At 33.4% G+C, this 57,671-nt stretch carries 41 protein-coding genes (1 of these 41 running past the window's edge); 21 read left to right on the top strand and 20 right to left on the bottom strand.

Annotation, left to right across the window (positions count from 1 at the left end; genetic code table 11):
- The 6 genes from thrC to OM075_RS14275 all read right to left on the bottom strand — a co-directional run.
- A protein-coding gene (gene thrC, locus OM075_RS14300) for a threonine synthase (RefSeq protein WP_301191209.1) crosses the window boundary here: on the bottom strand, positions 1-816 show its 5' portion. Its footprint begins 480 nt before the window's first position; the window shows 816 of its 1,296 coding nt (coding positions 1-816); its start codon is at positions 814-816; the stop codon falls past the left edge of the window.
- A 13-nt stretch (positions 817-829) separates the two neighbouring features.
- A complete protein-coding gene (locus OM075_RS14295; RefSeq protein WP_301191208.1) occupies positions 830-2,035 on the bottom strand; it encodes a cofactor-independent phosphoglycerate mutase in 1,206 nt (401 codons plus the stop codon).
- Positions 2,036-2,175: 140 nt separating this feature from the next.
- Positions 2,176-4,608, bottom strand: a complete 2,433-nt coding sequence (thrA, locus tag OM075_RS14290) for a bifunctional aspartate kinase/homoserine dehydrogenase I (RefSeq protein WP_301191207.1) — start codon at positions 4,606-4,608, stop codon at positions 2,176-2,178.
- Between the two features lie 356 nt (positions 4,609-4,964).
- Positions 4,965-5,855 carry a hypothetical protein gene (locus OM075_RS14285; RefSeq protein WP_301191206.1) on the bottom strand — a complete coding sequence of 297 codons (891 nt, stop codon included), beginning with the start codon at positions 5,853-5,855 and terminating at the stop codon, positions 4,965-4,967.
- Positions 5,856-5,894: 39 nt separating this feature from the next.
- Complete coding sequence (locus OM075_RS14280) at positions 5,895-7,010, bottom strand: universal stress protein (protein ID WP_301191205.1); 1,116 nt, start codon at positions 7,008-7,010, stop codon at positions 5,895-5,897.
- Between the two features lie 99 nt (positions 7,011-7,109).
- Complete coding sequence (locus tag OM075_RS14275) at positions 7,110-8,249, bottom strand: carboxypeptidase-like regulatory domain-containing protein (protein ID WP_301191204.1); 1,140 nt, start codon at positions 8,247-8,249, stop codon at positions 7,110-7,112.
- Between the two features lie 201 nt (positions 8,250-8,450).
- Between OM075_RS14275 and OM075_RS14270 the strand changes: the two genes are divergently transcribed.
- Positions 8,451-9,170: a hypothetical protein gene (locus OM075_RS14270; protein WP_301191203.1), complete on the top strand. Its 720-nt coding sequence runs from the start codon at positions 8,451-8,453 to the stop codon at positions 9,168-9,170.
- Positions 9,171-9,237: 67 nt separating this feature from the next.
- On the opposite strand, the gene OM075_RS14265 is transcribed toward OM075_RS14270, so the two are convergent.
- From OM075_RS14265 to OM075_RS14255, 3 genes are all read right to left on the bottom strand, one after another.
- A complete protein-coding gene (locus OM075_RS14265) occupies positions 9,238-9,984 on the bottom strand; it encodes an acyl-CoA dehydratase activase (RefSeq protein WP_301191202.1) in 747 nt (248 codons plus the stop codon).
- 26 nt (positions 9,985-10,010) lie between these two features.
- Complete coding sequence (locus OM075_RS14260) at positions 10,011-11,285, bottom strand: double-cubane-cluster-containing anaerobic reductase (protein ID WP_301191201.1); 1,275 nt, start codon at positions 11,283-11,285, stop codon at positions 10,011-10,013.
- Between the two features lie 77 nt (positions 11,286-11,362).
- A complete protein-coding gene (locus tag OM075_RS14255; protein ID WP_301191200.1) occupies positions 11,363-12,316 on the bottom strand; it encodes a PhoH family protein in 954 nt (317 codons plus the stop codon).
- 112 nt (positions 12,317-12,428) lie between these two features.
- On the opposite strand from OM075_RS14255, the gene mazG reads away from it, so the two are divergent.
- Positions 12,429-13,217, top strand: coding sequence for a nucleoside triphosphate pyrophosphohydrolase (gene mazG / locus OM075_RS14250; protein WP_301191199.1), 789 nt, complete (start codon positions 12,429-12,431; stop codon positions 13,215-13,217).
- A 1-nt stretch (position 13,218) separates the two neighbouring features.
- On the opposite strand, the gene OM075_RS14245 is transcribed toward mazG, so the two are convergent.
- Positions 13,219-15,201, bottom strand: a complete 1,983-nt coding sequence (locus OM075_RS14245; protein WP_301191198.1) for an OmpA family protein — start codon at positions 15,199-15,201, stop codon at positions 13,219-13,221.
- A 153-nt stretch (positions 15,202-15,354) separates the two neighbouring features.
- Here OM075_RS14245 and OM075_RS14240 point away from each other — a divergent pair, with 153 nt between their 5' ends.
- Positions 15,355-15,786 (top strand): nuclear transport factor 2 family protein, encoded by a 432-nt coding sequence (locus OM075_RS14240; RefSeq protein WP_301191197.1) that lies wholly within the window; start codon positions 15,355-15,357, stop codon positions 15,784-15,786.
- Positions 15,787-15,875: 89 nt separating this feature from the next.
- Positions 15,876-16,412: a HEAT-like fold family protein gene (locus tag OM075_RS14235; protein WP_301191196.1), complete on the top strand. Its 537-nt coding sequence runs from the start codon at positions 15,876-15,878 to the stop codon at positions 16,410-16,412.
- 21 nt (positions 16,413-16,433) lie between these two features.
- On the opposite strand, the gene OM075_RS14230 is transcribed toward OM075_RS14235, so the two are convergent.
- From OM075_RS14230 to msrA, 3 genes are all read right to left on the bottom strand, one after another.
- Positions 16,434-18,011: a TonB family protein gene (locus OM075_RS14230; RefSeq protein ID WP_301191195.1), complete on the bottom strand. Its 1,578-nt coding sequence runs from the start codon at positions 18,009-18,011 to the stop codon at positions 16,434-16,436.
- A gap of 258 nt (positions 18,012-18,269) precedes the next feature.
- Positions 18,270-18,641 (bottom strand): hypothetical protein, encoded by a 372-nt coding sequence (locus tag OM075_RS14225; RefSeq protein ID WP_301191194.1) that lies wholly within the window; start codon positions 18,639-18,641, stop codon positions 18,270-18,272.
- Positions 18,642-19,107: 466 nt separating this feature from the next.
- On the bottom strand, positions 19,108-19,704 hold the full coding sequence (gene msrA, locus OM075_RS14220; RefSeq protein WP_301191193.1) for a peptide-methionine (S)-S-oxide reductase MsrA: 597 nt from the start codon (positions 19,702-19,704) through the stop codon (positions 19,108-19,110).
- A gap of 150 nt (positions 19,705-19,854) precedes the next feature.
- Here msrA and OM075_RS14215 point away from each other — a divergent pair, with 150 nt between their 5' ends.
- Positions 19,855-21,129, top strand: a complete 1,275-nt coding sequence (locus tag OM075_RS14215; protein WP_301191192.1) for a replication-associated recombination protein A — start codon at positions 19,855-19,857, stop codon at positions 21,127-21,129.
- Between the two features lie 64 nt (positions 21,130-21,193).
- Here OM075_RS14215 and OM075_RS14210 read toward each other — a convergent pair whose 3' ends face one another.
- Positions 21,194-21,736 carry a hypothetical protein gene (locus tag OM075_RS14210; RefSeq protein ID WP_301191191.1) on the bottom strand — a complete coding sequence of 181 codons (543 nt, stop codon included), beginning with the start codon at positions 21,734-21,736 and terminating at the stop codon, positions 21,194-21,196.
- Between the two features lie 34 nt (positions 21,737-21,770).
- Entirely contained in the window at positions 21,771-22,388 is a 618-nt protein-coding gene (locus OM075_RS14205; RefSeq protein WP_301191190.1) for an IMPACT family protein, read from the bottom strand.
- Positions 22,389-22,484: 96 nt separating this feature from the next.
- Between OM075_RS14205 and OM075_RS14200 the strand changes: the two genes are divergently transcribed.
- From OM075_RS14200 to OM075_RS14190, 3 genes are all read left to right on the top strand, one after another.
- Positions 22,485-23,285 (top strand): aminotransferase class IV, encoded by an 801-nt coding sequence (locus OM075_RS14200; protein WP_301191189.1) that lies wholly within the window; start codon positions 22,485-22,487, stop codon positions 23,283-23,285.
- 90 nt (positions 23,286-23,375) lie between these two features.
- Complete coding sequence (locus tag OM075_RS14195) at positions 23,376-23,627, top strand: type II toxin-antitoxin system ParD family antitoxin (protein WP_301191188.1); 252 nt, start codon at positions 23,376-23,378, stop codon at positions 23,625-23,627.
- A complete protein-coding gene (locus tag OM075_RS14190) occupies positions 23,620-23,919 on the top strand; it encodes a type II toxin-antitoxin system RelE/ParE family toxin (RefSeq protein ID WP_301191187.1) in 300 nt (99 codons plus the stop codon). The genes OM075_RS14195 and OM075_RS14190 overlap by 8 nt, the downstream gene beginning before the upstream one ends.
- Before the next feature lie 120 nt (positions 23,920-24,039).
- Here OM075_RS14190 and OM075_RS14185 read toward each other — a convergent pair whose 3' ends face one another.
- Positions 24,040-26,514 (bottom strand): AMP-binding protein, encoded by a 2,475-nt coding sequence (locus OM075_RS14185; protein WP_301191186.1) that lies wholly within the window; start codon positions 26,512-26,514, stop codon positions 24,040-24,042.
- Between the two features lie 234 nt (positions 26,515-26,748).
- Entirely contained in the window at positions 26,749-30,768 is a 4,020-nt protein-coding gene (locus tag OM075_RS14180; protein ID WP_301191185.1) for a hybrid sensor histidine kinase/response regulator transcription factor, read from the bottom strand.
- Between the two features lie 318 nt (positions 30,769-31,086).
- Between OM075_RS14180 and OM075_RS14175 the strand changes: the two genes are divergently transcribed.
- The 8 genes from OM075_RS14175 to OM075_RS14140 all read left to right on the top strand — a co-directional run bounded on the left by OM075_RS14175 (position 31,087) and on the right by OM075_RS14140 (position 48,011).
- Complete coding sequence (locus OM075_RS14175; RefSeq protein ID WP_301191184.1) at positions 31,087-32,253, top strand: glycoside hydrolase family 53 protein; 1,167 nt, start codon at positions 31,087-31,089, stop codon at positions 32,251-32,253.
- Between the two features lie 226 nt (positions 32,254-32,479).
- The gene (locus OM075_RS14170; RefSeq protein WP_301191183.1) at positions 32,480-34,858 is read left to right on the top strand and encodes a glycoside hydrolase family 2 protein; all 2,379 of its coding nucleotides are present in this window, start codon (positions 32,480-32,482) and stop codon (positions 34,856-34,858) included.
- Between the two features lie 95 nt (positions 34,859-34,953).
- Positions 34,954-37,896 (top strand): SusC/RagA family TonB-linked outer membrane protein, encoded by a 2,943-nt coding sequence (locus tag OM075_RS14165; RefSeq protein ID WP_301191182.1) that lies wholly within the window; start codon positions 34,954-34,956, stop codon positions 37,894-37,896.
- Between the two features lie 17 nt (positions 37,897-37,913).
- Complete coding sequence (locus OM075_RS14160) at positions 37,914-39,503, top strand: RagB/SusD family nutrient uptake outer membrane protein (RefSeq protein WP_301191181.1); 1,590 nt, start codon at positions 37,914-37,916, stop codon at positions 39,501-39,503.
- A 15-nt stretch (positions 39,504-39,518) separates the two neighbouring features.
- Positions 39,519-41,489: a DUF8037 domain-containing protein gene (locus OM075_RS14155; protein WP_301191180.1), complete on the top strand. Its 1,971-nt coding sequence runs from the start codon at positions 39,519-39,521 to the stop codon at positions 41,487-41,489.
- Between the two features lie 105 nt (positions 41,490-41,594).
- Entirely contained in the window at positions 41,595-42,671 is a 1,077-nt protein-coding gene (locus OM075_RS14150; RefSeq protein WP_301191179.1) for a glycoside hydrolase family 53 protein, read from the top strand.
- Between the two features lie 758 nt (positions 42,672-43,429).
- Positions 43,430-43,981: a DJ-1 family glyoxalase III gene (locus tag OM075_RS14145; RefSeq protein WP_301191178.1), complete on the top strand. Its 552-nt coding sequence runs from the start codon at positions 43,430-43,432 to the stop codon at positions 43,979-43,981.
- A gap of 1,090 nt (positions 43,982-45,071) precedes the next feature.
- The gene (locus OM075_RS14140) at positions 45,072-48,011 is read left to right on the top strand and encodes a M1 family metallopeptidase (protein ID WP_301191177.1); all 2,940 of its coding nucleotides are present in this window, start codon (positions 45,072-45,074) and stop codon (positions 48,009-48,011) included.
- A 581-nt stretch (positions 48,012-48,592) separates the two neighbouring features.
- On the opposite strand, the gene OM075_RS14135 is transcribed toward OM075_RS14140, so the two are convergent.
- Positions 48,593-49,141 carry an REP-associated tyrosine transposase gene (locus OM075_RS14135; RefSeq protein ID WP_301191176.1) on the bottom strand — a complete coding sequence of 183 codons (549 nt, stop codon included), beginning with the start codon at positions 49,139-49,141 and terminating at the stop codon, positions 48,593-48,595.
- Between the two features lie 438 nt (positions 49,142-49,579).
- Between OM075_RS14135 and OM075_RS14130 the strand changes: the two genes are divergently transcribed.
- Complete coding sequence (locus OM075_RS14130; protein WP_301191175.1) at positions 49,580-49,762, top strand: hypothetical protein; 183 nt, start codon at positions 49,580-49,582, stop codon at positions 49,760-49,762.
- 121 nt (positions 49,763-49,883) lie between these two features.
- Positions 49,884-51,755, top strand: a complete 1,872-nt coding sequence (locus OM075_RS14125) for an ABC-F family ATP-binding cassette domain-containing protein (protein WP_301191174.1) — start codon at positions 49,884-49,886, stop codon at positions 51,753-51,755.
- A gap of 92 nt (positions 51,756-51,847) precedes the next feature.
- Here OM075_RS14125 and OM075_RS14120 read toward each other — a convergent pair whose 3' ends face one another.
- Positions 51,848-52,918, bottom strand: coding sequence for an HYR domain-containing protein (locus OM075_RS14120; RefSeq protein ID WP_301191173.1), 1,071 nt, complete (start codon positions 52,916-52,918; stop codon positions 51,848-51,850).
- Between the two features lies 1 nt (position 52,919).
- Positions 52,920-54,383 carry an apolipoprotein N-acyltransferase gene (gene lnt, locus OM075_RS14115; protein ID WP_301191172.1) on the bottom strand — a complete coding sequence of 488 codons (1,464 nt, stop codon included), beginning with the start codon at positions 54,381-54,383 and terminating at the stop codon, positions 52,920-52,922.
- Between the two features lie 781 nt (positions 54,384-55,164).
- Here lnt and OM075_RS14110 point away from each other — a divergent pair.
- The 3 genes from OM075_RS14110 to OM075_RS14100 are packed head-to-tail and all read left to right on the top strand — an operon-like array spanning position 55,165 to position 57,384.
- Entirely contained in the window at positions 55,165-55,326 is a 162-nt protein-coding gene (locus tag OM075_RS14110) for a hypothetical protein (RefSeq protein WP_301191171.1), read from the top strand.
- 23 nt (positions 55,327-55,349) lie between these two features.
- A complete protein-coding gene (locus OM075_RS14105; protein ID WP_301191170.1) occupies positions 55,350-56,939 on the top strand; it encodes a hypothetical protein in 1,590 nt (529 codons plus the stop codon).
- A 34-nt stretch (positions 56,940-56,973) separates the two neighbouring features.
- The gene (locus tag OM075_RS14100; RefSeq protein WP_301191169.1) at positions 56,974-57,384 is read left to right on the top strand and encodes a hypothetical protein; all 411 of its coding nucleotides are present in this window, start codon (positions 56,974-56,976) and stop codon (positions 57,382-57,384) included.
- Positions 57,385-57,671: the final 287 nt, after the last annotated feature.

Raw genomic sequence — 57,671 nt, 5'->3', positions numbered from 1 at the left:
AAACCTTTTAACAGGCAATCCCATTAATTGAGCAATCAATCCAGCAGTAATATTTCCAAAGTTTCCACTTGGAACACACATGACAATATCATTTTCAATTCCCTTTGCTCTAAGTTGAGCATAAGCGTGATGATAATAAATTGACTGAGGTAATAAACGAGCTAGGTTAATGGAGTTTGCCGATGTTAAAACTAACTTTTCATTCAATTCCTTATCCAAAAATGCCTGTTTTACCATCCTCTGACAGTCATCAAAAGTACCATTTACTTCAATAGCAGTAATATTTTCACCTAAAGTTGTAAATTGTTTTTCCTGTACTTCACTTACCAGTCCTTTAGGATATAAAACAAAAACATTAATACCCGGAACCTTATAAAAACCATTAGCTACAGCACTACCCGTATCTCCTGAAGTAGCCACAAGAATATTAATCTCTTTTTCCTGTCCACTAACAAAATTTGATAATATTCTGGCCATAAATCTTGCACCAACATCTTTAAATGCTAATGTTGGCCCGTGAAATAATTCTAGTGCGTACTTATTTCTACTTACCTCAACTACTGGTATTTCAAAATTTAAAGCATCATCTACTAAAGCTTTAAAATCTGCCTCAGGTATATCAGGACAGAAAAATGGTTTTAACACCTCATATCCGATTTCCTGAAGTGATTTATTTTGAATATCATCAAAAAACGATTGATCTAAAACAGGAATCTGCTCAGGCATATACAAACCATTATCCTCAGCTAGTCCTTTAAGAACTGCATCTTTTAAATCAACTTTTTTATTTTGAGAATTGGTACTATAAAATTGCATGATTTTTTCTTTATTATTTTAACAAGGTTTGCATAAACTCAGGACCATAAATTTTTCCGAAAGCTCCCTTCTTGGCAGCTTCTTCATTATATTCTGTTACCTCATCAGGTTCTAAACCTGGTTTAGTTATAAAAAATGGCACTGCATCACGGGTATGAGTTCGTAGAGCACAAGGAGTTGGATGATCAGGTAATAATGCGATGGTAACTGGTTCCTCCATTTTTTCAACCTCATCGATAACATATTTTACAACCCTTTCGTCAAGATACTCCAAGGTTTTAGTCTTTAATTTAAAATCACCTTCATGACCAGCCTCATCACTTGCTTCAATATGCAAGTACACATATTGATTTTCTTTCAATGCATTTATTGCGGCTTCTGCTTTACCTTCATAATTTGTATCATATAACCCTGTAGAACCTTCAACATGGATACCTTTTAGTCCAGCATAAGCACCTAATCCATAAATTAAGTCAACTGCCGAAATTACAGCGCCCGACTCAATTCCATATAATTCCTTTAACGTTGGCATATCTGGAGTATTACCAGCAGACCAAGGCCATATCATATCTGCAGCAGGTTTACCAGCCTCTCTCCTTTTAACATTTACCGGATGATCTTTTAATAGTTCTTTTGATTTCATCATCAAATCAATAATCAAATCAACAGTACCCTGCGCATCGCTTTCTTGAACTGTAGGCAATACTTCTTTGTAAGGAGTACCAGGAACGTCATGAGGAGGCACACAATTTATTTTATCACTTCCACCATCAACTACCAATAAATGTCGGTAACTAACTCCTGGATAAAAATTAACTTTATCAGACCCCAATTTTTCCTGAAGAAACTCCATAATTTCTTTAGCCTCTTCAGTTGTAATATGTCCTGCTGAATGATTTAAAATCTTCTCATCTTCAATTGATATCAAATTACATCTAAAAACCAAATCACTTAATGAAGTTTTAACTCCCATAGAAGCAGCTTCTAAAACTCCCCTACCTCTATAATATTTAGCGGCATCATAACCCATTACCATCATATTGGCTACTTCACTACCCGGATGTAATGAAGGAGGAACAGTATCTAATAATCCTGAAACCCCAAGCTTGCAAAGCTTATCAATATTCGGTGTATTGGCAGCCATTAGAGGAGTTTTTCCTCCCAGTTCCTCAATTGGCTCATCTGAGGCGCCATCTGCAAGTATTATTAAATATTTCATAGGACTACAATTTATTTCTAAGTACACAAAAACTCTCAGATAGATTATTTATCTATTCGATTGTTTCATACCTTTTATTAATGCTATATTTTTTACAAACTAAATAATGTTTTTTACACTTCTACCAAAAGGAAAACCATCTATTTATTAGCCACCTTAATAATATCGGCAAAAACACCTGCGGCTGTAACATCGGCTCCGGCACCATATCCTTTAATTTGCATAGGATGTTCTTTATAGTGCTCAGAATTTATTAAAATTATATTGTTACTACCTTCCAAATCAAAAAATGGATGTTTTGAATCTATTTCTATAAATCCTACAGTTGCTTTCCCACCCTCTAACTTGGCACCGTATCTTAATTTCTTTCCTGCATTTGCCAATTCCTTTCTTTTCTGTTCGAAAGCACCGTCGTACTCAACAATTTCTTTCATAAAATCTTCAAGAGACGCACAGTCCATATATTTCTGAGGAACAAATGGTACCACATCAATATCACTTTGTTCCATTTCATAACCAGCCTCTCTTGCCAAAATTAAAATTTTTCTGACAACATCAGTGCCACTTAAGTCAATACGTGGATCTGGTTCACTAAATCCTTTTTCCTTAGCTTCCAGAATAACCTCAGACAATGGTTTATTTTCATCAACCGTATTTACTATATAATTTAAGGTTCCTGACAATACTGCTTCTAACTTTAAGATTTTATCACCACTCATTACCAAATTATTCAATGGTCCGATAATTGGTAATCCTGCTCCAACATTAGTTTCAAATAAAAACTTAACACCCTTATTCAGAGCAGTAGTTTTTAATTTTTGATAAGACTCATATCCCGAAGAAGTAGCAATCTTATTTGCAGTTACGACAGAAATATTAGATTCCAATAATCCTTGATAAATTTCTGAAATGGCCTGATTTGCAGTACAATCAACAACTATACTATTGGCCAGATTATAATCTTTAACCCTTTGAGTAAACACATCTAAATTAGCCTGCTCACCTTCAGCCATTAAATCATTTAAAATCCCATTAACTACAAGTCCCTGTGGATTCAACATCATTTTACGACTATTGGTAATACCTGCAACTCTAAGTCTTAATTTGTTTTCATTTAAAAGTTTTTCAGACTGATTGTTAATTTTCTCAATTAACATTTTACCTACAGTTCCTGTTCCAATTAAAAACAAGTTTAATACTGTAAAATGAGATAAAAAGAATGCCTCATGAACAGTATTCAATCCTTTTTTCAGATCTTTTTCTTTTACAACAAAAGAAATATTTAACTCAGAAGCTCCTTGAGCAATAGCATATATATTAACACCATTACGTCCCATGCTATTGAAAAGCTTACCAGAAATACCTGTTGTATGTTTCATATTCTCACCTACGATGGCAATTACTGCCATATCAGTTTCTACAGATATATTATTAACCTGATTTAATGCAATTTCAGCTTTAAACTCCTTTTCTACGAGTTTAACTGCCTTTTTTGAAACCGCACTTTCAATAACAATTGAGATTGAATTTTCTGAGGATGCCTGAGAAATCAGAATTACATTAATATTTTCCTGAGCCATTGATTTAAACAATCGCATGGCAATACCAGTAACTCCAATCATCCCTATTCCCTGAATAGTCAGCAGAGAAACATCTTTAATCGATGAAATACCTTTAATCTTTTTGTCTTTTAAAGGTTCTTTTTCATCATTAATTAAAGTACCCTGAGCTTCAGGATTAAATGTATTTTTAATAAGAATAGGAATACTCTTTTTGTAAACAGGTAAAATTGTTGGTGGATAAATCACCTTTGCACCAAAATGCGACAATTCCATTGCTTCTGAATAGCTCAATTTGTCAATACAATATGCTCTACTGATAATACGAGGATCTGCGGTCATAAATCCATTTACATCCGTCCAAATCTCCAAAACTTCAGCATCATATGTTGCAGCAATAATAGCAGCAGTATAATCAGAACCTCCTCTACCTAAAGTAGTAACTTCATCCTTTTTATTACAAGCTATAAACCCTGGAAACACATTTACCTGAACTAATTCATCTTTAACCTCAAGTAATCTTTTTTCCGTTTCTTCAAAATCAACAGTGTCCTTTCCAAAAACTTTATCAGTTTTTATAAATTTCTGAGATTCAAACAATTTACCTCCTTCAAAAAGTTGAGATATAATAAATGACGATACTCTTTCTCCAAATGAAGATATAATGGCTTCACTTTTTTCGGTAATTTCCTTTAACATGTATACACCTTTAATAATGGTGCTTACTTCGTCAAATAACTGATCGGTTTTAAACTTAATGGTTTGAGCAATATCCAGAGGGAATAGCTCTCCGATTATATTATAATGTTTTTCTTTTACTTCACTTAAAACATCAAAACAAATATTTTCACCTTTTTTGGCCAGATTTGCTGCTTTAATAAGTTGATCGGTAACACCTCCTACAGCAGACACAACAACAACAAGTTGTTCTTTCTGCTCTTCAACGATTTTTTTTACTTTTAAGATACTATCAGATGAACCAACGGATGTTCCGCCAAACTTCAATACTTTCATAACCTATATTTGAAAATGTGAATCTCTAACGAGAATAACAAAGTGATATTAACAAAACTTTTGAGTAAAACTAACTATTTTATTCAGACTTTTTTTTGCGATTAATATGTTATAATTATGTATAACATACCTTTCTTTTTAAGGAATACAATTTAGACCCCCCAAGGGGTGAATGTGGAAGTAGTAGTGGTGATAATTGTATGGATTGAGTAATAAACCATTAGTCCTTTTGCGTTTTTCCTTATTAATTGTAATGCAAATGTATACTTTTAATTCCTATTACAAAAGAAAAACATGACATTTAACAGGTATTAACAGCAATAAGTTAAGAAGACCATTCTTACTCATCACATTTATCATCTTACAGATTTATCAAAGTTATATTTTGAAATGCTTCTATAATATGTTGGCGATTCCTGAACAAAGTAATATTGCCCACCCCAATTATGTTTTACTTCAAAATATGCTTTCTGATAAGGACCCTTTTTCATAATAATCCTTACAACAGTTTTTCCTTGTAACTGAAATGACTCAACCGTTTTACCTTCAGGATAATAACTTTTTAACGGAGGTACTCCAAACGGATTTTCCTCTTTCTTAACCGTGGGTTTTCTGGCCACCGTTGTTTTAGGTACAACAGCTGTAATAGATTTTGATGTTTCTACATTTTTTTGATAACGGACAACTTCCTCTTTAGGATTTTTTTTGAGCGAGCTACTTATGGTTCTGCTATCATCTTTAGATTTTTGAATTAACCAGTTCTGATATTTCTTTTTAATTTCTTCCAACTTTCTTTTAACAGTAAGTTGATAGTCCAGATCGTAATCAAAATCATTAATTTCTTCGGAGTAATGAATTCGTGCCACCGGATTCTTAAAAAACATAGTATCTACATCCGGAAACATTGGAAACAACTCAACCAATATCTCGTATGGATAAATTGTATTTTTTGATACCGAAGAAGGTAGTTGCGTTGAAAACTCTACACATTTAGTGACATACCCTATTTTTGAAAAATAGAGCTTATAATTAGTATCCCACTTTAAGTAGGTTAGAAAATTACCGTTAATATCAACAGGAACTTTAACCTCACCAGAACCCGATTGAACCATAAGTGAGGTTTTTGTTACCTTGCCATCTCTAATCAATACAGTTCCACTAACGGGATAATTACTTTGTGCAAACCCCGAAATATGTAGTACTAATAAATTAAAAATAAAACCTATTACTATACGGTTTAACCCCATTAAGGTAATTCATTATAATTCAATGCTAAAAATATAAAATTATGCATGAAATACCAACAGAGGTGTTGTTGAATGGAAAAGCATTTTTTTGGCAACTGACGCATTTAGCAGCCTTGTTATTAAATTACGTTTATAGGCTGTAAATGATAATATATCAATACCATAAGACTGAACAAAACTTTCTACACCAACCAAAAAATCCTCATTCTTTATTAATTCAAACTGTAAATTCTTATTTATTTTATGTTTACGAAAATGCTCCATTAAACCGTCAAGCTTCACATTATCTTTATTGTATGTTTCCTCACTGGTAATGTGACAACAAATTATATTAACATCTAAAGGGTTAACTATTTGAGATAGTTTTTCCAAGGCTAAAAAATCAACATCACTAAAAGTGGATAGGTATCCGATATTTTTAATATTATCTATACCTGTATAATTAAAACTTTCTGGAATAGCCAAAACGGGTCGCTTAGCCAATTCAAATATTTCTGCAGTAACACTTCCTATTAAATCAACCTTCTTTTTATCAACACCTCTGGTTCCCATAACAATTACTGAAGGTTCATAGAATTGACTATAGCCTAATATTTCATCTTCAGCAACCCCTCTTTTTACTACGGAATGAATTTTAACACCCTTTAATTCATCTTCCTTAACCTTATGCTTAAGCTCTTTCTCAATTTCTTTAATCTTAGTTTCGCTTTCATCTCTTAAATCAGAACTCAAATCTTCAAGATTTACATCATAAACATAGGAATCACTAAATGGCAATCCACTATTAACAGGTGAGAAATAAGAATTAAATAATGTAATCTCTCCTTTTAATCTACTAACCCAATCAAAGGCAAAATCAACAGCTTTTTTAGAATATTCAGAAAAATCAACAGGGCATAAAATCTTAATATTCTTATCCAGTTTAATCTCTTTTCGCTTCACGTCATAATCAGCTTCACGAATAGCATCAAACACCATCATAGCTTGTTCAAAATCAACTTCTTTAATATTAATCTGAACCCCGGATGATATAGCTCCCTGTATTAAATTAATATGCTCTAAGAAACAATCTATCCCCTCATTTTCGAGAAGTGATTTTACCAAGTGAGACTTTTCATAGGTAAGTGTTGCCAGTGTAATAATCTTATCATCCATAGCCAAAAAATTTAAATGTTTCCTGACTATAATTTAAGAAAATAATCACACAAAAGCCAATATTAGAAAGCTTACTTCAAGTAATAAAATAGGTATTATTTATTCAGGCTTTTTGAATGAGTTCCAGAAATGACTATTATATTTTTCGTTATTGAAATATTGACGCCCTTTGATAGAACCATCGAAAGGAATAACATCTATTACTTTAAGAAATACTTTTGACACTTTTGAATTTATAGTGTACTTATAATCAACTGTATTTAAAATAAACCCTTCTTCACTTTTACGATAAGTTACTTCAGTTTCATATTGAACCTTAGCTTCCGGAGCATTTTGGGGTTCATTAAAATCATTTCCATGAATAAATGTATTATTTCGGGTAACGACACTGCTGTTTTTCAATATTACATTATTGTTTACTGTAATCCATATTTTTCCGGAATAACTATTTGCATTAGGATCTCCACAATTTTGAATAGTAGGTTTATTACTTTCATAAGAGATTACCCAAACAGAATCTCCATCAAATACATCTGTTCCTTCAATTTTTATTTCAAAATCACTTACACTTTCGGTTGATAAAATATTACCAGGACAACGTACAATATCACTATTAATAACCTGATCAATAAACGTTAATCCTTCTGAAAAACTCTGAGGTTCTTCTTGTTTTGAGTTTTCAATCACTTTGTAGTTTCTATTTTCAAATGCATCAGTAAATGTGCGTGATTGATATCCTGTTTTGTCCGTCATTAAAAATATTTGCGAACTTTCATTTCCATTACCATTTGAGGTATTCAGAAAACATTTATATGAGAATGCATGCGTATTATAATTATCAGAGATTAGATTTGATGCCGATTTTATAATTCCGTAGCCTATTTTTGATTTGGCAGTTACATCAACCTCTGAAAGATCATAATTCATTGGAATCAATTGTATTTTAACATCTTCCACATCTACCCAATTACTCACTGCAAACGATTTTGTTTTATAACCCACAGCTGAAATCATCACAGTTTTATCACTCAAAGCATTTGATAATTCCAACTCAAAATAACCATTTAAATCAGATGCTGTTCCTAAATAAGTATTTTCAACCCCAATATTAGCAAACTCTACAGGCATATTTGTTTCTGCATTTAATACCACTCCTTTTACCGTAAAATTTTGAGCTACAATGTGTGAAAAGGTCATTGCAATACTAAGGATTAAAAACACAGATATATAATACTTCATTTGTTTCATGTTTGTATCTTTTATTTTCTGATGTATTACCAAAACAATCAGAATAACTTTAAAATTAAAGAAGGCTAATTTATAAATAAACCTCAACAACTTCATATTATTTTGAATCAAATAATCAGATTGGTTAATTGAATAGTGATTAAAAAAACTTTACTACTTTTGGTTTGTATTTATTAACTCAAATAAGATATAATGCGAAAACAAATCATATTAGGAATTATACTTTCTCTATCATTAAACAGTTGTGTTGTTTCAAAAAAGAAATACGATGCTGCATTACTTGAAAATTCAAAGCTGAATAAAAAACTGAATTCCGTACAAGATGAAAATAAAGACCTTAACAGCAAGGTTAACGTAATGGTTAAGGAGTTTGAAGAAATGAAAAATGAACTTCACCTGAGCAATGCTGTTAAATCGGATGAAATGAGTGATTTATTGGTAAAAGTAACACAGCTTTCTGACTTAAACGATAAGCTTGAGAATGAACTTCAGACAACTTTAAATAAATACAAATCACAAAAACAAACTTCTCAATCTGTTTTAAGTGAACTTGAAGATCTTAAAAAAGACAATCAAAAACTAATAAGAGATACTGCCAGTATTAAATATGCTCTTAAACTTTCAAAAGAGAGATTTACACAACTTGAAGATGAAATGGCTCTTCAAAAGGATAAATATGCAAAACTAAGCACTTCGAACCAAACGATGACTAAAGAACTGAAACTAAACAAACAAAAATTAGTTTCGTTTGAGCAGCAACTTATTTCAAATAAAGAAAAACTTGAAACCATATCAAAAACCTTTATTGAATTAAGAAAGGAAATGCTAACTGCAAATTCGAATAATCAGACAATAGATCCTAATAAAAACAAGAATATTGATAAAATAGCTAAGGAATTAGGTCATTATTAAAAAGATATTAATCTTATAAAATACAAACGGCATTAGTTTTAAATTGACTAATGCCGTTTTTTATTTCTTAATTTTCTCCTGCAAGAATAGCTGCCCCATAAGCTCCTACAAACTGAGGAGATTCTGGAACTATGATATCCGGGCCAACTGCTTCTTTTAACAAATGAACCATGCAAACATTATTAGCAACACCTCCGGCAAACATCAAAGGAAAATTCATATTCTGCCTTCGAATCATTCCAATTGCCCTTTTGCAAACCGATTGATGTATTGCTAGTGCAATATCATTACGATGACACCCTTTAGCCATCAAGGAAGTAACCTCAGACTCAGCAAATACAGCACACATACTATTTATTTCAATACCTTTATTGCCAAGCAAAGCAGATTCCCCTATCGTTTCAGAAGTATATCCCAAAGAAGTAGCCATCATTTCCAGAAACTTTCCGGTACCGGCGGCACACTTATCATTCATTTCAAACTTAAGCACCTTTCCCTTTTCATTTAAGGAAATCACTTTCGTATCCTGACCTCCAATATCCAATACACCTCTGATTCCGGGATATAAACTGGCAGCTCCTACTCCATATGCTTTAATTTCTGTTACTGTTGAAAAATCGAAAGTTACCTCAGCTATAGATCGTCCATAACCCGTAGCCATAATTTTATCAAACGAAACATCTGAAATCAATTCTTTAATTCGCTCAACAGGATTATGACCAGACTCTGTTTGTCGAGAAACAATTTGCTGACCATTTTCAATAACAACTAATTCTATACTTCTTGAACCAATATCAATCCCTGCACACTTCATTGAAAAATTCTTTAAGAATGAGCCCGTTACTTGATCATTTCTACAAAAGCCTCTACTCTGGTAGATAACTGACCTAAATCCTCCTGACTATAATCAGTTTCTATTCTTAAAACAGGAATTCCTTTCTTCTCCAACTGTTTTTCAACTGAAAATGATTCCATAATATATGGCTGACAGAACTGAAGTCCGTAATGTATCACACCATCAGCATTATACTTCTCTACCATTTCCTGAATATGATCAACACGCTCATTATTCGGTGTAAAAACAGCACAATCAATTTGGAAATAACGATCCACAATAGCATCAATTAATCCATCCAAAGTTGTTGCTGAATCATCTGTTAGATTACGTAAGCCTCTTTCTCCAATACAAGACTCTTCACCAACGATTACTGCACCTGAAGATTCAATAACAGAAGGTAATTTCCAGTTAGGCACAGCCATTGGACAACCTGAAATAACAATACGGGGTAAGTTGGCTTCTTTTACACCCTTATTTTCTTTAATATCAAGCTCTATATGATCACAAATTGCATTTACATTTTCTGTAAAACGATCGATATTATCTAAGAACGAAACCTGATTAATCAATAGTGCATCAAGCCCAGAAACTGGTGATGGATTAGCTGCTCTTAAACTACTCAAGCGATGCAAAGCTTTTCGTTTGGCATTAACAGAAGCAATACCTTGTTTTAAACCTTCAAAAGTCACCTTATTACCAGTCATTTCTTCCAACTGCTGTATGAATTTCATAAACTCTTGTTTAAGCATTTGTTTAGACTCCGGTGTTTTTGTTTGAGGTAAATCCATTTGATAAAAATTAGGAACAAGATCCTTAAATGTTTCAAATGATTTTTTCTTTCCATCGCAGGTATTTTCACCAACAATTAAATCTGCCACTTCCATATAAGGACAAACCTTACCAAGTTTAAATCCAAAGAAAGACTTAATTAATGAACAAGTATTACGAGGAATAACCTGTTCCACTTCTTCCTGAGCAAAATCAGCGCCAGAACATAATCCCACGGCAGTACAACCTGCTGCAAGAACCATTTCTTCTGGAACAAACACACAAAAGGAACCAATAATTTTTTTACCTGCTTCTTTCTCATCACATAATTCTTTGATTCTTAACCCATGAGCTTCACTCATTACAAAATCAAAGTATTCCATTCCTTTTGCTCTTTTTTCCTGAGCCATGTAAATGGATTGGTAGGCACCACCTAATGCTTCAAGTAAAGCATTATGATTATCGTTATCCAGACCTAGATCGGTCCACATTTTTGTATAGTCAGACATTATTATAACTATGATTTGATTATAAATTTCAATTTATTATTGCACCAGATAAAATGCAACAGGTACCTTAAAAACAACTATTCTTCCAACGTCTTTTGCCAATGCTTATCATAAGCTTCAACAATTCGCTGAACTAAAGGATGTCGTACAATATCTTTAACTGTAAACTGAATCGTTTTAATTCCCTTTACATTTTTAAGAATTTTCATAGCCTGAACCAATCCCGACATTGATGTTTTAGGTAAGTCGATTTGTGTAATATCGCCAGTAACCACATACTTCGTACTTTGCCCCATACGGGTTAAAAACATCTTAATTTGATTGGCGGTTGTATTCTGAGCTTCATCCAAAATAACAAAAGCCTCGTTTAAAGTACGGCCACGCATATATGCTAAAGGAGCAATCTGAATGGTACCATTTTCCATGTAATCTTTAAGCTTGGCAGATGGAATCATATCCTGTAAAGCATCATATAAAGGTTGTAAATAAGGATCTATCTTTTCCTTCATATCTCCTGGTAAAAAGCCTAATTTTTCGCCAGCTTCAACAGCTGGTCTACTTAAAATAATTCTTCTTACTTCACGTCTCTTTAGTGCTCTTACAGCTAAAGCTATTGCAGTGTATGTTTTACCAGAACCTGCTGGTCCAATGGCTAGTATCAGGTCATTTTTATCGTATTCTTTTACAAACAACTGCTGATTTGGAGTTCTACCTCGGATTGGTTTTCCGTTAACGCCATAAAGAATAACATCATCAACTTCTTTTTTCTTTCCGGCTATTCCACTATCTATAATTTCTACAATAGAATGCTCGCTAAGTACATTATATTCGTTGTAATGATCAATTAATAAGTGAACCTTTTCTTCAAAAGCAGCTACTTCTTCCGCATCTCCCATGGCTTTTAACCAATCTCCTCGTGCTACGATTCGTAATTTTGGAAACTTATTTCTTAAAATTTCGAGTTTTACGTTCTTTACCCCTAAAAACTCAATTAAATCTACCGATTCAAGATAAATTAGTTTTTCTATCATATATATTTTACCTAACAGTGCTGCAAATTAAAACAAATTTAATCTATTCCATATGAGTTTCCTTCTTTATTTTTACTTTTGGTTTTCATTAAATTCCTAAAAAAAATTGACTATGCAAGATAAATTGAGCTCTTTTGAAAAGCTTCTGAATATTATGGACGAACTAAGAGCAAAATGCCCTTGGGACAAAGAGCAAACCAATGAATCGTTACGAACCTTAACTATTGAAGAAACTTACGAATTAGCTGATGCAATTATTAAAAATGATATCACTGCATTAAAGAAAGAACTTGGCGATATTCTGTTGCATATTGTATTTTATGCCAAAATTGGAGAAGAGAACAATCAGTTTAACATTAAAGACGTGATTGATTCTTTAAACGAAAAACTGATTTATCGTCACCCCCATATTTTTAGTGATACAGAAGTTAGTAATGCCAGAGATGTTGAAGAAAACTGGGAAAAGCTTAAATTAAAAGAAAAAGGTGGCAACAAGTCTGTTTTAGCTGGAGTTCCGGAAAGTTTACCGGCATTGGTAAAAGCAAACAGAATACAAGAGAAAGCCAGAGGAGTTGGCTTCGATTGGGAAAACAGAGAACAGGTTTGGGAAAAAGTTCAGGAAGAGATTAATGAAGTTAAGGAGGAAATTTCGAAGCACGATCAGGATAAAATTGAATCTGAATTTGGCGACCTGCTATTCTCTATTATTAATACAGCCCGCTTATATGGCGTAAATCCTGAAAATGCACTGGAAAGAACCAACCGCAAATTTATAAGCCGCTTCAACTATCTGGAAGAAAAGACCATTAAACAAGGAATAGATCTTAAAGAAATGTCCTTAGAAGAAATGGATGTGATTTGGGAAGAAGCTAAAAAATATGATAAGTTGAGTGATAAATAAATCACTCAACAATTTTCATTTCAGTTCTTCGGTTCTTAGCTCTACCTTCTTCTGTATCATTTGTTGCTACAGGATCTGCCATTCCTTTTCCTTGGTGAGATAACCTTGTTTTATCGATGCCTGCTTCAATCAAATAATTATAAACCTGCTCTGCTCTTTTATTACTCAGGTTAATATTATAATCCTTGCTTCCAACATTATCTGTATAACCAATAATTTTAGCTTTAACAGTTGAATTTATATTTAAGAAACTAACAATTTTTTCCAGCTCAACTTCTGATGCATCCTTAAGTACATAACTATCTGTTTCATAAAATATATTTTTCAAAACAATTTGTTGTCCCACCTTAATCTTCTTCAAATAAACATCCATAACCATTGGATCAACAGATGATGTTTCTTTTTCCATGTCAAAATGATCTGAATAAAATAAATAACCTTCCTTGGAAACATTTAAAGCATATGATTTACCAGCTGGCAAACAAATTAAAAATTCACCTGAAAAACCGGTTGACGATGCTCTTACCACCATTTGTTTGGTATGAATATCCTTTAACTCAAAAGAAGCTTCCAGTTTTTCTTTGGTATCATTATCAAATACTCTACCCCTTACATACGATACAGGTTGGGGTCTGATTTCGGGAGGCATATTAAAGCTATACAAGTCTTTTCCACCAAAAGATGAACCAAACCTTTCAGAAGAAAAATAAGCTTTTTGTCCATCAGCTGTAACAATCAAACCCACATCATCTCCCGTTGAATTTATAGGATAACCTAAATTCTCAGGTTTTTCAAATTGATTATTTTCGTCTTTTCTTGATAAAAATATATCCATCTCTCCCATACCAGGCCATCCGTTTGATGAAAAATATAAAGTATGGTTATCCGGATGAATAAATGGAGAAACCTCATTAAAAGGGGTATTTACATGATCGCCTAAGTTCTCAGGCTTTCCAAAGAAAGGCGTACCATCTGACTGGTAACCAATCAAAACAGCCTTCCATATATCATTTCCACCTTTACCTCCTCCTCGGTTTGAAGAAAAATATAAGGTTCTTCCATCAGACGAAAAACTGGGTTGAGACTCCCAATAAAGCGAATTTACCGGAGGGTCGATATTTTTAGGTGTACTCCATCCATACTCAGTTCTATAGCTAAAATAAATATCACATGAACCTCTGGTATCACTTCTGCCACATGCTGTAAAAAACATCCAGTTTCCATCAGCAGAAAGTGTTTGAGCACCTTCGTTACTATCCGTATTAATAGGTGCGGTTAAAGCTTTACCTTTCGTCCACTCCCCTGAATTATCTTTAACTGCTTTATAAAAATCTTCGTGATAGTAATTAGCCATTGAAGGAACAAATGGTTTGTTTACCAAGGCCTGTTCTCGGGGAACTAAAACCGTATATACCAAGGTTTGATCATCAGCTGTTATACTGGGCCAATATTCGTTATTTACGGTATTAATATTATCACCCAGATTTACTGCCTCAATATTCCTTGGATTTTCTTTCGCAACCTTAACAAACAATGTTTTTTTAATCCAATTATCTACTTTTTCCTTCGATTTAACATTACTTGTTTTGGTATAATACTTATTAAACCATTTCAAAGCTTCATCAAATTGATCCAAGTGAAAATTGGCTATCCCTAAACTATAGTAACTGAACACATAAAATGTTGAATCTTTACTAATAACAGTTTCTAATAAATTAGCTTGATTCTGATAATCTTCCTGTGCATAATAAACTTCTGATAACAATAAATAAGCTTCAAGAAAATCCGGATCTTTTTCAATCGCCTGGTTCAAAGGCATCTTGGCTCTTTCAAACTGATCCATACTAAAAAAGTGCTCTCCTTCTTTATAAAAAGTAGCAGCCTTTTTTGATTTGGTAGTTAACTTCTGTGCATATCCAGAAACATGGAAAAGAATTAAAAAAAATACGGATAAATATAACGTAGTTCTGTAAGTATGTTTCACTAGTACTTATTTAAGGTTTAAAACAAAAGTAGCATTATACTACAATATACCCGGTAACAAATCTGAAAAATTTTACACCTAAAGTATATTGACATCAAGATTTAACTATTGTAACTTTAATTAATATAGAAGTTTAACATAACACTAAATCTCATGGAACATAAAGAGGTACTGTTAGATGTAAATAACAAAGAACCAAAACTTATTCTTACGAATATGATTGAAGCTCAGGAAACAGGTGATTTAGAATTATTTGCTTCTTGCTTTGTTCATGATTCAAAAGCTGTAAATATTGGAACTGACAACGATGAATTTTGGATTGGCTGGAGACCCTTTTATAACTACATGAAAAAGATGATTCAGCAGAAGAAAGGAATGAAAATTACAGCCAAACAAACTCATGTTGAAGTTGATGATGAATGTGGAATTGCCTGGTACTCCCAACTTATTGACACTTGTCTGGAAACAAAAGGCGAACCTTTTAGATTAGAAGGCTTTAGACATACGGGCGTAATGAAGAAAATTGACAATCAGTGGAAAATTGTACAATCGCATATGTCAATAGCCTATGAACCACAAACGTAATGCATAAATTAAAAATACCTTGAAATCAGCCAAAACCGGGATTCGCTTTAAATTTGAACCCGGTTTTTTATTTTTGTAGAAAAAATCACATGAAGAAAGCTACGCCTGAGGAACTAAACATTCTTAAAGAACATATCCAAACAAGAGCCAACAAAACAGAAACAGTATCCTTAACCCAATACATAATTGATCGTCCACACCTAATTGAAGAGCTTTATCATTTAATTTTTACTTGCGATAAAAAAGAACAATGGAAAGCAGCCTGGCTTTTTGAACACGTTTATCTTGAAGATAAAACAATCATCCGACCTTTTTTAAAGGATATGATAAAACGATTCCCAAACCTACAATCTGATGGCGTTAAGAGACATTTTTCAAAGATGCTAGCCTATTCTGATATCAATAACTTATTGGATGGTAATTTCATTAATATTTGTTTCGATTGGCTTATTTCGGAAAAGATTCCTGTTGCAGTTAAAGCTAACTGCATGCATATTCTTTACAACGCAACAAAAGTTTACCCTGAACTTAAACCTGAATTAAAGATGATTCTTGAAGAACAATTCGATAATAACACTGCAGGTTTTAAATCCAGAGCGAAGAAGATACTGAAAGAAATAAGTTAAATTTTATCGTTGTCAGTTTGTTTATAAACCCAATGATTTCATTTTTGCAACTAATTCCTCTTTATCAACCTTTTCAAAACCTGGCTCATAAGTTTCATTATTAGGGTTCGTTTCAAAACTTGTAAAATAAACCTCGTCGTTAATAATCTTAAATCCAATGATCATAACTTTTTGGTTTGATGGGATATTATTAAAACCAATAATCTGTGATTTGATATTATATGAGTTTGGTCGCATTATAGAACGATTTTCATTAAAGATTGCATAGTAGTTTCCTGCAACTGTTTTAGTATGTATTTTAATGTCCTTTTTATTTTGGTAATAATAGAATTTATCACAATTTATCCACCCCATTTTATTGGTCCTAAGATAAAATTCCTTAAATAATTGATTTTGCTTCTCGTATTTCTGAATAACAGAATCGTTTTGTACAAATACATCAAAATCTGCTTTTGAAGTTTGTCTGTTAGTTGAATCTATAGGAAGACCACTATTCAAAATAAAATCAAATGGAATCATTATTTCAACAGGAACAATTCGTCCTTTTTGTGTGCCCGGAATCCAACGTGGCGTTAAACTAAGTACTCTTAATATTTCATAATCTAAAGAGGGATGAACACTTTTAACTATTTTAGGATTTTTTATGCTACCTGACTTATCTACTATGAAGGAAACTAGCACTCTACCTTGAATTCCTTTTTCCTGCGCAATCACTGGATACCTTAATCGAGAACTTACATATGACTTAAAAGCTCCAACACTACCACCTAGAAAAGTTGGCATATTATCCACTATAAAATAATCACGCTCGATTTGTTCTATTACAGGTTTAGTCTTTAACAATTTCCAGTCAACACCATCATTTGTTTCGAAGCCAGTAAACATATGCATAGAATCATTCTCAGTAATACCTCTGAAGTTTATTCCAATATCAAACTGATCTTTTATAACACATTCCTTATCATCTGAAAATGCCTGGATATACAACATTCCACCTGTCTCAAGTATTTCATGCCCTGATTGAGTAGTTAAATTAGCATCAATCATTTCCGGTACATCATAGTATTCTGTAACCTCAAATCTTATTAATCCTTTAGGTTTAGCCTGGGTTTCTCTTACAATCAAACTGTTTTGGGGAATTTCTATTCTAGTTCCGTCTTCACATTCAATAATTGTATCGTTCATATTATCAATCAGAAAACCTTGGGAAGTTTTGTAATTGGGTTCTTTAGGAATGTATTTTATGGAAGGTAAAAAAATATCTACTTTTCTAAACTCTACATGATTTGAAAGGCTTTTAGCTTCTCCAAAATTATTTTTTTCAATTCGTATTGTTTGATCTACATCCAATATAACATCCTCAATGGCCTCTAACCTTCTTTTAACAAGTAATTTATTATAAGTGGTTGTTCCAACAGTATCAGCAAATCCCTCAAGAATAACTTCTGTTGGATTATTGGCTTTGATAAATTCCAGTATATGAACTTTTGATTTTTCATCTACCTGCCATTTATCAAAATCAAAATTGACTGTTAAGTTTTGTGAGAAAGTAAAAACTGAAACTAATGATGTAAATAAAAATAATGTAAGTCTTTTCATAGTTGTTTATTGTATAATTCAAAAATGAGTATACCATGTTTTTCAATAGATATGCCATTAGAATACACACTTCTAATACCTATTGATTAACAGAGATATAACAAATTAAAATATATAATAAAGGAGGTAAAAACTCTCAATATTATCGCCCAAATGGGCGATATTACAGACATTACATTATATAGAATAAGTAAGATTATTTCTAGCACTGCTTGATAATAAACAACTATGATTACTTTAACTCAAAAGACGTTAAAATTATTCTTGAAAATCACACTTTGAATTTTCATGCTTCCATATTACCGAAATATCTGTTAAATCATCATAAAATTCATTTGTAAAACCTAAGTTATCTCCATCACAGTTCTGAACAATTGAAATGTAATCGACTACAGGATTACAATTACCATAATAGAAAACAGTAGCTCCATTATACACAGCCTTAACATAATAGGCATACTCATCCTCTTTAACATCATCAATTGCATTCTTTAGCCAAGGTATATCTTCTGCAGGATTTGATACATCGCATATATCAACTTTATCATTATCATCCGCTTTATCACAAGAGTTAAAAGTCACTGATATAATAAGAGCAAGCAATCCCCAAAAACTGATTAATCTTTTCATCTGCTTATATTTTATTTTTAATTAGTACCTACTAGATGGGAAATAGTTTTATAGGTTGCTTGATTCTAAAAAATTAAATTCTAATTACAGGAGAGCTTAAAGTTTTATAACCATACTATTATCTATTTTGCCTATACTTTAGACGCTATTTTAATAGTCCGAATCTTCTGCCTAAAATCCCATGCCTATAGAAATAATTTTTATAGGCATAGGATTTATTTTTATAGGCATAGGATTTATTTTTATAAGCATAGAAATAAATCCTATAAGCATAAAATTTAAAGTTTATACTTATGGCTTATTTTATAGATAATTTTTCTTTTTGCTATAACATTAAAAAATGAACTGTCTATGCCTAAAAACAACAAGCGCCACATTGTTTTTAATGTAGCGCTCGCTTTATATTTTAAGAACTTGGGCAGCTTAAGTTGAACATAACAGCTAGCCTTCCCTTTACTATTGCAAGTTATTTTTTCAATTGATCCTTAAATAGCTTTTGAAACTTTTCAACCTTAGGACCTACTACCATTCGGCAATAGGAATTTTCCGGGTTGTTTTCAAAGTATTCCTGATGATAATCTTCTGCTTGATAAAACTTTTCAAACGGCGTTACTTCTGTAACAATTGGATCATCATATAACTTTTCTGCATTAACCAATTCTATTTGCTTTTCTGCAATTTCTTTTTGTTTTTCTGAATGATAAAAAACTGCTGATCGGTATTGCGTACCAATATCTGCTCCTTGTCTGTTTAACGTTGTTGGATTATGTATACTCCAGAATACAGTTAGTAGTTCTCCAAACGAAATTACATCCGGATCAAATGTAATCTGACAAACTTCAGCATGATTAGTGGTTCCTGTGCATACTTCCTTATAGGTAGGATTTTCTGTTGTACCTCCTGAATATCCTGATTCCACAGAAATAACACCTTCCAGTTGATCATAGACCGCTTCTACACACCAAAAACATCCTGCTCCTAATGTGGCAACTTCTTTATTTTGCGATTGAGTATTCATATTTATATGTAAAACGAATGATATTAAAATGACTATTTTTTTCATTGTAACAATATTTGCAATTGTAATCAATTATTTTGTTATAAAACAACCCATTCTGTCATATGGTTCGATAATGCATTCATTTTTCACTTTGAAATACGCTTGCTATTTGTAATTTTGAGGCTGCGTTAAAAACACAATCAAAACAAAAGAATGAGTAGTTTACCTCCATTGGCTGAGCGACAAAGACCTACAAATCTGGATACATACATTGGCCAGGTTCATTTAGTGGGTAAAGATGCAGTATTACGTAAAATGATTGATTCAGGCGTAATATCTTCTATCATTTTATGGGGACCTCCCGGAGTTGGTAAAACTACTTTGGCAAAAATTATAGCCAAACAACTGGATAGACCATTTTACATCTTGTCTGCTATTAATTCAGGTGTAAAAGATGTACGGGAAGTCATTGAAAAGGCTAAGAAAGTCAAGTTTTTCAACAGTCCAATTCCGCTGTTATTTATCGACGAAATTCACCGTTTCAGCAAATCACAGCAAGATTCACTATTGGGTGCTGTTGAACAAGGCGTTTTTATTTTAATTGGTGCTACAACCGAAAATCCATCATTTGAGGTTATATCCCCACTTCTTTCAAGATGTCAGGTTTATGTTTTAAAATCCTTAGAAAAAGATGACCTTAGAAACTTATTAAATAAGGCGCTTACAACAGATAGTATTTTAAAAGAAAAAGATATTGAAATAGTTGAAGAAGAAGCGCTGTTTCGTTTTTCGGGTGGTGATGCGCGTAAGCTTTTAAATATTTTGGAGTTGGTGATTAATGCCCAGAGTGGCGAAAAAATAAAAATTACCAACGAAGAAGTAACCAGATGCCTGCAGGAAAATCCAGCTGCCTACGATAAAAATGGAGAGATTCATTACGATATCATTTCGGCATTTATTAAATCTATACGGGGAAGTGATCCTGACGGTGCAGTGTATTGGCTGGCCCGAATGGTTGAAGGCGGTGAAGATCCTAAATTTATTGCCCGAAGATTGGTAATTTCGGCCTCTGAGGATATTGGTCTGGCCAATCCCAATGCTTTACTTCTAGCTAACCAATGTTTTGATGCAATAAATCGTGTAGGCTGGCCCGAAGGACGAATAATTCTGTCTCAGACAACAATTTATTTGGCCACCAGTCCCAAAAGTAATTCGGCGTATTTGGCTATTAACAAGGCGCAATCAATAGTAAGGCAAACAGGTAATATTCCTGTGCCTTTGCATCTTAGAAATGCTCCTACCAAATTAATGAAAGAACTGGGTTATGGAAAAGAATACAAATACTCCCACGATTACGAAAATAATTTTGTAGAACAGGATTTCTTACCTGATGAACTTAAGAAAACCCGTTTTTATACCCCACAAAAAAACCAGCAGGAAATAAAAATATTTGAGCGTTTAAAAATGCTTTGGAAAAAGAGGTACTAGGGAGTTAAAAGTACAAAGTTGAAAGTTGAAAGTAGAAAAGTAACAAAGAACTCTAATATTTATATTAATTATACAGAGGTTTTAATATACGAATATATGCAGTATCCTGTACTATTTGAGAAGATATAGTTGTAGTATTAAATTTTACTTTTAGCAATTCATCATTAAACTCAAGAATTTGCATAGTATTTAAATTAATCTCCGTATCTGAACTTATAGGTACAGGAAACTTAACTTCTGTATCATTAAAGTTAATTAAAGTATTGCTTATAATAGAATAGCTACTTATAAGGTCAACATAACTACAATAAAAAGATCCTATTTTATAAACTGGAGTTGGTTTATAATCTTCAATATTTCTATCTCCAAATGAAATTAACTGATCTGTTTCTATTAATTGATTTTCATTATTAAAATAATACCAAGTAGTATCAGGAAGTATATACCTTTCTCCAGAACTTGAAACCAAAGTCCATGGTTCTGAATTATTTGTAGAAATAAATCTTTTACCTTTTAAACAGGTTACATCATAATCAATTATACTATCATCTTTTGAACAACTAATTGCAAAAGCAAAAATTGCAATAATTAATATACTTTTCCTCATAAATAAGCTAAAACAAAAAACTACAATTATAAAACTACTCCGTTCTTAGAAACTCACATTTTACTGAATCAATTTTCTCAAAACGTCCTATTACTTTATCTATTTCTGATTGTCGCAGACTAAATTCTATGGTGCAAGTCAAATCAAATTGCTGATTAACAATATTCAAACTTTCATCTTTAACTATTTTCATAATATCATTCATTACCAAATAGTCAAAATTGACAGCATAAATATCATTTACCGTTTTTTCAACAATAGTAGTATTGTTAATGGCATCAATAGTGGCTTCTTTATAGGCATGAATCAATCCCGGAACACCCAATTTTGTACCACCAAAATAGCGAATAACAACCACTAAAATATTGGTAAGTTCGTGCGATTTTATTTGTCCGTGAATAGGCTTTCCTGCAGTTCCGGAAGGTTCACCGTCGTCATTGGCCCTGAATCTCAAACCATCCACTCCTAATTGCCAGGCAAAACAATGATGGCGAGCATCGTAATATTTTTCTTTTAAAGCGCTAACATGTTCCTTTATTTCCTCTTCTGAGTAAACCGGATAGGCATACGATATAAATTTACTCCCTTTCTCTTTATAAATCCCCTCTGAAGGTTCTGCTATTGTTTTGTATTTATCTAGAATCTGATCCATAACCAGAGGCAAAATTAATAAATCTAAAACACTGACATAATTCTTTGCATTAGTAATTTATTTAAGTGTAATTTTATATGATAAAATCCTTCGCAAATGAATATAAAAGGCAATCACATCATATACAATGGAAAACTATTATTAGCAAGTGAAATAACTACTCCTGATCCATCACTATATGCAGTAATATATGAGGTTTTTAGAATTGAAAACTACAAACCATTGTTTATACATGATCATTTGGTACGAATGTTCAACAGTCTGCAAAAAGCAGTAACCAAAGTGTCTTTTAGTAAAGATGACATCATAAATGATATCGACAATTTAATTTCAAACGAGAATATAAAAGATGGAAATATCAAGATATCATGTTTTAGCACAAAAAACACGGTTGAAACTTTACTGATACATTATATTCCTACTTTTTACCCAAGCGATGAGATGTATAATAATGGAGTAAGCACTATTCTATTGCATGCTGAAAGAGAAAATCCCAATATCAAAATTGACAATACAAGCACCAGAAAAAAAGCCATTGATATACTTAATAACAGCCATCATTACGAAGCATTATTGGTAAACCATGATGATTTAATAACAGAGGGAAGTAAATCAAATATCTTCTTTATTCATGGAGATCATATTTACACCTCACCGGAGCATTTTATTTTGCCAGGTATTATGCGATCAAAAGTGATTGACTGCATTTTAAAAGAAGATATAGAGTTAAGATTCGAATGTCTAAATATTAACCAACTACAACATATTGATGCAGCATTTATAACAGGAACCTCACCCAGAATTTTACCTATCAGCCAAATTGATAATTTTAAATTAGATGTAAATAACAAGCTCCTTCGTTTATTAATGAAAGACTTAGCAGAATTGATTAGATAATTAATTGTTCTTCATATGATTATCAATATCTTTTTTCGATAAAATTGACTAAAGTACCAAATATTGGTATATTTGTCAAAAAGGAGAACTATGAATAAAAATACATCCATCACATTAGGCAATCATTTTGACTCTTTTGTACAAAGCAGTATATCTAGCGGTAGATATAAGAATGTTAGTGAAGTAGTTCGTGCAGGTCTTAGATTACTTGAAGAAGAAGAAAATAAAGTTATTGCATTAAGACAAGCTATTCAGGAAGGTATTGAAAGTGGTATTGCATACGACTTTGATCCTAAAGACCACCTAGAATCATTAAAAGCACAAAGAAAGAATAATGGCTAAATTTTATTTGACTAATAAAGCTGTTAAAGATTTAGCTAATATTTGGAATTATACTTTTGAAACCTGGTCTGAAAACCAGGCAGACAACTATTACCAAACTTTACTTGAAAACTGTCAGGATATTGCAGAAAACCCTCTAATTGGCAAAGCATATTTTAGTGTGGCAAAATCATTACTAGGCCTTCATGTAAATAAGCACATCATATTTTATAGAAAAGTTTCAGAAGACTATATTGAAATTACAAGAATATTGCACGAAATGATGGATTTAAAAAGTCACCTTATAGAGTAATAAAGCTCAATTATAACTTTTAAAAACCATAGCACTATTGTTTTTTCTAAAAAACAAGAAGGAGCAAATTTGCTCAAATACAAACCTGCTCTTCTTTATATATTATTGAATATCTAAATACTATCTTTTTATAGCCAATTGAGTTTTAGCAATTTTATTATATACTGTATCAGCAATATGCTCATAAGTACTCGAACCTGGTAAAACTGGCTCTAAAAACTCAACCATCACCTTTTTAAAAGGTCTCGGAAACTTACTTCCCTTTGGTAATGCATCGTAAGCCCCTTTTATAGAAACAGGAACAACCGGTACATTTAATTCGCGACTCAGAATAGCAAAAGTCTTTTTAAAATCACCTAAACTACCATTCTTTGTTCTGGTTCCTTCAGGGAAAATAATCAGGTTCTTTTTCTTTTTTAAAGCCTCTCCCATTTTTTGAATAGATTCCTTTAAGTCCTTATTCAAATCCATAATAATTACATGATTTCTATTGGCTATAAACTTTAACCAACGTTTGCTTACATGTTTTTCCTTAGCATAGAAATACGTATTTTTAATGGTTTTATTCTTTAAGAAAGAAGCCACAAACAGTCCATCGAAATAACTCTGATGGTTTGGAGCTATGATACAAGGTTCATCAGGAATATTTTTTAATCCTTTACCTTTTAATCCAAAATAAAGACTAAAAAAGAATTTGGATATCTTAACTAAAACTCTTCCTGTAAACCATGTTTTAGGTAGTGAAATATGTACCCTTTCCTTTAATATTTTGGTCCAGTCCACTTTTTCAACCTCCATCTTCTTTCTATTCTGATGCAGGTATTCACTCAACTCCAAAACATTATTAAACTGAGTCAATTCACCAGGATCAACATCTACTCCAAAGGTAGAATTCAGAAAAACCTGTAAACTCACCTTATCCAATGAATCAAGCCCTAAATCTAACTCCAGATGATGTCCGGGTAATACTTTTTTATGTTTTTCTTCTTCAAGATATTGTGCTACAATATTAAATTCAGCTAAATCAACCTGAACTACTTCTTGGGCCTGTACTTCCTGAACATTCTCTAAATCTGCCAGCTTAAACCTTCTGATTTTTCCTAATCGGGTTCTTGGTAACTCACCATCTAAAATGGTGACATCCATAATCTTTTTATAAGAAGCACATTGCTTGTTGTAATCTTCAATAACTTCTTTTTTTACGATTCGATACAGCTCTGCTTTATCTTTATGTTGATACGAAAGCTCATCGGTAGGAACCACAATTGCCTTAAACTGATCTCCCGACTGATAAACACCAACTTCTTTTACAAAAGCAGCATAACTCTCAATCTTATATTCAATTTCTGTAGGATTAATGTTTTTACCATTCGATAAAATCAATATCTCCTTTTTACGACCAGTAATAAATAAATAACCTTTATCGTCTATATGCCCAAGGTCTCCTGTGTACAACCAACCATCCTTTAATACTTCAGCAGTTTCTTCTGGTCGGTTGTAATACCCTTGCATCACATTATCGCCTTTAGCAACAATCTCCCCTCCTCTGAACTCAACCTGACAAGAAGGTAAAATAAAACCCGGTGAGCCTATTTTCACTTTTCCCGGACGAGTAAAAGAAATCATTGGAGCTGTTTCTGTCATTCCATAACCTTCCAACACTTCAAAACCCAGGGTTGTAAAATCAGCACCAATCTCTTTTTCCAGAGCTGCACCACCAGAAATCATATATCTGATATTACCGCCAAACTTTTTATGTACTGTGCCAAACACTAATCGTGAAAAAGCTTGTGAGTTGACAGTTTCAGCCAATTTAAACAATGCTGATGCTACTTTACTCTTATTGATTTTATCCTTAATTCCTTTTCGGATAGCCGTATATAAACGAGGTACTCCTAACAATAAAGTTACCTTACATTCCTGAAGCGTTCTGATAATATCTTCAGAAGCCATAGATGGTGATAATGCTACTTTACCTCCTGCATATAAAGGCATAACCATAGTTCCAAGCATAGGGAAAATATGGTGTAATGGTAACAACATTAAAACAGTATCTGTTGATCTAAATATTTTAACATCTTCAGAAACAGCCTTAATATTTGCCAACAAGTTTTTAAAGGATAACATCACACCCTTTGGTTCACCAGTTGTTCCAGACGTATAGATAATTACCGCCGTCTTTTCTTCCTCAGGATCTATTACCGGAAATTCCAGGTTACTATTTAGAGCCTGATCTTCATAATCATCAATGACAATAACCTGGGGCTTATAGTCAACACTCTGTAAAGCCAACTCAAGATCCGGTTTCTTTCCTTTTGAAACAAAAACCACCTCCGGTTTGCTATCATTCAATATATAAGCAACCTCACTAACTGTGCTTAAATAGTCAATACCAACAGCAATTGCATCACTGTTCCAGGCTGAATAAAAACTATATATCCATCCTAATCTATTTTCTGAAAAAATACCAACTTTATGAGTTGATTCAGCTTTATACAAAGTAGAAAAATGAGCGATTTTCTCACCTAAAGCATTATAAGTTATCGTCTTCTCATTTGCTTGTACAGCAATATTCTCTCCCTTATTTATAAACATGTAGTATTTTTAAATGCGGCCAAATATAATTAAAATATAAATTCAAATGTTCAAATCCTAGTTTATATGACCAATTTCCATATTAAAACATGAATTCACGCTATTCAATATCTGATTTATAATCATTTATATCCAGGATATAAACCAATAATAAAACAGAAATTTAGTTCTTTTGTTTCAAAAAATCCAGAAACAAAAACAATTTATACTCTCATTATTGAAGATTGTTACATTCTATTTTTTAGCATACTCACTTGGCGATACCCCAAATTTGGTTTTAAAACTTTTAGAGAAGCTGGAAAGGCTGTTAAATCCTACGTTATACATGATTTCAGTAATATTGCCTTCATTATTTTGTATCATCTGAGCAGCCTTTTGAAGTCGGTAATTTTTTAAAATATCTTTCGCTGATTGATTGGTTATTGCTTTTAATTTTCGATACAGATGAGTAGAACTTAAACCTAATTGTGAACTTATTAAATCAACAGAAAGGTTTGGATTACTGATATTTTCGGAAATAATATCCATTACTTTTTTAATAAATATTTCATCCTGATTCAACTCTGAAGCATCTAATTCCATTGGTTTAATGAGTAATTGCTTCTTAATAAAATCATATAACTGCTTATCCCGTTCCAGTAAATTAACGATACATGCTTTTAAATAATTAATATCAAATGGTTTGGTAATATACATATTGGCCCCACTCTCAATTCCTTCTACTTTTTGCACATCTAATGATTTAGCTGTTAAAAGAATAACCGGTACCTGATGAAGATTAGGGTTTTGTTTCAGCACTTTACACATTTCGAGCCCATCCATAACAGGCATCATAATATCCGAAACAATAATATCCGGCTTTACTTCTTCTGCCATCTCCAGACCTTTACTACCATTAGTAGCTTTAAATATATTGTATTCGGCACCTAAATTAATTTCGATATAATCGAGAATATCAGGGTTGTCATCTACAATCAATAGCTTTTTAAGATGTGTTTTATCTACAGACTCTCTTTTATTTTCCTCTGCTGGCTCCTCTTTATTAGTTTCACTTAGTACAACAGTTTCTGCATCCGGCAATTCTATTGGAAAAACGAAAGTAAATTCACTACCTGCATTAAGCTCACTTTTTACCTTAATATCGCCTTGGTGCAGTAAAGCATATTGTTTAGCCATAGCCAAACCAATTCCGGTTCCCTGCTGACCAGATTCGTTATTACTGGCCTGATAAAAACTATTAAATATTTTAGCCTGATCGGCAATATTAATTCCAGCTCCTGTATCAATTACCTTAATCTGTACTTTATCAATCCGATCCTGAGTAATCTTATCCAAAACTACTTGTATTTTGCCATTGGGGGGAGTATGCTTAAATGCATTGGCCAACAAATTGAATAATATGGCTTCAGTTTTTTCTTTGTCACAAACCAATTTACAAGAAGGTTCGCCAGAGATAAACTCATAACTAATTTCATTACGCGATGCCAGGTCTATAAATGAATCATAAATCTCTCTTGAAAAAGCAACTATATCAACATTGCTTTTCATTAATGGTACATCTTGCTCTTCCATCTTCCTAAAATCCAAGATCTGATTTACCAGCTTCAACAGTCGTTTTGAATTTTTTTCAGCCAGTTTTAACATTTCAAGGTTCTTACCATGTAATTCTCCTGAATTTAAAACCTGCTGAATAGGTGATGTTATTAAACTAAGTGGCGTGCGGAATTCATGTGATATGTTGGTAAAGAATTGCTGTTTGGTATTTAATATCTCTTCTGAATGAACCTTTTCAAGGTTAGCTAACCGCAATTGATTGTATATCTGCTGTCTTTTTACATAAATTCTGAAAGTAAAATAAATTAGTCCTATAAATATTAATATATATAAGGCAATAAATGGTCTGCTGAGCCACAAAGGAGGCAATATAACAATATCCAGTTTTGTACTACTTTCACTTTGCAAACCTGCATAATTAATAGCCTCTACCTCCAATTCGTAAAGTCCGGGTTTTAAATTTGAATAAGCTGCATAATTAACGTCCTGGGTACTTCTCCATTCGGTATCAAAATTATTTAGTTTATACCTAAAATGACTCTTTTGAGGTAACCAATAATTCAATGTTGAAAAATAAAACGTCACTGAATTGTTAGAGTAATCTAACTCCAGATGCTTTGTATATGCGATATCCTTTTTAAGAACGTCTCTGGTTTGCGGTATATCCAGCTTATCATTATTAATTTGTAAGCCTGATATTACTGCATTGGGTAAAATCGCATGCTTAACATTAATGGCAGAATTAACCTCGACATAACCATTATCTCCCCCAAATAAAACAACCCCGTTTTTTGAAGAAGTACTACATTGTGAATAAAAGTTTTTTAGAGGAAAACCAGGATTTAAAGGCATTGATATAATCTTTCCGGAGTGTGTATTAAAACGTGAAACCGTTGTTAATGAAGCCATCCAGATATTTGTATCCTGATCAATTTCAAGACTTATGGGAGTTTGCACTACTGGATTATTGAGTGGATAAAGTATTATACTGTCTTTACTAGGAAAATATTGTGCCAACTGCTTGTTCGAAGCGATCCAGAGACTTTGTTTATCTAAAGATGTTAAACTTGAAATATTCTGCTTCTGAAAATGATCACTCACAGAGCCTACATTCTCTTTAACCAGTGTACTATGATCTATTTTATAAAGTCTGTCACTTTCAGTAAAATATATATCTTCAATACAAGCAAATATTCTATCCGGAGCGGCATCTTCTATTTTATCAAAATGAATAGCGCTCATATTTTTAAGATCTCCAGTTACCCTAAAAACACCGCCCTCCCAGGCATTTACCCAAAGCGTACCTTTATTTGTTAGGGCAAAACTACTAATATAGTTGGAAGTCAGTCCATTATTCCGATTGGCACTAATGGCGTGCATCTCTCTCTTTATGGGATCCCAGATGTTTATACCACCAGCAGTGGCAATCCATATTTTCCCGTATGGATCTTCTGCCAGAGCATAAGTATTATCCAACAATAATTTATACTCTGAATTAACCGTAAAATAACTTCGTTTACTGCTGTTTTGGTCCTGTACGATCACTCCATGAATTGTGGCCATATAAGTTTTACCATCACTGGCAACAAGCATATCTCGAATTTGATTTCCTGCTTTTTGATTATTGATGGAGTAAAACTCTTCGTGCAACTTAAAGAACGGATTCTTCTTGTTTATAGAACTAATTCCATTGGATGTAAGTAACCAAATCACATTATTTCTATCCCTAAAGATATCCCAAACCACATTGTTTGCAATACTATGATTAATGATCGGATTGTGATAATAGGCATCTATTTGTTCAAAATTCAAATTGAAAACCGAAAGTCCAAAATCGGTTCCCAACCACAGCTGATCATCTTCCCGGTGAATACACTTTACAACTTCATTACTGATTTTTGTGTTTGAACTGTTATAAAGAGTCGACTTTCCGGTTTTAGTGTTGAAAACAGATAACCCAGTTTCAGTTCCTATTAATAAAACAGTATCATTATCATCACTTAATGGTTTAATATCTAAAATCAGATTATTCTTTAATAAGGGTTTATAATCACCTTTTAAGTCAAACGATTCAAACTTGCCATTTTTATATTTATTGAGTTTATGATACGTGCCAATCCACATGGTACTGTCCTTTGTTTCATAAAAACAACGTATGGTAGAGTGGCTCAAATCACTATTTTGAGGATCAAAATATTTATATTGGTTTTTACTCCTGTCGTAGATGATCAAACCCTTGGAAGTGCCTATCCATAAGCGTCCATCCATAGATTTACACAGACTACGAATAGTTATTTCAGGACCCAGATTAACCCTATTCACTTCAAATGTAATGGTATTTATATAACACAAACCTCTCCAGGTACCCACCCACAATGTATCTCCCTCCATAAGCATACTACTTACATTATTATTGGTAATACTATTATGCGTAGCATCCTGCTGAAACAGCAAAGTAGAATAACCATCATACCGACAAATTCCATTGTTCGTACTTATCCAAATAAAACCAAGCTTATCCTGAACAACAGAATTAATCATATTTGAAGGAAGTCCATCCTCTTGCCGAAGATTTGAGAAGTACAAGGATTCCTTTTCTTGAGAAAACAGAAAGGAAATAAAAAGAAAGTTAATTAATACAACCAGTATATATTTTACTAAAGCGCGCTTCACCTCTTCTGAAATATTCAACTCACACATATTCTTTAATACAAAAGCTATCAATTCTCTTTAATATTTGTTAATCGTCTCTCCACTTTAAATCTAAAATGTAAGATTTAAATTAAAGATATTTATTTTTTATGATGCGTATCTGTTTTGTATGATTTAAAACAACATTGGTAAGATACAAACAAACAGACCTAACTTACAGAAAGCATACTGCATAAGGCTTTCAAATACTCACCAATTAAAATGTAAGATTTAAACAACTATTCGTAAGCTACGAAAAAGCAACAAAATTAACACTTATTTACTTTTGGTGATAGAAATTAAGACACACTATAACAATTGTAAAAGATGATAAAAAGAACGCTTTATAAAATAGCTTTAGTTTTTTCAGCCACGCTGTTAATAGGTACTAGTTGTACAAAAAAAGTAAAGCCTATTAGCGAGTTTATGATGGGAGTTGATTTATCGTACGTTAATCAGGTGGAAGATCATGGGGGTGTATATAAAGAAAACGGAAAGCCAGTTGATTGCTTTGAGCTATTCAGAGATAAAGGTGCCAATATTGTTAGATTAAGGATTTGGAATAATCCGGATTGGACTTATGATGTTTATGGAAAAGACACACCTTTATATAGTGGACTAAATGATATTAAAAAATCCATTAAAAGAGCTAAAGATTTAGGTATGGCTGTTAATCTGGATTTTCATTATTCAGATGTTTGGGCAGATCCGTCGCACCAGAAAGCTCCGAAGGCATGGGAAAACATTGAAGATATAAATATTTTATGCGATAGCTTATACAACTATACATATGGTGTTTTAAGCAGTTTAAAAAAGGATGATCTGCTACCAGAAATGGTTCAGATTGGAAATGAAACCAATTGTGGAATGATGATTACTGAAACTCAGGACTCATTTCCTAAACTTTCTGTTTGCGATGAAAACTGGGAAAACTTTGGAAAAGTATTAAATGCTGGTATCAAAGCGGTAAGAAACATAGATGCAGAAGGTGGAATCAAAACAATAATTGCCTTACATGTTGCTGATCCCATTAACCTAGACTGGTGGTTTAAAGGAATCATTAACAAAGCAAACGTTACGGATTTTGATGTAGCAGGATTCTCATACTATCCACACTGGCATAAAGATATTTCATTTAATGATTTACCTGCTGTTGTAAATAAACTGAAAAACGAAATAAACAAAGATATTGTGGTACTTGAAACCGGCTACCCTTATACATCGGAGCAAGGTGATGACTACAAAAATATTTTTGGAGAAGATAGTATGATTGAGGGTTACCCTGTAAGTATTGAAGGACAAAAGAAATTTTTAACTGACCTTACTAACAATATGATCCAGGCAGGTGCTAAAGGGGTTATGTATTGGGAACCTGCCTGGATTTCTTCTGACATGAAAGATTTGTGGGGACATGGTTCCGCATGGGAAAACACAACCCTCTTTGATTATGATGGTAATGCTACTGATGCCATCAATTATTTATCAATAGAATAGATCATTTAGAATATAAAGCAAGATAACAGAATTCTCAGCCACCCTCCTGAATATCCCGTTCAGGAGGGATCTTGCCTCATCAATGTAAAATACATTACAAAGAGTTCACAGGGGTAAATCTTTGCGGATTTAATGAATTCATAATAAAACAATAAAAAACTCAGTGCTTCAGTGTCTTTGTGGTCATTTATAACTCTTGATTGACATTACAAACATTTATATACAAATGCGAAACAGTTTAAAACTACTATTACTCCTGGCCATCCAAATTGGCTTATGGTCGTGTGCAAACAATAAAACGGATTCATACGTGCCTGGAAAAAATTCCTTTAACAAAGGATGGGAGTTTATTAAAGACGTAGATTCTGATATTTCAGAACTTGCTCAGTCAAAATCTATTCAATGGGAAAAAATCTCCCTGCCACATACCGCTCAGATTGAACCTTTGGTAATTAAAGGAGATCAATGGCAAGGTACATGCTACTATAAAAAGAATTTTACCATAGCTAAAGAATTTACCAATAAACACCTTGGCTTTTACTTTGAAGGAGCCATGCAGGTTGCCGAAGTATATCTAAATGGTAAATTACTGAAAAAGCATTTTGGGGGATACCTGCCTTTTTATGTTGATATAACCAATGAAGTATCAACGAAAGCTGAAAACTGTCTGATTGTAAAACTGAACAACGAGAACAATCCTTTGGTACCACCAGGAAAAGCTATCGATGTTTTGGATTTTAACTTTTACAGTGGAATTTACAGAAATGTATGGTTATATGTAAAAGATCCATTGCACATTTCTAACGAATTTGAAGTGGATCATGTAGCTGCAGGTGGTGTTTTTGTTACCTATGAAAACGTAAGTAAAAAAGCAGCAGCTATAAATGTAGCTGTGGACATGAAAAATGATGATTCAAAAGACCAAAGCATTAAAATTCAGACAGAATTGTATCACGGTGATCATTTTATTCAATCTGTCACTTCTCCGGAACAATCAATTGACGCCAACTCTACAAGTGTTGTTAACAATAAACTAGAAATTGAAAATCCGGAACTGTGGTCTCCTAATTCACCTTCATTGTATAAACTTGTTGTAAAAACCATTTCCAATGGGCAGGCTGTTGACCAAAGATCTTTAAATATCGGAATCAGATCTTTTGAAATAACAGCGAAAGAAGGGTTCAAGATTAACGGTGAGAAATTAAAATTAAGAGGTACAAACAGACATCAGGAATATCCTTATGTTGGTTATGCACTTTCTGATAATGCCAACTTTCGTGATGCTTATAAAATTAAGCAAGCCGGTTTTAACTTTGTTCGTCTTTCGCATTACCCACAAAGCCAGTCGTTTATTAATGCTTGCGATGAGTTGGGGATTTTGGTGATGGATGCTATTCCCGGATGGCAATTTTTTGGTAATGACGAATTTCAGGATAATGCCATTAAAGATGTAAGAAGAATGGTTCGTGTGGATCGTAACCACCCTTCTGTAATTATTTGGGAAGCTTCATTAAATGAATCATCAATGACCGATGCGTTTATGGAAAAATCGCATCAGGCGGTTCATGAAGAGTATCCGGGAGCAAATGTTTACACCAGTGGATGGTTAGATTATGCTTACGACCTATTTATTCCTGCCCGCCAGCATGCTAAACCTCCTGTTTACTGGAACGATTACAAAAAAGACACCCCTTTATTTATTGCTGAATATGGAGATTGGGAATACTACGCACAGAATGCAGGTTTCAATCAGAAGGCTTTTAACGATTTATCAGATGAAGAACGTACATCACGCCAATTAAGAGCTTATGGACAAAAACGTTTGGCTCAGCAAGCCTTAAACTACCAGGAATCACACAACAGCAATTTACAAGGTAATGCTATTGGTGATGCCAACTGGTTAATGTACGATTACAACCGTGGTTATACCAACGACCTGGAAGCATCGGGCATCATGGATATTTTCCGCTTACCTAAGTTTGCATTCTACTTTTATCAAAGTCAGGCAAACATTGGGGAATCATCTATAAAAGATTTTGCTCAACCTATGGTTGCTATTGCAAACTACTACAATGATCCCTCATTCTTAAACATTAAAGTGTACAGTAATTGTGAAGAAGTGGAGCTATTTGTAAACAACAAAAGCGTGGGCAAACAAAAGCCCGATCAGGACAGAAACAGTACCCATTTAGCGCATCCGCCTTTTACTTTTCAACTGGAAGCATTTACTCCCGGACAAATTGAAGCGAAAGGTTATGTAAATGGGAAAGAGGTTGCCCAAGCCATTCAAAAAACCCCAGGCGATGCTAAATCAATCAAATTATGGATGGATGAAAGCGGCAAAAAGCTTCAGAGTGGATGTAACGATATGGTATTTGTATATGCAGCCATAGTGGATGAAAATGGAACCATTAATCCTTTGGCTGAAAATAGCATAAAATATACGATTTCCGGCGACGCAGAACTGATTGGTTCAAACCCTATAAATGCAGAAGCAGGTATTGCAACCATCTTATTAAAAGCAGGAGAAAATAAAGGCAGCATAAATATTACAGCATCTTCCGAAGGTCTTGAATCCGGAACCTTCGAAGTTACAATAGAATAAAAAAGCATGAAAATCAATTCATTAAAAAAGGAAAAACGAAGTATTCAAATCAGTGTTAATCATTACTATTTTATTTAATCAAAGAATATATACATATGAAAATCAGTATTAAAATAAGGTTGGCCTTAATGATTCTGTTTTGTAGTCTGGGAGCAGGAATAAATGCACAACAGACCCAAATATCAGGATCTGTTTTGGATGGCAAAACAAAAGAGCCTATTCCCGGAGTTACTGTTGTTGTTAAAGGAACTCAAAGGGGTGTTATTACAGATTTTAATGGCGACTATAGAATTGAAGCCAGCACAAGTGAAACATTATTGTTTTCCTTTATTGGATATCAAACTCAGGAGTTACCATTAGCTAATGCTGCAAGTACTACAATATACCTGCAATCTGATATTGTAAATATGGACGAGGTTGTTGTTGTTGGATACGGACAGCAGAAAAAAGGGGATTTAACAGGTGCTGTTTCTAATGTATCTGCTAAAGATTTTAACCAGGGTACAGTTAGTTCTCCTGCACAGTTAATCAACGGTAAAGTATCCGGAGTTCAGATTACTTCTGGTAGTGGATCTCCGTCAAGTGGTAGTACCATCCGTATTCGTGGTGGAGCATCGCTGAATGCCAGTAACGATCCTTTAATTGTGTTGGATGGTGTGCCTTTGGAAGCTGGTGGTATCAGTGGTAACAGCAACAACTTTTTAAGCTTGATTAACCCAAGCGATATTGAAAGCATGACTGTTTTAAAAGATGCCTCTTCTACTGCGATCTATGGTTCAAGAGCTTCAAATGGTGTAATTATCATCACTACAAAAAAAGGATCTCAGGATAAGATGAAGATTAGCTTTTCAACCAACAATTCTATTCAGGTTAAAACCAAGTTAGCGGATATGTTATCTACATCTCAGTTCCATAACCTGGTTCAAACGGAAGGTTCAGAAGAACAGATTGCCATTCTTGGATCTGAGAATACCAACTGGAATGATGAAGTTTTTAAACCTGCTTTTGGTTCTGATAACAACTTAAGTATATCAGGTGCTGTTGCTAATGTTCCTTACCGTGTGTCGATTGGTTACTACGATCAGGATGGTATTTTAAGAACCGACAACATGAAAAGATCTACAGGAAACTTATCTGTGTCTCCTAGTTTCTTTGATGATCACTTAAAAGTAAATTTAGGTGTTAAGGGTTCTTACAACAAAAATACTTTTGCCAATACCAGTGCAATCTGGGGTGCTACAACATTTAACCCTACACTACCTGTTTACTCTGGAAACGATGATTTTGGTGGATATTACGAAGCTATTGATGATGAAGGTAATCCTGTAAATGGTGCTGTTTTAAATCCATTGGGAATGTTAGAGCAATATCATTCAACCAGTACTGTAAACAGAATTATTGGTAATATGGATGTGGATTACAAACTGCACTTTTTACCCGACTTGCGTTTACATGCTACCCTAGGTTATGATTATGCCGAAGGTGAAGGAAATATCTATGTGCCAGCAACAGCTGCACAGTATTATTTAAGTGATGGTCGTGATTACTCTTACGGACCTCAAAAGAAAGAGAACAAACTATTAACAACCTATTTGAATTATAAAAAGCAGCTTGAAAATATTAACAGTAACATTGATTTTACTTTAGGTTACGATTATCAATATTGGAAAAGTACAACCAATGCTTACGAAACTTATAATACATTAGGTGTTTCTCAAAGCTCTGTAGCTGCTGATGATCAACGTCACTCATTAATCTCTTACTATGGAAGATTAAACTACAACTTGAAATCTAAGTATATGCTAACGGCTACAATCCGTCAGGATGGTACTTCTCGTTTTAGCGATGATAACCGTTGGGGTACTTTCCCTTCTTTAGCATTAGCATGGAGACTTTCTGAAGAGTCCTTTTTAGCTGGAGTTGAAGCTTTATCGAACTTAAAATTAAGAGCCAGTTACGGTATTACCGGTCAGCAGGAAGGCATTGGAAACTACAACTACTTACCTGTTTACACCATTAGCCAGTTAGGTGCTCAGTATATTTTTGGATCTGATGCCATCAACACTTATCGACCAGAGGCTTATATTTCTGATTTAAAATGGGAAACAACAAAGGCCTACAACTACGGTATTGACTTTGGATTTTTAAACAACCGCATTTCTGGTTCTGTTGAGTATTACACTCGTAAAACTGAAGATCTTTTAGCAACGGTTCCTTCACCTGCAGGTACTAACTTCGACAAGAACATCTTGACTAACGTAGGTAATGTGGATAGTGAGGGTATTGAAGTTTCTTTAAACCTTACTCCTGTTGATAATGAAACATGGGGCTGGGATATGAGCTTTAATGCTACATGGCAAAAGCAAACCATTAAAAACCTTTCTATCATTCCGGGAACTGAAATTACCAATACATCCGTTGGTCCTACTATCGATAGTTATCACTTCCAGGTGCTAACAGAAGGATATGCGCCTTATATGTTCTATGTTCACCATCAACTTTATACCGAAGATGGTAAACCAATTGAGGGCGCTTATGCAGATATTAACAATGATGGCAATATCAATACTGCCGATTTATACAGATACCACTCTCCTTCTCCTGATTACATACTTGGATTCAGTACATCTGTACGTTATAAAAAGTGGAGCTTAAGTACCAGTCTTCGTTCATATATCGGAAACTATGCATACAACGGAATGGCTATGAATGCTGGTGCTTTCGGAACTATGTCGTACAATGCTTATCAGTTGAACAACCTGCATAAAAGTTATTTAGAGACCGGCTTTCAAAGCAGACAATATCTATCTGATTACTACGTAGAAAATGCTTCATTCTTAAAAATGGATAACCTTTCATTAAACTACAATTTTGGTAAAGTGAAAGATATGTTTAACCTGAATATTTCGGCTATGGTACAAAACGTATTTACCATAACAAACTATTCTGGTGTTGATCCGGAGATTTCAAATGGTGTAGATAATTCATTCTATCCTCGTCCACGAATTTTCTCTGTGAGTTTAGGTATTGACTTTTAATTATTAAAGATCTAAAAATGAAGAAATTATTATATATACTATTTATTGTAAATGTGCTCATTTACACATCTTGCACCAGCGAATTAGATCAATATCCAAATATTGAGGAAACATCGCAAACGGTGTATTCGGATCCTGCCAATTATATTTCGGCCTTAGCTAAATGTTACTCTTCATTTGTAACTGCCGGACAAGAAAAAGGTGGTGGTGATGCCGACCTGAGCAGTAACAATGGTTACGATTATATGCGTTGTTATTTCAATGTACAGGAGGCTGGAACTGATGAACTGGGTTCTACCTGGATTGAAGGTGATAATATTGGTGATTTAACCTTTTTAACCTGGGATGCCAACGACCCTTGGGTTGCTGATATGTACTATCGTTGTTATTACTCAATTTCTCTTTGTAATGAGTTCTTGAAAAATTGTACTGAGGCTAAAATTTCAGGATTTACAGCAGAAGAACAAGATGCTATCAGATTATATAAAGAAGAAGCCCGTTTTCTTCGTGCATTATCTTATTTCCATGCAATGGATTTGTTTCATGATATCCCATTTGCTGACGAAGATGTAATTGGTAGTTCAACCCTGCCTGAAGAAAAAACATCAGCTCAGATATTTAACTTCCTTACTACTGAATTAAAAGATTGTAGTGACAACATGTTGGATATTGATGCTTGCGAATATGGTCATGCGCCTCGTGCTGCAGCATGGATGCTATTATCGCGCATGTATTTAAATGCAGAAACTTATGAAGTGGGTGCTAAATACGATTCGTGTATGATCTACGCTCAAAAAGTAATTGACGAAGGTTATGCATTAGAGGCTGATTATGGCAAATTATTTAATGCTGACAACCACCTAAGAGTGGGTCGTGGTAATGAAATTATTTATCCTCTTGTTGTTGATGCTACACATGTACTTTCATGGGGTGCTACCACCTATTTAGTGTGTGGTGAAGTGGACACGGATAACGGTCCTGCTGCTGAAAGCGTTGGTGTTGCCAGTGCATGGAGTATGTTCAGAGTAAGAGGTGAAATTCCTGCGCTATTCGACATGGATAATGACTCAAGAGCGATGTTTTATGGCGATGGTCAAAGTCAATACATGGATAATGGTGTAGATGACAGAACAGGAGGATTTTTTGTACAAAAATGGAGTAACCTGAATGATGCAGGTGAAGCAGCTACCAACACATCAAGCGATGGTGTAAACACGGATTTCCCAATGTTCCGATTGGCAGATGCTTATTTAATGTATGCTGAAGCAGCTGCTCGTTCAAATACCAACATGTCAACAGCATTGGGTTATGTAAACGAATTAAGAACTATGCGTAATGCAGCAACGGTTACTGAAAGTAATTTAATGGCTACTACAAATGGAATTCCATATAAGTTTTTCCTTGATGAAAGAGCCAGAGAATTATACTGGGAATGTGTTAGAAGAACTGATTTAGTTCGTTTCAACTGCTTTACTTCTGACAATTATATCTGGCAATGGAAAGGTGGTGTAAAAGATGGTAAGGCTGTAGAGGAAAAGTACAACATCTACCCTATCCCAAGTGCAGAATTATCAGCTAATCCAAATTTATCAAACGACGATTATTAGTAAAAAGATATTATTATGAACAAATTATTCATATATCTGGCATTATGCTGTTTTGCAATCTTTACAGCATGTGAAAACGATGGAGACAAAATTATTGTTTCCGGATTGGGTTCATCGGATATTGTATCAAGTGAATCTGATATTGTATTGACCAAGGATAATAAGGATGCTCCGATGTTAGCCTTAACATGGAATGAAAGCGAACTTACCATAAGCAATCAGGCCATGAGTTTGCCTTCAGTTATTCCAAATACTATTCTTGAAATTTCAAATACGGAGAACTTTGAGAGCATATTAACTGTGGAACCCAATGAGAACATTTACTCATTTACAGGTGCTGCTTTAAATACATTAGCAAAAAACTTTGAGTTTACGCCGGATGAAAGTACACCAATGTATTTCAGAATTAACGTAGCTTATGGAGATAACACAAAATCATATTACAGCAATACTGTTGTAGCTAATATCACAAGCTATACCATAGACATGTCCAAAGGTTTCATCCTTGATGCCGATCAGGCTGAAACTGGCTTTGTATTGTATGCTCCGGATTCTGATGGTGAATATTACGGATTTACCGGTGCTGGTGCTTGGAATAACTGGTACTTATTAGAAGGCGACGGAACCATTTGGGGGAATGATGGTGTTGATGGATCAGCATTCTTGTTATCGTCTGATGAATCTACGCATTGGAACTTCTGGTATCCGGGTCAGGGAGGATGTTATTATACTACCTTAAGTGCCCCTAACCAGCAATGGACAGCCACGTATATTCCATCATTAACTTTAAGTGGAGATATAGAAGCTGAAATGACTTTTGAGAAATCTGAGGTAAAATGGTTTGTTTCTGTTACAACTACAACAGATAATGCAACGGTTAAAGTAAGCGCTGCTGATGCTAAATTGTATAACCTTTCAACTGGCACTAACGATGATGCTGCAGTTGCAAGAGAATTTGGATTTATTCCTGCTGAAGATGGTAGTTTAACTTTTGATATGGCAGCAGCTAATGCTGGTGATATTACATTTGGAACTGCCGGAGACTATACACTTACTTTCTATCTTGCTGATCCAACAAACTGGCATTACGAAATTACTGAAGGTTCAACTGTTGTTGAAGATCCGGTTAGTCCTTACTTGTATTTACCTGGTATTGATGATGGAATTTCCGGAGGATGGACATTTGATAATTACCTAAGATTATTAAGTGAAGATGATCTTACTTACGCAGGAATTGTTAATGTAAATTCATTATATGGATATGAATTGGCTATAGAAGATGGTAACTGGGACGATGTTTATAAATTAGGAGAAACAGAAGGAACAATCGCATTCCAGGGTGCAGATAACATTCCTGCTCCGGGAACCGGAATGTACTTAATTCAGGCTGATCTTACGAATCTTACCTATGCACACACTGAAGTAACAAGTGTGAGTTATACCGGATTTAACGATGATTGGAATTTGGTTGAAATGACTCCAGCTTCTGTTGAAGGAGTTTACACCAGCAGTGTTACAATTAGTGGAGCATCAGAATGGGGTGCACAATTATACTTAAATGGTGGTTGGGATTATTCCTTTGGTGGTACTGATGGTTCCTTATATTTCGGAGGAAATGGAATTGCTGATGATGCATCTATTAATACCGGAACTTACGACTTAATTGCTGATGTAATCAACCAGACTTATGTATTATTAGGTGATGAAGTTTATATTGCAGGATTAAATGATGTTTGGAATTTTGAAGCAGTAGTATTGACAAAAACAAGTACAGGCGTTTATACCGGAACTGCTACCATAAATTCACCTTCACCATGGGGAATGGTTATTCACATTGATCAGTCGTGGAACAGATATTTTGGTGGTTCTTTTGATTCATTAACTTATTTGGACGAAAACATTACTGATGATCAAAGTTTAGCTAATGGTACCTATAATGTCACCATTGACTTTATTAATAACACCTGTTCGTTTGAGGCGCAATAAGTTCTCTTATTATAGCCCTTTTTAATATCTGTAAAAAATGAGATAAGGTATTCGAAATGGATACTTTATCTCATATTAAAACGAATTATTATAACTTATTTAACAATGAAGATTACAAAATTACTTTACCTCATCATATTCATTTTCATCGCTTTTACCGCTTGCGATGATGATGACAACAAAAAAACAATTCCTGTTGATCCACCAGTTGAAAAAGACATGAGTGGTTTTGCCCATGGAGCAGATGTAAGTTGGCTTACAGAAATGGAAAGTCAGGATGTGTTGTTTTACAATGCCGAAGGTTCAGAAACAGAATGCATGTCTTTACTTAAAGATATGGATATGAACGCTATTCGTTTAAGAGTTTGGGTTAACCCTACTGATGGATGGTGTAATAAAACCGACTTTTTGGTAAAAGCCAAACGTGCCAACGACCTTAAAATGCGTATTATGGTTGATTTTCACTATAGCGACAGTTGGGCCGATCCGGGTAAACAAAATAAACCTGCAGCATGGGAAGGATTCACTTTACAGGAATTGGTAGCTGCAGTTGAAGCACATACCACTGATGTTTTAACCGCATTAAAAGATTGGAATATTACTCCTGAATGGGTTCAGGTAGGTAACGAAACAACCTATGGAATGCTTTGGGACGATGATGAATCCATATCTGGCGGTTTAACTGCAAATAACGGAGCTAATTATACTCAATTGCATAATGCAGGATATGATGCTGTTAAAAGCGTTTTTCCTGATGCTAAAGTAGTATTGCACATCGACAGAGGAAACCGAAGTGACTTAACCCAAAACTTGCTTACAATTACAAATGCAAACAATATTAAAATCGATGTATTAGGATTTTCTCTATATCCTGAAACAGACAATTGGGAGAGCTATACTACTTTATGCATTAATAATATGCAATGGGTAGTTGATACCTATGGTTTGGATGTGATGATTTGCGAAGTAGGTATGTCAAACGATGCACCAGAAACAGCTCAATCGTTTTTATCACAATTAGTAAGTCAGGTAAGTGCTATTACCGACAACCAGGGAAACAGCAAAGGTTTAGGTGTGTTTTACTGGGAACCTCAATGTTACAACAATTGGAAAGGTTATACAAAAGGAGCTTTTGACTCAGAAGGAATGCCTTCAGCTGCACTAAGCGCTTTTGCAAAATAAAAAACCATTAGTTTTAATTTTAGATGATGATGCTTTAGCTATCGAACATGATAAACTAAAGCATCATTTTTGTTTTATTTATTCATTCATGTACAGGTTCAAGTTTGTAGACCCATCTTTTGGTTCAAGTTTACAACTTGGACCTTTATTTATAACATTAGTATTAGCACATCCTCTGGTTCACCTCTGCTGGTTCAAGTTTGTAACTTGGACCTTAATTTATAACATTTTTGTTAGCTCGTCCACTGGTTCAAGTTTGCAACTTGGACCTTCATCACATTCTTAAAATAAATTAGTAAGAGATAAAACCCTGCAACAGAGATGCCTCAAAGAATTATAAGCTAGCTGCAAACTTCTTGCTCCTTTCTCTCTGCTCCCTGTTCTATCTGCATATACCCTGTTCCAAACCTCTGCTGGTTCAAGTTTGCAACTTGGACCTTCATCACATTCCTAAAACAAATTAGTAAGAGATAAAACCCTGCAACAGAGATGCCTCAAAAAATTATAAGCTAGTTGCTAATTTCTTGCTCCTTTCTCCCTGCTCTCTGTTCCATCTGCATATACCCTGTTCCAAACCTCTGCTGATTCAAGTTTGTAACTTGGACCTTAAAGCCTGTTCTCGTTCAAGTTTGTAACTTGGACCTTCATCAACTTAATTTAATCCCCTCCTACTCTTCATTCTACCATCAAATCCTTACTTTTGTAATTAGCCATAGGTTTAACCTATAAAACTGCAATAATATTTAATTACAAAAGATATGGACAAAAAAGTATATGTATTCCTTGCTGATGGTTTTGAAGAAGTAGAAGCATTAACCCCTGTTGATGTTTTAAGAAGAGCAGATATTAACGTAACAACAGTTTCTATAAGCAATTCATTAACAGTAACAGGCTCTCACCAAATTTCCGTTTTGGCTGACGCCTTATTTACTGATCTTGAATTTTCAGATGCTGATATGTTGGTTTTACCCGGTGGTTTACCAGGAACTCACCATCTAAATGATCATAAAGAATTGATTAATCTGTTACTGGAATTTTCGGCAAAAGGTAAATTAATTGGTGCCATTTGCGCTGCCCCATTAATTCTTGGTCAACAAAAGTTATTAGAAAACAAAAATGCCACCTGTTACCCCGGCTTTGAAGACAATTTAATCAATGCTGACTACACTGCTCAACCTGTTGAAGTTGCTGACAACATCATTACCGGACAAGGAGTTGGTGCTGCTATGAAATTTGCCTTACAATTGGTTGCTATGTTTAAAGGTGATGAGTTTACCAATGAATTAGCGCAAAAGATGGTGGTTTCGTAAAAACAAATCGTATCAAACAGATACCGCAAGTTTTTAACTTGTGGCATAATATATCATCAAAATATTTAAGTGCGACTCCTCTGGAGTCGTTTCTTATTAAGAAACATATACTATAAACATGTGATGCCTCTGGCATCATATTCTGAAGTACATTTCTATCAAATAGTAAACTCCATGCACTGGTTCAAGTTTGTAACTTGGCCCCTTGCTCTCATAGATTTAAACCTTTAATCCACGATATATTGATCTTACTAATGCACTGAATGATGATGATTAAAGACTAAGTCCGTTAATACAATTAGTGATCAGGACAAAACCAAAGTTATCCACCTATACATGTAAACTTTACTGCCGCAAGTTTGTAACTTGTGGCACATCATTATATCACTCTACCATTGAATACAAGCCTATTCTTTTAAATGATAACTCTCGTAATTGGCTAGTCAAGTAATCATATGGATTAATAATTTATGAAAAATTCAGGATGATACCGGAGGTATCACATGTTTATAGAATATTGCACACATCACAAATCGACTCCAGAGGAGTCGCACCAACATCATTCATTCCATTTAAACAAATAATCGTTTATAAATTCAATATATTTGGGGTTAAATACCTACAAGGATGGCATTTTGAGTTACAAGGTTGGATCAAATACCTACAAGGATGGCATTTTTACTTACAAGATTGGGTCATAACCTTACAAGGATGACATTTTGAGTTACAAGGTTGGGTCAAATACCTACAAGGATGGCATATTTGGTTACAAGGTTGGGTCAAAACCTTACAAGGATGGTATTTTTACTTACAAGGTTGGGTTAATTCTATAAGTTTTCGTAGATCTGCCGCAAGTTTGTAACTTGAGATGCACCACATAATAACCTGCTCAATATTTCCATTGTTACTCCAAATAAATTTCCCACGTACTGTTTCAAGTTTGCAACTTGGCCCCCTCACTCTCTCAGATATGCAATCATCGAAATTATTGTATCAAAGAATAAATTATATATAACGGAAAAATTATTTCCTATTTATCGACTAAAAAACTACTTTTGGGTCATTTTTATCATAATTAACCAATAATACCATGCGCGCTAAACATTTTATTGCGATTCTATTTTTATTCTTCGGAATAACTACTTATGCTCAAAAAGCTTATTTTCAGCAAGAAGTAAATTACACAATACATGTTAATTTAAACGATCAGGAACATTTTTTAAATGGAAATGTGGAAATGGAATATGTTAACCATTCACCTGATGAGCTTTCATTTATTTGGATTCACTTATGGCCCAATGCATACGCCAGCAATGAAACCGCATTAGGAAAGGAACAATTAAAAAGCAGTCCTTTTTCAACCGTTTTAGAAAGAGAAGAAACAAGGGGTTATATCGACTCTTTGAATTTTACTTCTGATTCTAAAACACTGAATTGGGAATTTCACCCAAAGCATAGTGATATTTGCAAGGTTGTATTACCCAATAGCCTTAAACCAGGAGCATCAATTAAGATAAATACACCCTTTCGTGTAAAAATTCCTGATGGAGATATTTCCCGCTTAGGACATAGCAAACAGACTTACTCTATAACTCAGTGGTATCCTAAGCCTGCTGTTTATGATCAATATGGCTGGCACGAAATGCCTTATCTTGATATGGGAGAATTTTTCTCGGAATTTGGATCATTTGATGTTTATATCACTGTCCCTGAAAACTATAGAGTTGCTGCAACCGGAATTCTTCATAACGAAAATGAAAAAGCCTGGCTGGATTCTCTCGCTACCATTCATCCGGAGGATCAGGATCTGGAAAAAACAGCTCCATCGGCAAGCAAAACTAAAACACTGCATTTCAGTGAAAACCGCGTTCATGATTTTGCATGGTTTGCCGATAAAAATTATCATGTTCAAAAAAGTAAAGTAACCCTGTCAGATGGAAATGATGTTACAACCTGGACATTTTTCTCCGATAAAAATAAAAAAACATGGATGGACGCTACATCTTATGTAAATGATGCCATTTCTTATTATTCAAAATGGAATGGAAACTATCCATATCAAAATTGTACAGCTGTTGAAGGACCTTTAACTGCTGGTGGTGGAATGGAATATCCGGGAATAACAGTAATTGGAGAGGTGGATAATACACTACAGCTTGAAGAGGTTATTATGCACGAGGTAGGCCACAACTGGTTTTATGGTTTTCTTGCAAGTAATGAACGTCGTTATCCTTATATGGACGAAGGTGTTAATTCGGCCAATGAACAACGTTACATGACAACAAAATATCCCAATTATACGCTAAGCAATTATTTAAACAATGAAAAATTAGGCCATTTATTGGGTGTAGATAAAGTCTCTTATCGCCAGCTAAAAGAGCTGATGTATTCTTTAAATGAAAAACGAAATTACGATCAGCCTATCAACTTACATTCTGTTGATTACACCGAAAACAATTATGGTTCTATTGTGTATTCTAAATCGGCTAATATGTTTAACCATTTACGCCAGTATTTAGGTAATGATGTTTATGATAGTATTTTTCATTCTTATTACAACAAAAATGTATTTCAACATGTGTATCCTTCCGATTTGGAGACTGCTTTTAAAGAAGGAACCGATAAAAATCTGGATTGGTTCTTCCGTGACTGGCTTGAAACAACAAAACATTCGGATTATGCCCTTAAAAAGAGCAAAGGCTCGCAGGTATTGGTAAGAAATTCAGGTCCTGTAAACTCACCATTTTTAGTTGAAGCAGTTCAGGATTCTGTGGTTACTGCTCAAAAATGGGTTGATGGGTTTGACGGAAAACAATGGGTTGATCTAGGAACAACTAATTATGACCATGTGTACATTGATAAAGATAACAAAACCTACGATTTTGACAGGCATAATAATTACCTGAAGGCATCTGGCCTATGCAAAAAAACAGAACCTGTTAAATTCAAATTTGGAACCGGACTGGATTTCACCGATCAAACAGAAGTATATTATGTTCCTTTTGCAACCTACACGGTTCCTGGTGGTTTTATGCCGGGTATCAAATTCCATAATAAAACACCTTTCCAAAAGAAAGTTGAGTATGATATTACTCCGATGTACAGTTTTAAATCTGACTTATTTGCCGGATCAGGAAAACTGAACTTCTTCATTCCTTTACAAAGTAGTTTTATCCGAAATATATACCTAAATACAACAGCTTTACAGTACGCTGCTATCTATGATCATACAATTCAAAAATTGGGTGCAAAACTTAAATTGGAATTTCGCGATCCGGTAAATAATAATCATGAGTTTTTCTTCTACTCCAATGCAACCTATGCCACCAGAATAGAAGATATTACTTACAATAATTCAGATTCTGATTTTAACTTTTATCTAAACAACGGATTTCAGTATAAAAACATATCGGAGCGTTTTCCTATGGATATATTTGCTGATATTGAAAACACTTCAGATTTTACCCGAATCACTTTTAATGCTGATTTTAAAATAGGGATAGCTCGTAATAAAGACTTGTTTATCCATTTTAATTCACGCAATTTTATTGGTGAAGGACCTCGATATATGTTTTATCGTAACCAACTTATGGGTACTAATGGTGTTACTGATTACAAATACGATAATATATTCTACGATCGCTTTAAAGGATCTGCAAAGTTTAACGGAAATCAATTTATTAATGATGGTGGTGGATTTAGCGTATCCTCCCCTGAAGGTTTCTCTAATTCATGGATGAACTCTTTAAATCTGAGTTATTCATTAACTAATGTAATTCGCCCATACATAAATACAGCAATTTACGAATCGTTAGCTAAAGACACTCGTTTTGCATGCGAAGCCGGTATACGTCTCGGAATAAGAGACATTGCAGAGGTTTACTTTCCATTATATTATACCAACACTGATTTTGGAAGTGCTAACGAAGATACTTATAACATCTATGACAACTACAAATTAAACATTCGCTTTATGCTTAACATCAATAAAATGAATCTATTCGATCTTCGTAATATGATTCCTTATTAATCGTCGAACTCAAACTAGATATAAGATACTGCCGCAAGTTTTTAACTTGTGGCTTATCAACCTATTTACTCCCGCAGGTTTGTAAATTGTGGCCTGTCAATCTATCAAAACAAAATCAACCAAACCTTTATTTCCTGTATAATCAACAGCACTACTGTAATAGTAATCTCTATTTTTACATTTATAGCCTCTATTACACAACATGGATGTAAAATATTTTTTCCTTGTTTATTTTATCATACAATTCATTTTACCACAAGTTGTAAACTTGCGGTAGATGACGGATACTGCCGCAAGTTTGTAACTTGTGGCCTGTCACTCCATCAAAACAACATCAACCAATCCTTTACTACCTGTATAATCAACAGCACTACTGTTATTGTAATCACTATTTTACTTTTATTGCCTCTATTACACAACATGGAAGTAAAATATTTTTTCCTTGTTTATTTTATCATATAATTCATTTTACCACAAGTTGTAAACTTGCGGTAGATGACGTAATAATTATTATAAACTCTACCGCTACAATTATAGAAATGTTGTCCCTCCTCTGCCGCAAGTTTGTAACTTGTGGCCTGTCACTCTATCAAAACAACATCAACCAAACCTTTACTACCTGTATAATCAACAGCACTGCTGTAATAGTAGTCCTCAGGTTCCTTTACAAAGCCATCCTTTACCGGATTATAATGCAAGTAATTTAATTTCTGGTCTAATATTTTATTATCAAACAACTCGATAGGCTGGTTATGCTGTTGCCAAAATTGATAATGTGTATTGTTTCCATTTTTGTTTCCAGCTTTCTCAAACATCCATAACATCCACTCTTTTCTACTTTCTTGAGGATTTTCTTTAATTGCGTTTATTATAGTCTTTGATGTATGTTTCTTTAAATCCCTTAGGATATCCTGCATATTCTCTTTCTTTGTACCAATTATCATGTGTACGTGGTTGGTCATTAAAACCCATGCATACACTATTAAACCTTTTTCTTTGATGCAATAATTTACACTATCAATAAAAATATCCTTGTAAATAGTTCTAGTAAAAACATCTATCCAATAGACTGTAGCAAAAGAAATAAAGTATGGTTTTTGCTGATCTTGGAACTTGTAATTTCTGCTCATCTTTTCAATTATTAAACTATAAATTATTTAACCACAAGTTCAAAACTTGCGGTAGATGACGGATACTGCCGCAAGTTTGTAACTTGTGGCCTGTCACTCTATCAAAACAACATCCAACAAACCTTTACTGCCTGAATAATCAATATCTCTACTGTTATTGTAATCACTATTTTACTTTTATTGCCTCTATTACGAAACAAGGATGTAAATATTTTTTCCTTATTTATTTTATCATACAATTCATTTTACCACAAGTTGTAAACTTGCGGTAGATAACGTAATAATCTTTCTCATTAGTTTAAGGTTTATTGTGAATACTTATATAAGATATAAGAAATAATAAAAATACGTAAATAAATTACTTTTATGGTATTACCTACTTTCTTAACTAATAATTAAAAGGATTACTTATTTTTGCGTCAAATTAAAAAATAACTGATGGAGAAAGATTTTGCAACCAAGTGTTTTGTTTGTGGAAAAAAACTGGAAGAAATCAAAAACATAAATATGGTTACCAATCTTCCTGTATGTGATGATTGTAAAGATTCTGATCAGGAAAAACAAAAAGAAAAGGAAGCTCTTGACTCCTTAGCTGATGGTTTTGTTTGTGGATGTATATAAACAGTATTCAGTACTCAGTATTCAGTATTCAGTTATATACATTATTAAACAGATAACTTTCAGCAAACTATTAATCACAAATTGCTAGCTCAATTAACAATAAAAAGATTCAATTAAATATATGTCTGTTAATTACTTATCCGTAGAAAACCTAACGCACCATTATGGTGATGTACGATTATTTGACAATTTAAATTTTGGTATTTCCGAAGGTGAAAAAGTAGGTTTAATTGCCCGTAATGGAACTGGAAAAACAACCCTGTTAAATATTTTGGCACAGATATTACCTTGTGACGCAGGTTCTGTTATTTATCGTAAAGGTATCACTATCGGTTACCTTCCTCAGTTACCGGAGGTTAATGATGCGAATACAGTTATTGAAGAAATTTTTGAATCGGAAAATCCTCAGGTTATTGCTATTAAAGCTTATGAACAAGCACTTGAGAGTGGTAACCATGAAGAATTGGGACATTTAATTGAAGAATTGGATAAACTGGGGGCCTGGGATTTTGAAGCACGTATCAAGCAAATTCTTACGCAGCTTAAAATCACTAAGTTTGATCAACTTATAGGTCAGCTTTCCGGTGGACAAAAAAAGAGGGTTGCTCTGGCGCATATTTTAATTAGTGAACCTGATTTCTTAATTCTGGATGAGCCAACAAACCATCTTGATCTTGAAATGATTGAATGGCTGGAGGATTTTATGTCGCGCTCAAAGGCTACACTTTTAATGGTTACTCACGACAGATATTTTCTGGACAGAGTTTGTAACGAGATCTATGAACTAGCTGATCAAACGCTCTATCATTATAAGGGAAACTACCAGTATTTCCTTGAAAAAAGAGAAGAAAGAATCTCTACTCACAATGCTCAGGTTGAAAAGGCTAAAAACCTTTTAAAAACAGAGCAGGACTGGATGAACCGTATGCCTCAGGCACGGGGAACAAAAGCTAAATACCGTGTGGATGCCTTTGATGATTTAAAGAAAAGAGCCCATAGCGGAATACAGGAACAAAGCATTAACCTTGATATTAAAGCGGCACGATTAGGTAAAAAAATTATTGAGTGTTTTAATGTTTCAAAAGCCTTTGGCGACCTGAAAATACTGGATGATTTCAATTACAAATTTGCTCAGGGCGAAAAGGTGGGTATCATTGGTAAAAACGGAACAGGTAAATCTACTTTTCTTAATACCATTACCGGAGCTTTAGAACCGGATTCAGGTCACCTGGAAACTGGCGAAACCGTTGTGGTTGGTTATTATCGTCAGGATGGTATGAAAATAGAGGACGATAAAAAGGTGATTGATGTGATTTCTGATATTTCAGAGTCAATTACATTGGGGTCAGGAAACTCAATGAGTCCGGCACAGTTTCTTCGTCACTTTTTATTTCCAAACGAAATGCACTATGTTCAGGTTGAAAAACTGAGCGGTGGAGAAAAGAAACGCTTGTATCTGATGACGGTTTTGATGAAAAATCCGAACTTCCTGATTCTGGATGAGCCTACAAACGATCTGGATATTTTTACACTTAATCTATTGGAGGAATACCTGCAAAACTTTAGTGGTTGTGTGGTTATTGTATCGCACGACAGGTATTTTATGGATAAAATTGTGGATCACTTATTCGTTTTTGAAGGACAAGGTGTTATAAAAGATTTCCCGGGTAACTATTCTATCTATCACGATTTTAAAATAGAAGAAGAAAAAGAAAAACGTAAAGTTGAGAAAGAGAAAAAAGAACCAGTTCTAAGAGAGAAACCAAAGGACAAACCCAAAAAGCTTTCATTTAAAGAAAAGAAAGAAATGGAGCAGCTTGAGGTGGATATGGAAGAATTAAACACAGAAAAGGAAACCATTGAAAACGAATTAAACTCCGGCTCTTTAAGTCCTGAAGAAATTGGTGATAAAGCCAAGCGCTTAAATGAAATCATGGAATTTTTGGATGAAAAAGAAATGCGCTGGTTAGAATTAAGTGAGATAGAAGGGTAACTATCTATATTGTACTATGGCATAATTTTATTTAATAACTTATATTATTAAAGAGATCGTCTCTAGATAATGAGACAATCTCTTTTTTTTTATTATTTCATAAACTTATATTTTATTATCTTCTCTTTTGATCTTATCATTAAGAAATAAGTACCATTAGGTAACGCTGAAACTGGAATTGATTCATCATTATCTATTGTTCCTGAATAAACACGTATACCTTTTATTGAATAAATGTCAACATCACATCGTTCTATTATGCCTTTAATATAAATATTATCAACAACTGGGTTTGGATAAATAGATAATATATTGTCATCTTTTTCATCTATTCCGGTAGGGGTATCTGTTACTTTTATTGTAAAACTTGCTGTAGTTTTATTTCCTGCTGCATCAGTCGCTGTATAAGTTACTTCTGTTTCACCAATAGCAAACTGATCTCCTGATGAATAATCTGAAGAGAAAGAACTGACATTTATATCATCAGTAGCTGTAGGTTCGTCCCAACTTACAGTCGCATAACTTTGGCCTTCATCCACAGAAACATTTATATCTTCAGGCATATTAGAGATAACAGGAGCAAAAGCTGCAGATGAAGTTAATTTAATTTCAGACGAATAACCAGATAAGTTTGATATCCTAAAAAAATAGCTTGTAGAAGCTAAAATTTTGTCGGTAGGTTTAATACAAAATTCAAATTCTTTCCTAGTATTAGCGGGTAGTTCTGAATTTATTAAATTCGTAGACTCAATCATAAAACCTCCTTCTGCAAATGTATAAGCTCCCGTATAGGATGACAATTGCTCCGTTGTCAAATCTCCTTGTTCAAAGTTATCTGATAATGCCAACTCAAAGGCATTATCAGAACCATCACTTACTATATTTGTAAAAGCCACATTATCGACAGAATAACCTAATTGCGCACTACTTATATTTACAGATGAGAATACATCCTCCGGATAATAAATAGAAACACGCAATCTGAGTACATCTGTGCTTTCGATTATGACAGGTGTATTTTCTTCGGCTTTCCATGTTGCTGAGGCTTGGTCACCATCATCGTTTCTCCAGCGATAAGTTCCCTGATAGAAGTTACCAGCCATCACATTTGATACTCCAATAAATAGAGTAAATAAAATAATTAAGAGTTTAATTTGCTTCATATTAGAAAAAATGTTTAATAAAAATATAAGATAACAATACACTAATAATCAATAGAAATACTATTTTTCTGTAACGAAAATATGAACACGATTCCTCATAAGTTATCTCATTAACTATAACATGGGGCTCTTTGGTGTTCATATGAACATTTAATTCTCCTTTCGCATTAATGAGACCACTATAACCACAATTGGCATTTACTATTATAGGTTTACGATTCTCAATTGCTCTTAAACGAGTACAATACAGATGCTGTTTTATCAAATATGTATTTGTAAACCAATTATCATTTGCAAGCAAGGTGAAAAAACCAATTTTATTAATAGCTAGTTTATTTGCAATTCTATCCACTAATGATTCATTACAAATCATTGTACCAAACAAACCGCAATTTTCGCTTCTAATGGGTAAAACAGAATTCCCTTCAATAACATTTGAATTAGAGGAACCCGAAAAAAAACTAAATTGTAATGGTTGATAATCGAATATTGGTTTTTCAAGTCCTCCTAAAAGTATTTGCTTATCATATCGTCCATGTACTTCCCCCTTTGAATTAAACAAATAAGCAGAGTTATATGAAAAACTATTTTTCAGAGTAAAATATGATATTAAGTAATCACAATTATTACTAGTCGTTTGTTTTATAATTTCTTCTAAAAAATCATCATCAGGTTGGTAACTCCAGGGAATAACTCCTTCATTCCAAATTATTATATCAGGATGTTGTTTTAAAGCTTTTTGATTTAAATTTAATAAGAGATGTACATATTTATTGACATTTTCCTCTTTCCATCTAAGTGTTGGATTTGAATTATCACAAACCAATGCCACTCTTATATTATTAGTTCCCTTTTTTGTTAATAGATTTAACCTAACAAAACCATATAAATGTATGAATAGTAATAATCCTGAATAAAAAAGAAAGTAGGTTCTGCTTTTCTTTAAGAATGCAAATGACAACAAAAGATTAAGACAAATGATAAAAAAAGACATTAGCCAAATACCCCCAATCTCTGCAATTTGACTAAAATATAAATTTGTCGACTCAATATATGCTGGATTATACAATAACCATGGCAAACTTTCAAAGATACAGCTAAAGCACCAATCTATTAACACAAAAAAAGAAGAAGTAGCGATAAGAATTAAAAATGCACTATTTTTCTTTGTCTTGTATTTCTTAGACAGATAATTCAAAAAGATAGTTGGTAATAATAATTTTATTCCCTGAATTAAGGAAATTAAGGGAATTATAAGGTATCCTAGTTGACTTTCTGAGTTTGTATACTGCTTAATTAAAGAAACGATCCAACCATACTGAACAAATCCTTGGGTTACTACTAATACCACAATGAGTTGTACTATTTGCCGATTCTTTAAATCGCTCTTCAGTACGTAACCAAATAATAATGAATAACAAAACCATCCAATAAGCCAAAAAAAATAATTATAAGCAATTCCCAAAAGGAATCCACTAATAATACCTATTAGATAACTATTGAAATTATTTATACTAAATTTAATCATATTTAAGCTAGGTTTATAATACTCTTATAGTATCATTTTAAATAATGCTACCATTTATTTTATAATTATCCTATATAGCAACTTTTAAATCAAGAAAAATTATTAAAAATATACGCTCGATACATTAGTTACTTTCTATATGATATAAGATAAACAAATATACGTTAGATTTTTAAACTATTTGACATTTAATGGAGTAAAGTAGAATGTTACAATTTGATTTTAGTGAGCTTTATTTATTAATAACTTGTGTCCGGTTAAAAGATGCCATAGGTATCACATATTCATAGAACTTTTCAATTATTCCTGAAATCCATATTGATGTTTGACTCCGTTAGAGTCGTTTTATTCTCTGATCATATATCTATAAATATAAACATGCAACCCACTGGTTTTTATCAGTATAAATACTTAATTTTCAACTTGTGTAAATATTACACTGTAAGTCTGAAACTATCTCCAGTAATAGTCTGCATAATATTCCAAATTACACTGATAAAAAAACACATCAACTTTATCCTTAACATAAGTACCTATTTTTAGACAAAAAAAAATAGAATAACAGTGAAATATTATTATCAAACATATACATATTCAATAATATACATTATTTATATAAAAGACATATACTAATACTTTGTTTATTAGAATATTTTTATGATAAGAATTTTATACATATATTTAAAAACGTTATTTTAAATTTTTAATCAAATAAAACATGAAGAATTTATTTTTAATCACAACCATCTTTTTAATCTTATTAAACCTAACAAATTGTACTAAAGATGATTTATCAATCAATCAATCAATCAATCAATCAATCAATCAATTAGCCAAGAACCTAAAAGTGAATCTAAAACAATCTTGGGCCGCAAACTAGAAAATCCATATACTGTAAAAAATATGAAAGCAGCATATGACTCAATTACCAAAAGCTCTACTATCAAACTCAACTCTACAATTAACATCACCACTACAGACTATTACGTAAAATTTCATCCCACAAGTGCAGAACAACTAAATATGCTCATAGCAGATTCACTTGAATTATTTACATTGCCTCTTGATTATGAAATTGAAGAATACGGGGAAGATTGTGACGAAGTTGACTCAGATGGAGGCCAATGGCTTTACACCTCTGTCCCATATAATTATCAGTTTAATACTGAAATACAATACGAAATATTAGCAGAACTATTTTTACCAGAAAGTGTGGAAGAATCCGATGATATTATTACTCAATCCAACAGTAATATACTTTATCAAATTGAAGAGAAATCTCTTCAACTAACGGGCAACAAAGAGGAATCTGATAATAACACCATTTCAACCTTAAGCAAAAAACGCCCTACTGGATATGTATATGTCTCAGATACAGAAACCGGTAATGATTCCGTTCCTGTTATGGGAATAAAAGTAAGAACAGTACATTGGTTTAAATACGGAAAAGCATTTACTGATGAAAATGGATATTATAGTATTGATAAAAAATATAGAAATAAACCAAGATATGTATTAATTGCGGAAAACAAGTCTGGTTTTAAAATACGTAACCACTTTACTTCATTAGCCACTGCCCGAATTAAAGTTGGTCATCACTCAAAAAGTGGTTATACTTTTACTATTGATTCTGGATCCGGATGGCGGTTTTGCACGGTAAACAATGCCGTTGTAAAATACAGAAATTATTGTACAAATATGGGAATAGGTTTACCCCCTAGTAACCTAAGAATAACAGCCCGAGATACAGACGGCAATGGAGCTGCCCCCATGCTTAAACATGTATATGGAGCTGTTGGATTTACAAAACCATCTACTATAGTTAATTTTTTAAAATGCATTGGGTGTACTGTTATATCAACTACCGAGGCAAGCATTTTAGTAAAACTTTTTGCTCCTGATATTATTATACCGGCAGAGAAAAATCTAGGCAGTGCTAAAATATTTGAAACTACCTGTCATGAACTAGCACATGCCTCCCATTATAATCAAGTAGGAAAGTTTTTCTGGGTAAAATACATCAATTACATTGTAGCCAACGGAAACGATGACGAACCTTACGGCGACGGAACTGCTAAAAATGCAGAATTATGCGCTTTAAGCGAAGCATGGGCTTATAATTTGGGTTATAAACTTACTTTAGATGAATATGGGGATAATAATTCTGTTGTAACAAAGACAGCTTTTGAATGGTTTAAACCGAAAGAAACAGGTGATAGTGATGATGATATTTTTCATCCTGATTACCTTTATTATAATTGGTATGGATGGATTCCCGCTGGCATCATGAATGATTTGGTAGATAACAACCAAGACAACATAAGAACTGGCTACACTGATAAAGTCAATGGCTTTACTTACGAAGAATTATTTGATGCATTGCAATCTGACATAAGAAGCCCACAGGAGTTTAGAGATCAATTATTATCTACTTGTGATGAAGATGAAATAGATAATATCAATGATCTTTTTGAAGCTTATTATTGGAATTAATTTTTTAACTCTAATTATGTAACTTAAAAACAAAATGAAACATTTCTCATTAATATTAACACTCTTTACAATTACACTTTCAATCTCTTCTTGTAAGGACAATTATGATCCTATTTCATATCAAATTAATAATTCATCCGATTACGACTTAAAGATTGTTGGCTATTCAGCTTTTGATAAATCGTATAACGATACCCTTTTAATATCATCATATGAAATAAAAGAATTATTTTACCGTGAATCAAAAGATATAAAAGACACTGAACGTCTTAACGAAACGTTTACCGATATATATGATTCATTATTAATTTACATCGACAATAACATTGCAAAAAATTATCATCACGAAGATGCTTTTTTTGATATTGAAAACTGGAATTTAATTCAAGATGATGATAAATTTGACGCATTTTATTATTTAACTAACGATTCCTTAGATATATAAAAATAATATATTTAAGAGGCTGATTTATATTCAGCCTCTTTTTTTGATATTTCACAACATTACTATAAAATATTTTTTTTAAGAATAATACAGATTATTATACAAGCCTCACAGGAGTTTAGAGATCAATTATTATCAATTTGCGATGAAGATGAAATAGATAATATCAATGATCTTTTTGAAGCTTATTACTGGAATTAGTATTTATCATTAATAACATTAAAACATTAAAGAAATGAGATATAGCATAATAGCCTTTATATTTATACTAACTATTTTTAATGCTT

Source organism: Plebeiibacterium sediminum, assembly GCF_026013605.1.
Lineage (GTDB): Bacteria > Bacteroidota > Bacteroidia > Bacteroidales > Marinilabiliaceae > Saccharicrinis > Saccharicrinis sediminus.
Note: the sequence above shows the minus strand (reverse complement) of the source record. Positions and strands in the feature narration are given on the sequence as shown.

What these genes read in the sequence shown, in the direction of transcription:
- OM075_RS14295 (WP_301191208.1), bottom strand. Translation starts at nt 2,035, where the DNA reads ATGAAATATTTAATAATACTTGCAGATGGCGCCTCAGATGAGCCAATT.
- thrA (WP_301191207.1), bottom strand. Translation starts at nt 4,608, where the DNA reads ATGAAAGTATTGAAGTTTGGCGGAACATCCGTTGGTTCATCTGATAGT.
- OM075_RS14285 (WP_301191206.1), bottom strand. Translation starts at nt 5,855, where the DNA reads ATGGGGTTAAACCGTATAGTAATAGGTTTTATTTTTAATTTATTAGTA.
- OM075_RS14280 (WP_301191205.1), bottom strand. Translation starts at nt 7,010, where the DNA reads ATGGATGATAAGATTATTACACTGGCAACACTTACCTATGAAAAGTCT.
- OM075_RS14275 (WP_301191204.1), bottom strand. Translation starts at nt 8,249, where the DNA reads ATGAAGTATTATATATCTGTGTTTTTAATCCTTAGTATTGCAATGACC.
- OM075_RS14270 (WP_301191203.1), top strand. Translation starts at nt 8,451, where the DNA reads ATGCGAAAACAAATCATATTAGGAATTATACTTTCTCTATCATTAAAC.
- OM075_RS14265 (WP_301191202.1), bottom strand. Translation starts at nt 9,984, where the DNA reads ATGAAGTGTGCAGGGATTGATATTGGTTCAAGAAGTATAGAATTAGTT.
- OM075_RS14260 (WP_301191201.1), bottom strand. Translation starts at nt 11,285, where the DNA reads ATGTCTGACTATACAAAAATGTGGACCGATCTAGGTCTGGATAACGAT.
- OM075_RS14255 (WP_301191200.1), bottom strand. Translation starts at nt 12,316, where the DNA reads ATGATAGAAAAACTAATTTATCTTGAATCGGTAGATTTAATTGAGTTT.
- mazG (WP_301191199.1), top strand. Translation starts at nt 12,429, where the DNA reads ATGCAAGATAAATTGAGCTCTTTTGAAAAGCTTCTGAATATTATGGAC.
- OM075_RS14240 (WP_301191197.1), top strand. Translation starts at nt 15,355, where the DNA reads ATGGAACATAAAGAGGTACTGTTAGATGTAAATAACAAAGAACCAAAA.
- OM075_RS14235 (WP_301191196.1), top strand. Translation starts at nt 15,876, where the DNA reads ATGAAGAAAGCTACGCCTGAGGAACTAAACATTCTTAAAGAACATATC.
- OM075_RS14230 (WP_301191195.1), bottom strand. Translation starts at nt 18,011, where the DNA reads ATGAAAAGACTTACATTATTTTTATTTACATCATTAGTTTCAGTTTTT.
- OM075_RS14225 (WP_301191194.1), bottom strand. Translation starts at nt 18,641, where the DNA reads ATGAAAAGATTAATCAGTTTTTGGGGATTGCTTGCTCTTATTATATCA.
- msrA (WP_301191193.1), bottom strand. Translation starts at nt 19,704, where the DNA reads ATGAAAAAAATAGTCATTTTAATATCATTCGTTTTACATATAAATATG.
- OM075_RS14215 (WP_301191192.1), top strand. Translation starts at nt 19,855, where the DNA reads ATGAGTAGTTTACCTCCATTGGCTGAGCGACAAAGACCTACAAATCTG.
- OM075_RS14210 (WP_301191191.1), bottom strand. Translation starts at nt 21,736, where the DNA reads ATGAGGAAAAGTATATTAATTATTGCAATTTTTGCTTTTGCAATTAGT.
- OM075_RS14205 (WP_301191190.1), bottom strand. Translation starts at nt 22,388, where the DNA reads ATGGATCAGATTCTAGATAAATACAAAACAATAGCAGAACCTTCAGAG.
- OM075_RS14200 (WP_301191189.1), top strand. Translation starts at nt 22,485, where the DNA reads ATGAATATAAAAGGCAATCACATCATATACAATGGAAAACTATTATTA.
- OM075_RS14195 (WP_301191188.1), top strand. Translation starts at nt 23,376, where the DNA reads ATGAATAAAAATACATCCATCACATTAGGCAATCATTTTGACTCTTTT.
- OM075_RS14190 (WP_301191187.1), top strand. Translation starts at nt 23,620, where the DNA reads ATGGCTAAATTTTATTTGACTAATAAAGCTGTTAAAGATTTAGCTAAT.
- OM075_RS14185 (WP_301191186.1), bottom strand. Translation starts at nt 26,514, where the DNA reads ATGTTTATAAATAAGGGAGAGAATATTGCTGTACAAGCAAATGAGAAG.
- OM075_RS14180 (WP_301191185.1), bottom strand. Translation starts at nt 30,768, where the DNA reads ATGTGTGAGTTGAATATTTCAGAAGAGGTGAAGCGCGCTTTAGTAAAA.
- OM075_RS14175 (WP_301191184.1), top strand. Translation starts at nt 31,087, where the DNA reads ATGATAAAAAGAACGCTTTATAAAATAGCTTTAGTTTTTTCAGCCACG.
- OM075_RS14170 (WP_301191183.1), top strand. Translation starts at nt 32,480, where the DNA reads ATGCGAAACAGTTTAAAACTACTATTACTCCTGGCCATCCAAATTGGC.
- OM075_RS14165 (WP_301191182.1), top strand. Translation starts at nt 34,954, where the DNA reads ATGAAAATCAGTATTAAAATAAGGTTGGCCTTAATGATTCTGTTTTGT.
- OM075_RS14160 (WP_301191181.1), top strand. Translation starts at nt 37,914, where the DNA reads ATGAAGAAATTATTATATATACTATTTATTGTAAATGTGCTCATTTAC.
- OM075_RS14155 (WP_301191180.1), top strand. Translation starts at nt 39,519, where the DNA reads ATGAACAAATTATTCATATATCTGGCATTATGCTGTTTTGCAATCTTT.
- OM075_RS14150 (WP_301191179.1), top strand. Translation starts at nt 41,595, where the DNA reads ATGAAGATTACAAAATTACTTTACCTCATCATATTCATTTTCATCGCT.
- OM075_RS14145 (WP_301191178.1), top strand. Translation starts at nt 43,430, where the DNA reads ATGGACAAAAAAGTATATGTATTCCTTGCTGATGGTTTTGAAGAAGTA.
- OM075_RS14140 (WP_301191177.1), top strand. Translation starts at nt 45,072, where the DNA reads ATGCGCGCTAAACATTTTATTGCGATTCTATTTTTATTCTTCGGAATA.
- OM075_RS14135 (WP_301191176.1), bottom strand. Translation starts at nt 49,141, where the DNA reads ATGAGCAGAAATTACAAGTTCCAAGATCAGCAAAAACCATACTTTATT.
- OM075_RS14130 (WP_301191175.1), top strand. Translation starts at nt 49,580, where the DNA reads ATGGAGAAAGATTTTGCAACCAAGTGTTTTGTTTGTGGAAAAAAACTG.
- OM075_RS14125 (WP_301191174.1), top strand. Translation starts at nt 49,884, where the DNA reads ATGTCTGTTAATTACTTATCCGTAGAAAACCTAACGCACCATTATGGT.
- OM075_RS14120 (WP_301191173.1), bottom strand. Translation starts at nt 52,918, where the DNA reads ATGAAGCAAATTAAACTCTTAATTATTTTATTTACTCTATTTATTGGA.
- OM075_RS14110 (WP_301191171.1), top strand. Translation starts at nt 55,165, where the DNA reads ATGAAGAATTTATTTTTAATCACAACCATCTTTTTAATCTTATTAAAC.
- OM075_RS14105 (WP_301191170.1), top strand. Translation starts at nt 55,350, where the DNA reads ATGAAAGCAGCATATGACTCAATTACCAAAAGCTCTACTATCAAACTC.
- OM075_RS14100 (WP_301191169.1), top strand. Translation starts at nt 56,974, where the DNA reads ATGAAACATTTCTCATTAATATTAACACTCTTTACAATTACACTTTCA.